At 58.0% G+C, this 57,671-nt stretch carries 53 protein-coding genes (2 of these 53 only partly in view); 21 read left to right on the top strand and 32 right to left on the bottom strand.

What is annotated here, in order from left to right; all coding sequences use genetic code 11:
* Positions 1-2,210, bottom strand: the 5' portion of a protein-coding gene (locus tag ABJD00_RS18230) for an FtsX-like permease family protein (protein ID WP_413831695.1). It extends 169 nt beyond the left edge of the window; the window shows 2,210 of its 2,379 coding nt (coding positions 1-2,210); it begins with the start codon at positions 2,208-2,210; its stop codon lies off the left edge, out of view.
* A complete protein-coding gene (locus tag ABJD00_RS18235) occupies positions 2,207-2,860 on the bottom strand; it encodes an ABC transporter ATP-binding protein (RefSeq protein WP_413831697.1) in 654 nt (217 codons plus the stop codon). Before ABJD00_RS18235 ends, ABJD00_RS18230 begins: the two co-directional genes overlap by 4 nt.
* Before the next feature lie 193 nt (positions 2,861-3,053).
* Here ABJD00_RS18235 and ABJD00_RS18240 point away from each other — a divergent pair, with 193 nt between their 5' ends.
* The 8 genes from ABJD00_RS18240 (at position 3,054) to ABJD00_RS18275 (ending at position 11,239) form a co-directional block, all read left to right on the top strand.
* Positions 3,054-4,091: a LacI family DNA-binding transcriptional regulator gene (locus ABJD00_RS18240; RefSeq protein WP_413831699.1), complete on the top strand. Its 1,038-nt coding sequence runs from the start codon at positions 3,054-3,056 to the stop codon at positions 4,089-4,091.
* Positions 4,092-4,191: 100 nt separating this feature from the next.
* Complete coding sequence (locus ABJD00_RS18245; protein WP_413831701.1) at positions 4,192-5,280, top strand: ABC transporter ATP-binding protein; 1,089 nt, start codon at positions 4,192-4,194, stop codon at positions 5,278-5,280.
* A 56-nt stretch (positions 5,281-5,336) separates the two neighbouring features.
* Complete coding sequence (locus ABJD00_RS18250; protein WP_413831703.1) at positions 5,337-6,665, top strand: extracellular solute-binding protein; 1,329 nt, start codon at positions 5,337-5,339, stop codon at positions 6,663-6,665.
* 83 nt (positions 6,666-6,748) lie between these two features.
* A complete protein-coding gene (locus ABJD00_RS18255) occupies positions 6,749-7,660 on the top strand; it encodes a carbohydrate ABC transporter permease (RefSeq protein ID WP_108837197.1) in 912 nt (303 codons plus the stop codon).
* Positions 7,660-8,595 (top strand): carbohydrate ABC transporter permease, encoded by a 936-nt coding sequence (locus tag ABJD00_RS18260; RefSeq protein ID WP_413831704.1) that lies wholly within the window; start codon positions 7,660-7,662, stop codon positions 8,593-8,595. The genes ABJD00_RS18255 and ABJD00_RS18260 overlap by 1 nt, the downstream gene beginning before the upstream one ends.
* Positions 8,595-9,302, top strand: coding sequence for a cytochrome b561 domain-containing protein (locus tag ABJD00_RS18265; protein ID WP_413831706.1), 708 nt, complete (start codon positions 8,595-8,597; stop codon positions 9,300-9,302). The genes ABJD00_RS18260 and ABJD00_RS18265 overlap by 1 nt, the downstream gene beginning before the upstream one ends.
* Positions 9,303-9,347: 45 nt before the next feature.
* On the top strand, positions 9,348-10,292 hold the full coding sequence (locus tag ABJD00_RS18270; protein ID WP_413831708.1) for a 2-hydroxyacid dehydrogenase: 945 nt from the start codon (positions 9,348-9,350) through the stop codon (positions 10,290-10,292).
* A 23-nt stretch (positions 10,293-10,315) separates the two neighbouring features.
* Positions 10,316-11,239 carry an SMP-30/gluconolactonase/LRE family protein gene (locus tag ABJD00_RS18275; protein ID WP_413831710.1) on the top strand — a complete coding sequence of 308 codons (924 nt, stop codon included), beginning with the start codon at positions 10,316-10,318 and terminating at the stop codon, positions 11,237-11,239.
* On the opposite strand, the gene rbsK is transcribed toward ABJD00_RS18275, so the two are convergent.
* From rbsK to ABJD00_RS18295, 4 genes are read right to left on the bottom strand one after another with little or no spacing between them, the layout of a single operon-like run.
* Positions 11,236-12,141 carry a ribokinase gene (rbsK, locus tag ABJD00_RS18280; RefSeq protein WP_413831712.1) on the bottom strand — a complete coding sequence of 302 codons (906 nt, stop codon included), beginning with the start codon at positions 12,139-12,141 and terminating at the stop codon, positions 11,236-11,238. The two genes, ABJD00_RS18275 and rbsK, sit on opposite strands and share 4 nt — an antisense overlap.
* A gap of 1 nt (position 12,142) precedes the next feature.
* The gene (locus tag ABJD00_RS18285) at positions 12,143-12,589 is read right to left on the bottom strand and encodes an RbsD/FucU family protein (protein ID WP_413831714.1); all 447 of its coding nucleotides are present in this window, start codon (positions 12,587-12,589) and stop codon (positions 12,143-12,145) included.
* 19 nt (positions 12,590-12,608) lie between these two features.
* Positions 12,609-13,256 (bottom strand): SGNH/GDSL hydrolase family protein, encoded by a 648-nt coding sequence (locus ABJD00_RS18290; RefSeq protein ID WP_413831716.1) that lies wholly within the window; start codon positions 13,254-13,256, stop codon positions 12,609-12,611.
* Complete coding sequence (locus tag ABJD00_RS18295; RefSeq protein WP_413831718.1) at positions 13,256-14,299, bottom strand: ABC transporter ATP-binding protein; 1,044 nt, start codon at positions 14,297-14,299, stop codon at positions 13,256-13,258. Before ABJD00_RS18295 ends, ABJD00_RS18290 begins: the two co-directional genes overlap by 1 nt.
* A gap of 217 nt (positions 14,300-14,516) precedes the next feature.
* Here ABJD00_RS18295 and ABJD00_RS18300 point away from each other — a divergent pair, with 217 nt between their 5' ends.
* Positions 14,517-16,142 carry an extracellular solute-binding protein gene (locus ABJD00_RS18300; protein ID WP_108837188.1) on the top strand — a complete coding sequence of 542 codons (1,626 nt, stop codon included), beginning with the start codon at positions 14,517-14,519 and terminating at the stop codon, positions 16,140-16,142.
* Between the two features lie 93 nt (positions 16,143-16,235).
* On the opposite strand, the gene ABJD00_RS18305 is transcribed toward ABJD00_RS18300, so the two are convergent.
* Positions 16,236-17,285 (bottom strand): hypothetical protein, encoded by a 1,050-nt coding sequence (locus ABJD00_RS18305; RefSeq protein WP_413831720.1) that lies wholly within the window; start codon positions 17,283-17,285, stop codon positions 16,236-16,238.
* Positions 17,286-17,426: 141 nt separating this feature from the next.
* On the opposite strand from ABJD00_RS18305, the gene ABJD00_RS18310 reads away from it, so the two are divergent.
* Positions 17,427-18,533, top strand: a complete 1,107-nt coding sequence (locus tag ABJD00_RS18310) for a carbohydrate ABC transporter permease (protein WP_413831722.1) — start codon at positions 17,427-17,429, stop codon at positions 18,531-18,533.
* A complete protein-coding gene (locus ABJD00_RS18315) occupies positions 18,530-19,459 on the top strand; it encodes a carbohydrate ABC transporter permease (protein ID WP_413831724.1) in 930 nt (309 codons plus the stop codon). Before ABJD00_RS18310 ends, ABJD00_RS18315 begins: the two co-directional genes overlap by 4 nt.
* A 61-nt stretch (positions 19,460-19,520) precedes the next feature.
* On the opposite strand, the gene ABJD00_RS18320 is transcribed toward ABJD00_RS18315, so the two are convergent.
* The 5 genes from ABJD00_RS18320 to ABJD00_RS18340 all read right to left on the bottom strand — a co-directional run bounded on the left by ABJD00_RS18320 (position 19,521) and on the right by ABJD00_RS18340 (position 25,631).
* Positions 19,521-20,462: an acetamidase/formamidase family protein gene (locus ABJD00_RS18320; protein WP_413831726.1), complete on the bottom strand. Its 942-nt coding sequence runs from the start codon at positions 20,460-20,462 to the stop codon at positions 19,521-19,523.
* 16 nt (positions 20,463-20,478) lie between these two features.
* The gene (locus ABJD00_RS18325) at positions 20,479-22,074 is read right to left on the bottom strand and encodes a gamma-glutamyltransferase family protein (protein WP_413831728.1); all 1,596 of its coding nucleotides are present in this window, start codon (positions 22,072-22,074) and stop codon (positions 20,479-20,481) included.
* 172 nt (positions 22,075-22,246) lie between these two features.
* Positions 22,247-23,740 carry an FGGY-family carbohydrate kinase gene (locus tag ABJD00_RS18330; RefSeq protein WP_413831730.1) on the bottom strand — a complete coding sequence of 498 codons (1,494 nt, stop codon included), beginning with the start codon at positions 23,738-23,740 and terminating at the stop codon, positions 22,247-22,249.
* Positions 23,740-24,834, bottom strand: a complete 1,095-nt coding sequence (locus ABJD00_RS18335) for a M42 family metallopeptidase (protein ID WP_413831732.1) — start codon at positions 24,832-24,834, stop codon at positions 23,740-23,742. The genes ABJD00_RS18330 and ABJD00_RS18335 overlap by 1 nt, the downstream gene beginning before the upstream one ends.
* Positions 24,831-25,631, bottom strand: a complete 801-nt coding sequence (locus ABJD00_RS18340; protein WP_413831734.1) for a BtpA/SgcQ family protein — start codon at positions 25,629-25,631, stop codon at positions 24,831-24,833. Before ABJD00_RS18340 ends, ABJD00_RS18335 begins: the two co-directional genes overlap by 4 nt.
* Before the next feature lie 89 nt (positions 25,632-25,720).
* Here ABJD00_RS18340 and ABJD00_RS18345 point away from each other — a divergent pair, with 89 nt between their 5' ends.
* The gene (locus ABJD00_RS18345; protein WP_413831736.1) at positions 25,721-26,749 is read left to right on the top strand and encodes an aldo/keto reductase; all 1,029 of its coding nucleotides are present in this window, start codon (positions 25,721-25,723) and stop codon (positions 26,747-26,749) included.
* Positions 26,746-27,588 (top strand): amidohydrolase family protein, encoded by an 843-nt coding sequence (locus ABJD00_RS18350; RefSeq protein WP_413831738.1) that lies wholly within the window; start codon positions 26,746-26,748, stop codon positions 27,586-27,588. The genes ABJD00_RS18345 and ABJD00_RS18350 overlap by 4 nt, the downstream gene beginning before the upstream one ends.
* On the opposite strand, the gene ABJD00_RS18355 is transcribed toward ABJD00_RS18350, so the two are convergent.
* The 6 genes from ABJD00_RS18355 to ABJD00_RS18380 form a co-directional block, all read right to left on the bottom strand.
* The gene (locus tag ABJD00_RS18355; protein WP_413831740.1) at positions 27,573-28,418 is read right to left on the bottom strand and encodes a PfkB family carbohydrate kinase; all 846 of its coding nucleotides are present in this window, start codon (positions 28,416-28,418) and stop codon (positions 27,573-27,575) included. The genes ABJD00_RS18350 and ABJD00_RS18355 overlap by 16 nt on opposite strands.
* A complete protein-coding gene (locus tag ABJD00_RS18360; RefSeq protein ID WP_413831742.1) occupies positions 28,415-29,401 on the bottom strand; it encodes a sugar phosphate isomerase/epimerase family protein in 987 nt (328 codons plus the stop codon). The genes ABJD00_RS18355 and ABJD00_RS18360 overlap by 4 nt, the downstream gene beginning before the upstream one ends.
* Positions 29,402-29,468: 67 nt before the next feature.
* Positions 29,469-30,248 (bottom strand): IclR family transcriptional regulator, encoded by a 780-nt coding sequence (locus ABJD00_RS18365; protein ID WP_413831744.1) that lies wholly within the window; start codon positions 30,246-30,248, stop codon positions 29,469-29,471.
* 10 nt (positions 30,249-30,258) lie between these two features.
* Positions 30,259-31,617, bottom strand: a complete 1,359-nt coding sequence (locus ABJD00_RS18370; protein ID WP_108837175.1) for a TRAP transporter large permease — start codon at positions 31,615-31,617, stop codon at positions 30,259-30,261.
* Positions 31,618-32,463, bottom strand: a complete 846-nt coding sequence (locus ABJD00_RS18375) for a TRAP transporter small permease (protein WP_413831746.1) — start codon at positions 32,461-32,463, stop codon at positions 31,618-31,620.
* Positions 32,464-32,573: 110 nt separating this feature from the next.
* Positions 32,574-33,806, bottom strand: a complete 1,233-nt coding sequence (locus ABJD00_RS18380) for a TRAP transporter substrate-binding protein (RefSeq protein ID WP_413831748.1) — start codon at positions 33,804-33,806, stop codon at positions 32,574-32,576.
* Between the two features lie 109 nt (positions 33,807-33,915).
* Here ABJD00_RS18380 and ABJD00_RS18385 point away from each other — a divergent pair, with 109 nt between their 5' ends.
* A complete protein-coding gene (locus ABJD00_RS18385) occupies positions 33,916-35,526 on the top strand; it encodes a GMC family oxidoreductase (RefSeq protein WP_413831750.1) in 1,611 nt (536 codons plus the stop codon).
* 38 nt (positions 35,527-35,564) lie between these two features.
* On the opposite strand, the gene ABJD00_RS18390 is transcribed toward ABJD00_RS18385, so the two are convergent.
* The 6 genes from ABJD00_RS18390 to ABJD00_RS18415 form a co-directional block, all read right to left on the bottom strand.
* On the bottom strand, positions 35,565-36,545 hold the full coding sequence (locus ABJD00_RS18390; protein WP_413831752.1) for a zinc-dependent alcohol dehydrogenase: 981 nt from the start codon (positions 36,543-36,545) through the stop codon (positions 35,565-35,567).
* A 166-nt stretch (positions 36,546-36,711) separates the two neighbouring features.
* A complete protein-coding gene (locus tag ABJD00_RS18395; protein ID WP_413831754.1) occupies positions 36,712-37,440 on the bottom strand; it encodes an alpha/beta fold hydrolase in 729 nt (242 codons plus the stop codon).
* Positions 37,437-38,978: an ABC transporter permease gene (locus ABJD00_RS18400; RefSeq protein WP_108837169.1), complete on the bottom strand. Its 1,542-nt coding sequence runs from the start codon at positions 38,976-38,978 to the stop codon at positions 37,437-37,439. Before ABJD00_RS18400 ends, ABJD00_RS18395 begins: the two co-directional genes overlap by 4 nt.
* A complete protein-coding gene (locus tag ABJD00_RS18405) occupies positions 38,975-40,030 on the bottom strand; it encodes a quaternary amine ABC transporter ATP-binding protein (protein ID WP_108837168.1) in 1,056 nt (351 codons plus the stop codon). Before ABJD00_RS18405 ends, ABJD00_RS18400 begins: the two co-directional genes overlap by 4 nt.
* Positions 40,031-40,098: 68 nt before the next feature.
* The gene (locus ABJD00_RS18410) at positions 40,099-41,058 is read right to left on the bottom strand and encodes a glycine betaine ABC transporter substrate-binding protein (protein ID WP_413831757.1); all 960 of its coding nucleotides are present in this window, start codon (positions 41,056-41,058) and stop codon (positions 40,099-40,101) included.
* A 36-nt stretch (positions 41,059-41,094) separates the two neighbouring features.
* Positions 41,095-42,138, bottom strand: coding sequence for a D-cysteine desulfhydrase (locus tag ABJD00_RS18415; protein ID WP_413832030.1), 1,044 nt, complete (start codon positions 42,136-42,138; stop codon positions 41,095-41,097).
* A gap of 165 nt (positions 42,139-42,303) precedes the next feature.
* Between ABJD00_RS18415 and ABJD00_RS18420 the strand changes: the two genes are divergently transcribed.
* The 7 genes from ABJD00_RS18420 (at position 42,304) to ABJD00_RS18450 (ending at position 49,032) form a co-directional block, all read left to right on the top strand.
* Positions 42,304-43,188, top strand: a complete 885-nt coding sequence (locus ABJD00_RS18420; protein WP_413831759.1) for a LysR family transcriptional regulator — start codon at positions 42,304-42,306, stop codon at positions 43,186-43,188.
* A 97-nt stretch (positions 43,189-43,285) separates the two neighbouring features.
* Complete coding sequence (hydA, locus tag ABJD00_RS18425; protein WP_413831761.1) at positions 43,286-44,716, top strand: dihydropyrimidinase; 1,431 nt, start codon at positions 43,286-43,288, stop codon at positions 44,714-44,716.
* On the top strand, positions 44,713-45,102 hold the full coding sequence (locus ABJD00_RS18430; protein ID WP_413831763.1) for a VOC family protein: 390 nt from the start codon (positions 44,713-44,715) through the stop codon (positions 45,100-45,102). Before hydA ends, ABJD00_RS18430 begins: the two co-directional genes overlap by 4 nt.
* Positions 45,099-45,779: an aspartate/glutamate racemase family protein gene (locus ABJD00_RS18435; RefSeq protein ID WP_413831765.1), complete on the top strand. Its 681-nt coding sequence runs from the start codon at positions 45,099-45,101 to the stop codon at positions 45,777-45,779. The genes ABJD00_RS18430 and ABJD00_RS18435 overlap by 4 nt, the downstream gene beginning before the upstream one ends.
* Entirely contained in the window at positions 45,772-46,689 is a 918-nt protein-coding gene (locus tag ABJD00_RS18440; protein ID WP_413831767.1) for a dihydrodipicolinate synthase family protein, read from the top strand. Before ABJD00_RS18435 ends, ABJD00_RS18440 begins: the two co-directional genes overlap by 8 nt.
* A gap of 191 nt (positions 46,690-46,880) precedes the next feature.
* The gene (locus ABJD00_RS18445; RefSeq protein ID WP_413831769.1) at positions 46,881-47,279 is read left to right on the top strand and encodes a hypothetical protein; all 399 of its coding nucleotides are present in this window, start codon (positions 46,881-46,883) and stop codon (positions 47,277-47,279) included.
* Positions 47,266-49,032 (top strand): hypothetical protein, encoded by a 1,767-nt coding sequence (locus ABJD00_RS18450; protein WP_413831771.1) that lies wholly within the window; start codon positions 47,266-47,268, stop codon positions 49,030-49,032. Before ABJD00_RS18445 ends, ABJD00_RS18450 begins: the two co-directional genes overlap by 14 nt.
* 364 nt (positions 49,033-49,396) lie before the next feature.
* Here the strand turns inward: ABJD00_RS18450 and ABJD00_RS18455 are convergent, their stop codons facing one another.
* The 8 genes from ABJD00_RS18455 to ABJD00_RS18490 form a co-directional block, all read right to left on the bottom strand.
* On the bottom strand, positions 49,397-50,386 hold the full coding sequence (locus tag ABJD00_RS18455) for a 4Fe-4S dicluster domain-containing protein (RefSeq protein WP_413831773.1): 990 nt from the start codon (positions 50,384-50,386) through the stop codon (positions 49,397-49,399).
* A gap of 102 nt (positions 50,387-50,488) precedes the next feature.
* The gene (locus tag ABJD00_RS18460; protein ID WP_413831775.1) at positions 50,489-51,346 is read right to left on the bottom strand and encodes an NHL repeat-containing protein; all 858 of its coding nucleotides are present in this window, start codon (positions 51,344-51,346) and stop codon (positions 50,489-50,491) included.
* A 116-nt stretch (positions 51,347-51,462) separates the two neighbouring features.
* Complete coding sequence (locus tag ABJD00_RS18465) at positions 51,463-51,768, bottom strand: DUF4389 domain-containing protein (protein ID WP_108837158.1); 306 nt, start codon at positions 51,766-51,768, stop codon at positions 51,463-51,465.
* A gap of 336 nt (positions 51,769-52,104) precedes the next feature.
* Entirely contained in the window at positions 52,105-53,739 is a 1,635-nt protein-coding gene (locus ABJD00_RS18470) for an ABC transporter ATP-binding protein (protein ID WP_413831777.1), read from the bottom strand.
* A gap of 73 nt (positions 53,740-53,812) precedes the next feature.
* Positions 53,813-54,631, bottom strand: coding sequence for an ABC transporter permease (locus tag ABJD00_RS18475; protein WP_413831779.1), 819 nt, complete (start codon positions 54,629-54,631; stop codon positions 53,813-53,815).
* A 13-nt stretch (positions 54,632-54,644) separates the two neighbouring features.
* Positions 54,645-55,601: an ABC transporter permease gene (locus tag ABJD00_RS18480; RefSeq protein WP_413831781.1), complete on the bottom strand. Its 957-nt coding sequence runs from the start codon at positions 55,599-55,601 to the stop codon at positions 54,645-54,647.
* Between the two features lie 244 nt (positions 55,602-55,845).
* Positions 55,846-57,441, bottom strand: coding sequence for an ABC transporter substrate-binding protein (locus ABJD00_RS18485; protein WP_413831783.1), 1,596 nt, complete (start codon positions 57,439-57,441; stop codon positions 55,846-55,848).
* A gap of 141 nt (positions 57,442-57,582) precedes the next feature.
* Positions 57,583-57,671: the 3' end of a CocE/NonD family hydrolase gene (locus tag ABJD00_RS18490; protein ID WP_413831785.1), read on the bottom strand. Its footprint extends 1,864 nt past the window's final position; only the last 89 of its 1,953 coding nucleotides appear in the window; the start codon falls outside the window, past its right edge; the stop codon is at positions 57,583-57,585.

The raw sequence follows: 57,671 nt of genomic DNA on the forward strand, positions 1-57,671 counted from the left end.
TTGACCAAGGCCAGCAAAATCCATGCCAAGGCGAGGCCCAAAGGGATAGCGCAGGCAAAGACCAATACGCCCAAGCCCACTGCACGACAGAGTTCCAAGCGCCCCAGCGTGGCCCGCGTCACGCCGATAGTCCAGACAGGGGCAAGTTGAGGAACCCGCAAGTCGGCCAGCGTCAGCAGGCTCATCAAAATGGCAAAGGTGGCGACCCCAAGTGTGAGAACATTCAAGGCCGCTGTGACAGAAAAAGTGCGTTCGAACACTTCCATGGACAACGCCTTGATCGCGCCCTGATTGATCATCGCATTTTCTGGCAGTCCGACCTGTTCGACGATCTTAGCGCGCAAGGCTGGGGCGTCGCCTGTGCGCATAGCAAACTGCGCGGCATAGTTGTCTGGATAAAGTGTCGCGAACACTTCCTCTGAGACGACAACCTGACCTTCTGGATTACCATAGTCGCCGACCACTGCGGCAATTGGGAGGGTCAAGTCTGGTGATATCTCTATACTGTCCCCGACCCGCAGATCGCTGCGTCTGGCTAGTTGTTCATTGGCGATCAACGCCTCGCCGCGCTCCACACGATCCCAGGCGTCGCTTTCCTCAGCCAAAAATGCCCAGTTGTTGCGGTAGGTCGGCCCGACCCGTACGCCAAACACTTGCGCGGGGCGCCCTTCGATCTTGGCTGAGGCGGATCGCAGGGGGAGCGTTTCTATACCTTGGGCGATTAGATACGCCTCCAGTTGCACGCTTTGTTCGGCATTGTCCACGCGCGCAAACAGTTCTGGGGCAAGGCGCTGATCCAGAAACCCGACAAAGGTCAGTCGGAAACTCGACACCATCGTTGACACCCCTACATTGGCCGACACGGCGAGCAACAAGGCCATCAACGCAAGGCTAAGGCCCGGCAGTTGCTGGCGTGTGTCGGCCCAAAACCATTGCCAAATGGGCTGCGAGGCGCGCGCCTCAATCAGCCTCAGTGCGTAGGACGCCAGCACTGGCAGCGCCAGCGCGCCGCCGATTAAAAGACATCCCAGCAAGGCGAAAACAGGGATCAACCCATCTGCGAAGACCACAAGCAACACTGCCGTCGAAAGGAGGCCAAGCGCGGCGACACTCTGTACACCAAAGCGCGTCGCCCCCGACATCACCCACGCACGGGGCCGCGCACTCGCCAAGAGCGGCATGCGAGCGATCTGCCAGATGCGCCCTGCCAAGGCGATGGCGGTACCAAGCATTGCAAGCAAGAACCCCGACAGCCACCATTCAGCGCGAAAGCCCAGCGTGCCCGACACCTCCGCCCCGTAAAGCCCGCGCAGTGTGGCGGCGACATCCGGCAGCAGAAGGGCGGCAATCACATAGCCCATGACGATACCAAGTGCGGCCCCAATAGCCGCCAGCCCCAACATCTCGACCGTGATCAGCGTCACCAGAGTCCGCAGGGGCACCCCAAGCGCACGAATGGTGCGGATCATTCCGCGCCGCTGCTCAAAAGCCAGCCCGATAGTCGCGTGTACGATGAACAGACCCACAGCAAAGCTGAGCAGTCCAAAGGCTGTGAGGTTCAGGTGAAAGCTGTCGGTGAGTTGGGCGACATCCGCCACTTGCTGGGAAGGCTGCAAGCGCAAGCCGGGGGCGATGGTTTCAAGATCGGGACGACCGATGGGCTGTTCGGGCAGCAAGACGAGGGTCGAAAGATCATCGCGCCCTGAAAGACGCTGCACCGTGCCGATATCACCGACGGCCACACCGGGGGCGACGTTTTCATTCACGCTGACGCGGGCCCGATCCCCAAGTGCCGCAGCGGTTTCTGCGTTGGCAAACAACAGGTCTGGCTCGCCGGGCATCAGTGCGGGTGTTTCTTCGGCGAATGTCAGTCCGGCAAAACCTGTCGGCGACGTCACAGGCTCCACTCCGATCACCCGCACATCTCCAAGCCGTACGTCCAAGGCCGGGGACACCAGCCAACCGGCGCGCCGCAAGGTCACATATGTGTCTTGGGCGATAGCGTTGCCCTGTTTGGGGATCAGCCGATCAAACCGCCCTTCGCCAAGGGTTGCGGCCGCGGCATCGTAGCTGGCGCGCGCTTCGCTGTTGATCGCCTGCACGCCGGACCAAAGAGCCGTCGCAATGGCGAGGCCGGCCAGATAGGCGAACAGCTGAACCGGATTGCGTCGCCAGTGGGACAGCAGGGCGATGAGACAGGTACGGATCATACCACCTTGCCACCGCTCAATTCCAATGTGCGATCCATGCGTGCGGCGACCTTGGGCGAATGGGTGACCACCATCAGAGCTGTGCCGCTTTGCTGGACAAGTTCCAGCATCTGCTCCAGCACGGTCGCACCTGTTTTTTCATCCAGATTGCCGGTGGGTTCATCGGCCAGAAGCAGTTTGGGACCGGCCGCAAGCGCGCGTGCAATGGCGACACGCTGTTGCTGGCCACCTGACAGGGCCTCTGGGTATTTGGAGAGTTGATCCGACAGGCCCAACGCCTCGGCAAGAGCCGTGACGTGGGCAGTATCGACCTTGCCCGCAAGTGCTGCCTGAAAGGAGATGTTGGCCCCCACGGTGAGGGACGGGATCAAGTTGAACTGCTGAAAGACAAGTGCAATGTCGCGGCGGCGCATGGCAGCCCGCCCGCTGTCATCCATGGCTGTAATATCCTTCCCGAACACATGAACAGACCCCGCGTCCGGTGCCTCAAGACCAGCCGTAATATGCAATAGCGTGCTTTTTCCGCTGCCGGATTCACCTGTAAGGGCTAGGGTTTGGCCCTGATCCAAAGCGAGGCTCACGCCTTGCAACACAGGAATGCGGCCATCTTCATGGAGATAGGATTTTTCAACAGATTTGATCGTAAGCAACGTAGCTCCCCCATTGCACACATACTTATGTCGCCAAGTGCGGGCGGACAGGGAGTGCGCATGCGATATAAGCGCCTACCCCGCATGCGCAGGGCAGACAAGCAGGCCGAAGGAGAACGCCTAGGGAGGGCACACTTGCGCGTCGCGCTGTGGTTGCGCAATATGTGACCGATAACACTTTTCTGGTGCATGCGTGAAAAAGCCCCTCAAATCGCAATCCACGGTGACTATGCGGGACGTGGCACAAGCCGCAGGCGTGTCGCGCATGACTGTGTCGCGCGCGTTGAAAAAAGACAGTCCGGTTTCGCGCGAGACCCGTGAACACATCCTGTCGATCGTGCGCGAGATGAACTACGTCCCGGACCAGATGGCGGGCAGTTTGACCACCAAACGGTCTGGTTTTGTCGCTGTTCTGGTGCCTTCACTCAACAACCTGCACTTTGCCGAAACGGTTCAGGCGTTGACCGAAGAGTTGGAGAACATCGGACAGCAAATCCTGTTGGGCTACACCAACTACGAACGCGACCGCGAGGAAGAGCTGGTTGAGACCATGCTGCGCCGGCGCCCGGAGGCAATAGTGCTGTCCTATGACGGGCACACAGAGCGCACCATCGCGTTGCTGCGCGACGCCAATGTGCCCGTGGTGGAATTGTGGGAGCGGCCTGAGCAGCCCATTGGTCATACAGTTGGCTTTTCTAACGTGGCTGCGGCACAGCAAATGACGTGCGCGATGATTGCGCGCGGGTATCGCAACATCGCGTTTCTGGGTGAGGTCGAAGATGATTGGACGCGGGGCGCTGCACGGCGCAAAGGGTTCAGTGCTGCAATGAAAGAGGCCGGGTTGTCCGACCACCGCATTCTGCGCCTCGGGAAACCACCTTTGTCAATCGAGGATGGCGCCGCCGCAGCTCCTGAGCTGCTCGCGCGCTATCCCGACACCGACTGCATATTCTGCGTGTCGGATGCACCCGCGTTTGGCCTGACGTCGGCCTTGCGCCGCGCAGGTAAGGCGGTGCCGGATGACATTGGCATTCTGGGGTTCGGCAATTTCGAGGTGTCGCGCTTTTCCTCGCCGACGATCACGACGGTCACGGTGGATCCCAAGGCCATCGGGCAGGCGGCCGGACGCATGATCGCCGGATTGCTCGAGGCGCCTGATCACACCGAGTCGGCACGCCAACATGTCAGCGTCGACGTCGAACTGGAATTCCGGGAAAGTACAAAACCGTAAGCTTGCGGGCGGGTTACTGAAATAAAAGGACTCTTTTTCCTTGTGTTACCGGTCACATTGCCTAATGTGACCGGTAACACATCGGGGGGAGAGAGCCGATATGCCGACCATTCGCCTTGAAAATTTGATCAAACGCTACGGCGAAGTTCAGGTCCTGCATGGGATTGACTTGGAGATGGCGGACAATGAATTCACCGTCTTGGTTGGTCCTTCGGGGTGCGGAAAATCCACGACCTTGCGCATGATTGCCGGGCTTGAGGATGTGAGTGAGGGCGAGATTTTTGTGGATGGCAAACCTGTCAGCCACCTTGAGCCGAAAGATCGCGATCTGGCGATGGTGTTTCAGGACTACGCGCTTTACCCGCATATGAACGTTGCGCAGAACATCAGCTTTGCCTTGCGACTTGCCCGCCGACCGAAAGCGGAAATCGAAAAGAAGGTGCGCGAAGTGGCCGACACTGTTGGCCTGACCGAGTTCCTCGCGCGCAAGCCCGGCGCCCTGTCCGGCGGGCAACGTCAGCGGGTTGCGATGGCGCGCGCATTGGCCAAGGACAGCGGTATTTTCCTTTTTGATGAACCGTTGTCAAACCTCGACGCTAAACTGCGCGGTCAAATGCGCGCCGAACTGGCGTTGATGAGCCAGCGTGTTCAGAAGAACATGATCTACGTCACGCACGACCAGATCGAGGCGATGACACTGGCCGATCGGATCGTGGTCATGCACGGCGGCTATATACAGCAGCAAGGTACGCCCGAAGAGTTGTTCAAGCGCCCGGTGAACAAGTTTGTCGCCGGTTTCATGGGCATGCCCCCGATGAATTTCCTCGATGGTGAGATCGTCGAACATGATGGCGGTGTCTTTGTTAAAGGTGACGGGTTCGATGTGCAGCTGATTGGTGAAAAAGCGGCCAAAGCGCAAAAACATACCAACAAGCAGATCACCCTGGGTATTCGCCCCTCTGATCTGGCCTTTGAAGCGGATGCCGAACCTGCGCGGGCTCTGAATTTGGACGTTGAAGTCTCGGAGTATGTGGGCGCCCAGTCTGTCCTGCTCTGCAAGTGTGGCCCTGCCCGGGTGATGGTCGAAGTGAACTCGCAAACGCCAGTGGTTCTGGGCCAAACCCTGACATTCGCAATCGATCCAAGCGGTGTGCACCTGTTCGATCGCAAAACTGAAGTCGCGCTGTAAGCGTGCAAGCCAAAGTCGCGATTTAGCGCGCAAACAAAGTTCAATGGGAGGAACTGATGATTAAAGGACTGAAATCAACAGCCGTAGGTCTAACGACCATGGCGTTTATGACAGGAGCGGCCTTTGCCAATCCTTATGCGGAGTACGAAGGCACGACCCTGATCGTGAACTTCCCCGCCCACCCGCACTACAACGCGGTAATGCAGATTTTGCCAGAATTCACCAAGCAAACCGGTATCGAAGTCGAAGTTGATCAACTGCCCTACCTCAAGATGCGCGAGCGCCAAACGCTTGAGCTGGCACAGGACGAGGGCGAATACGACCTGATCGCCTATGTGGTGTTTTCCAAGGCGGACTATGTTTACGCCGACCAGCTGGAAAACCTCGCCAAGTATTTCATGAACCCCAAGCTGTCCAACCCAACCTATGACGCCAGCGACCTGATTGATGGGTATGTCTATAACATCGGTTTTGCCGGCGGTGACAAAGGGTATCTGCAAGGCTCGACGGGCTCTCTGTTTGGTATTCCTTATGGGTCGGAAACGTCCGTGCTTGGCTACCGCAAGGACATCTTTGAAAAGCATGGGCTCGAAGTGCCTGAGACATATGACGAGATGCTCGAGATTGCCTGCCAAATCCCCGAGCTGGAACCCGGTATGGGCGGTCTGTCCTCGCGTGCGGCGTCTGGTCACCACGCAGCACACGCCTTTCTGCTGCACCTGAACCCACTGGGTGGGGCGATCTTTGATGACGAATGGAACCCGGTCGTCAACAATGCAGCCGGCGTGCAAGCGGCCGAAGCGCTCAAATCCATCGTTGATTGTGGGCCCGAAGGTGCGACGAACTTCGGATTTGGCGAAGCGCTGGGCTCGTTCCTGAATGGCGACACGGCGATGTTCCTCGACACCACAGTTGTGGCAGGGCAAATCGATGATCCAAGCAAGAGCCAAGTCGTAGGCAAAGTGGGTTGGGCGATGCACCCGATGGGCGTCAAGCGCGCCAGCCAAACTGGTGGTTTCGGCATCGGCATCCCTGCCAACGCAGAAAACAAAGAAGCGGCATTCCTGCTGATGCAGTGGCTGACCTCGAAAGAGGGCGACAAGCTGGTGGCGATGGCCGGCGGCAACCCGTCGCGTTTCTCGACACACGCAGATGCGGATGTGAACGCCAAATTCCCACACATGGCCACTTTTGGTGAAGCGCTGCAGCACGCTGATCCCGACTGGCGTCCGATCATCCCCGTCTGGGGCAAGATCAATGCCGATCTGGGTACCACTCTGTCCAAAGTTCTGACCGAAGACCTCGACATTCAGGAAGCTCTGGATGGGGTGGCCGAACGGACCAAAGCCGTGATGGAGGACGCAGGCTACTACACCTGGAACTAAACTGACCCTCCAGCTGGGGCGCGTTGCATCTTGCGCGCGCCCCGGATTTTCCAAAGCCTTCTGTTGAAAACGAGGTTCCCGTCATGCGTACTGCCATGGCCAACCGCCTGACCCCATACATGTTCATGGCACCCGCCATCGTTATCATGGCGCTCGCCCTGATGTACCCGCTGGGCTACATGATCTGGGGCAGTTTCCGCGATTGGAACCCCAGCCAGACCATTGGCGAGGCCGAATTTGTGGGCCTCAAGAACTACATCACCTTGTGGGGTGACCCGAATTTCCACGAAAGCCTTGGCGTCACACTGCGCTTCGCCTTTTTCGTTGTCAGCATCGAGATGGTCCTGGGCGTGGGCCTCGCCTTGCTGCTGGATCGTGACATTCGCGGGATCTCGGTGCTGCGCACCATGTTTATTCTGCCCATGATGATTGCGCCGGTCGTGGTGGGCCTGATGTGGCGTTACATGTATCACCCCACGGTGGGCACCTTTAACCGCTTTCTTGATGGGATTGGCCTGCCGACCGTCGACTGGTTGGGGCAGCACGCGCTGATGTCCATCATCATTGCCGATATCTGGCAATGGACCCCGTTTATCTTCATCCTGTCGCTGGCCGCGTTGCAATCCTTGCCCCGCTCCGCCCTTGAAGCGGCGCGTATCGATGGGGCAACGGCGTGGCAGCAGGTCATTCACATCAAACTGCCGCTGATGATGCCCGTGTTGATCGTCACCGGCCTGCTGCGCCTGATCGATGCCTTTAAAGTGCTCGAAGTGATCCTTGTGATGACCGAAGGGGGGCCGGGCCTTTCTACCGAAATCCTTGCTTTGCGCATTTCACGCACCGCGACCGAATTCCGCGAGTTGGGCGTGGCCGCCGCCATGTCGAACTACCTGCTTATACTGCTCTTGCTGCTGACCGTGGCGATGTTCGCCTTCAACCGCTGGCAAGAGACACGCGCCGCCCGGGTGCAAGCGCTGGTGGAGGAGGACGACTGATGGCGAGCCCAAACACAAAAGCGAACCCAGCCTTCTATGCGGTCATCGCGTTGCTGGTTTTCATGTCCGTGGGGCCTGTGATCCTGATGTTCATGAACTCGTTCAAGCTGGACGTTGATATCATCTCGGGCAGTTCGGGGCTGATCTTTCTGCCCACGATCCAAAACTACGAAAAGGCGCTGTGCGATGTGCTGTGGTACGAACCGGATCACGTCGATTTCTGCTCGCTCAAGTTCGGCGGGGCGTTCATTAATTCCTTAATCATCGCGCTGATTTCAACCGTTTTAACCTTGGTGATTGGGTGCATGGCGGCCTATGCGCTGGTTCGGTTCCGGTTCATGGGGCGTGATACCGTTTCGCTGTCGACTTTAATGGTGCGCATGGTGCCGCCTGCCGTGCTTCTGGTTCCGGTTTTTGGGCTCTGGAACAATGAATTCTGTCTTGACCGCGATGGGCTGATCGGCGGCGTGATCCGAGATACATTTGGTGGACGCGGCGATGTCTGTCTCGCCGGCACACATTCGGGCATCATCCTGATTTATGTGGCGATGAACCTGCCCTTCGTGATCTGGATATTGCAAAGCTTTATCGTGCAGGTCCCACGCAGCCTTGAAGAGGCCGCACGCGTCGACGGGGCAGGGCCGTTTCAGGTGTTCTTCAAAGTGGTTCTTCCACTGATCAAACCTGGCCTCGCAGCAGCCGCGATCTTTACTTTCCGCATTGCATGGAACGAATACCTGCTGGCCTCAGCCCTTTCGGATCGTGACACCCGCACCGTGCCGATTTTGATTGTAAACAACATGTCCGAATTCAACGTCGAATGGGGGGTGATCATGGCGACAGGGATGTTGCTAGCGATCCCGCCGATCATCTTTACCCTGTTCGCGTCGCGTCAGATTATCACCGGCATGACGGCTGGTGCGGTCAAGGGCTGATGTTTGACTGGCTGCTCTCTCCCATCAATGCGGATGCGCCGCATCTGGTGGAGTTTGCTGTGGCTTGGCATGGCCGGTTCATGGTGCTGGCCTGGGGCATTCTTGCGCCTCTGGCCGTCGTCGTGGCGCGCTATTTCAAGGTGATGCCAGGACAAGACTGGCCGCGCGAGTTGGACAATCAGACATGGTGGCGCGGGCACTGGATCGGGCAAATGGTGGTGTTTGGCCTGTCGGTGACGGCGCTGATGCTGGTGTTGCCACTCAACTTTTCTGAAACGGGTCTGCATGGCATCCTTGGCAGCGCAGTGCTCGTCGCGCTGATCATCCAGGTTTTGCTGGGACTGTTTCGCGGCAGCAAAGGAGGCCCAACAGCGCGCGCGCCTGATGGTTCGCTGAGCGGCGATCACTATGACATGACCACCCGGCGACGCTGGTTCGAAGTTTTGCACAAGACACTTGGTTACTGCGTGCTGGTGTTGGGGGCGATCACCATCATCTACGGGCTGCTCCATGCAAATGGACCAAACTGGATGTGGGTTGTTCTGGTATTGTGGTGGCTTGGGCTGGCTGTGGCATGCGTTGTTCTGGAACAACGTGGCATGGCCATGAACAGCTATCAGGCAATTTGGGGCAACGACCCGGCGCATCCCGGCAACACCTCTCCGTCCAACCACGATGATCAGATGACAGGCCTTCAAAATCACTGACCGGGCATCTCGCGCTGGACTGCAAAAGAACGGAACACCCCCAATATGAGCAAACGCCATATTCTGACCTTTGAGACCTACGAGGACTGGGACACAGTGCCGATGGAGGCTGAATACAAGGTCTACAATCTGCCCCATGGCGCTCCGCTCGACAGCCTGCCGCAAGAGGCGTTTGAGCAGGTCGAAGCATTCGCGTTCCGGGGCCACGACCACCTGAGTGCAGACGTTATGGACGCCTTCCCGAAGCTGGGTTTGATCGCGAATTACGGCGTGGGGTACGATACGATCGACTTGGCCCATGCGACCTCCAAGGGCATTCGGGTGACCAATACGCCTGACGTACTGACCGAAGATGTGGCCGACCTTGCCGTGGGCATGTTGATCGCCGGGTCACGCGGGATGATTGGTGCGTCGGACTGGATCAGGTCAGGACACTGGGCCGCGCGCGGCGCCTATACACTTCAACGCAAAGTGTCGGGCAGCACCGTAGGGATCGTCGGTCTTGGTCGCATTGGCCGCGCGGTGGCCGAGCGCCTCGTGCCCTTTGGCTGCGACATCCATTACTATGCCCGCAGCGCAAGGGATACGCCGGGCTGGACGCATCACGCCGATATCGTTGACCTTGCGCGCACCGTTCAAACGCTGGTTGTCACTGTGTCGGGCGGGCCTGAAACAATGAGCATTATCGGTGCCGATGCGATCACCGCGTTGGGGCCTGACGGGTTTTTGGTCAACGCCTCGCGCGGGACGACCCTGGACGAAAGCGCCTTGCTGGACGCGCTCGAAAGTGGCGCTTTGGGACGTGCAGCGCTGGATGTGTTTCTGAACGAACCTGATATTGATCCCCGCTTTCTCCAACTCGACAACGTTGTGCTGTCCCCCCACCAGTCTTCGGGTACTGTCGAGACCCGCAAAATCATGGGGCAGTTGCAACGTGACAATCTTGCGGCCTACTTTGCGGGCGAGGCATTGTTGACGCCTGTCAACTAAGCGGCACCCAGAGGAGAGACACCATGTTTGGCACCCTAGACGGCACCGGTTTCGAAGTGCTCGATCCTCGGTTCGAGGCCTGCTTTATCGGCCATGCAAAGGTGGAGCGGCTGCATGCCGGCATGCGTTGGGTTGAAGGTCCTGCCTATTTCGCGGCTGGCCGGTACCTTGTTTGGTCCGACATCCCCAACAATCGGATGATGCGATGGGATGAAACCGACGGGTCAGTGTCGGTGTTTCGCGATCCATCAAACAACACCAACGGACACACCGTGGACGGGCAGGGGCGGCTTGTGTCCTGCGAACATCTGGCCCGTCGGGTGACCCGCACCGAACATAACGGATCGATCAAGGTGCTCGCGGACCGTTTCGAGGGCAAACGCCTGAATTCCCCAAATGATGTGGTCGTGAAATCGGATGGCTCCGTTTGGTTCACCGACCCGAGCTATGGCATCCTGATGGACTATGAAGGGGAGCGGGCAGAAAGCGAGATTGGCGCTTGCCATGTCTATCGCTGTGATCCTGAAACGGGGGGGGTGACGCAAGTCACAACCGACTACGTCAAGCCCAACGGGCTGGCTTTTTCCCCGGATGAGTCCGAGCTTTACATCGCCGATACCGGGGCCACACACACGCCCGGAGGCCCTGCACATATCCGGCGTCACACCGTCAATGCAGACGGTCAGTCACTGAGTGGCGGCGAGGTGTTTGCCGACTGCACGGCCGGTCTGTTTGACGGGTTCCGCTTTGACCTGGACGGGCGCATCTGGTCCTCCGCAGAGGATGGCGTGCACTGCATCGACACCGATGGTACGTTGATCGGCAAGATCAACATCCCCGAAATTGTATCGAACGTGTGTTTCGGCGGATCCAAGCTGAACCGACTGTTTATAACGGCGACAACGTCGCTTTATGCGGTATATCTCAATGTAAACGGTGCGCGCTAACCAAGCAGCGCCTCAACCTGTTCACGCGTCGGCATCGAGGGTGCAGTGCCCGCTGCAGTCACGGAAAGGCCGGCAGTGGCACAGCCGTATTGAACAGCCTCGAGTGACGTGCGCTTTTCGGACAACGCTGCAGCAAGTGCGCCATTGAATGCATCCCCAGCGCCAGTGGTTTCGACCACGGGGCCTGCATCGACGGCGGGCACCAGCCCATGTCCGTGCAGATAGGCGCCTTGACCTCCCATTGTGACGATCGGGGTTTTCACACCGAGACCGAGCAAGGCATTACAAGCGCGTTCAGCATCCGCTTCCGTATGGACGGCGATGCCAGTGAGCGCCTCAACTTCGGTTTCATTGGGTGTGACGTAGTCACACAACGTCAACATGCCTTCGGGCAGGTCGGCGGCGGGCGCCGGGTTCAGGATGGTAGTCACCCCGGCAGCCCGCGCAATCTCAAGCCCACGCATGGCGGCATCCAAGGGCTGTTCCAGCTGCGTGACGAAAACATCAGCGCTCTGGATCAGGTCTGCATGGGCATCGACATCTGCCGCGCTGATTAGTGCGGCTGCTCCGGGCGAGACAATGATCGCATTGTCGCCAGTTGCTTCATCCACAAAGATAAACGCCGCTCCGGTAAAACTGTCAATGCGCTGGTCAACGTGGGGGGTTACACCCGCCTCGGCCCATGTGTCCAAGGCCAGCCGCCCAAAATCGTCCTGCCCCAGTTTGCTGATCATATGGGTTTGTGCGCCCAGCCGAGCACAGGCAACGGCTTGGTTGGATCCCTTGCCGCCGGGCCCGAGAGCAAATGAGGTGCCCATGACTGTCTCGCCCATCTTGGGCATACGCGCGGCGCGATAGGCTGTATCGGCGACAAAGACGCCGAGGATGGCAACGGTACCCATCTTAGGCTTCGTCCGGGGGGGTCACCCCTTTGCGCAGTGCAAAACACCCATAAAAGCGGCGCTCGCCCGTTTGGATCACCGCATAAGCCTGCTTGGCGCGGTCATAAAACGCAAACCGTTCGACGCCGATCATGGTTGGGCCGCCCGCCGCGCTGACTTTGGTCTGCACTTCCTGCATCACGGGCAGGATCGTATCGGGCTCATCGACCACCTCCATCCGCGCAGCGGCGTCATCCACAAAGGTGTCGATAGGGTAGAGAGATAGGATCGCCTCGACCACTTCGGCCGCAGATCGATCAATGCGCAAGACCTCGCCCAACGTGGTTTCACGGGCCACGCTGTCGGCGGGAAAGTTCGTATCCGAGATAATCAGATCATCCCCATGCCCCATCGCCCGCAGCGCATAGAGCACGTCGGCGTTCAGTATCGGATCAATTCCCTTGAGCATGTTTTGCCCCCCTGTTGGTCTAAGCCATAAAATCTGTCACGGCCTTTGCCACATGTGCACCAATGGCCGCATGACTTTCCTCGCTCAGGTGAATGCCGTCAACCGGGTCGACCCTAGCCACGGAATTGGTGTCGGCAAATCCAAAATTCTGAGATGCAGCAATTTTGGCCAGATGACCGGGCAGCGCTGTCGATGTGTTTTCGGCTCCGGCAAAGATCTCTGCCAGACAGCCCGCTTCGATAACCCGGACCGGGGCCACCAGCATCACTTGTGGAGGCGTGCCATTGGGACCGCTGTCTGATCGGCGGACCTCCAGAGCGAGCCGTTGAATGCCAAGGGCTATGTCACTGGCGCTCAGTCCAAAGCGCGCTTTTAAATCGTTTGTGCCAAGCATAATCAGCACCAGATCAAGGGGCCGGTGGCTTTCAAGGAGTGCGTGTAGGGCGCGCAGCCCGCTTTTGTGCTCACCCTCGATGGGGTCTTCAAAAACTGAGGTGCGGCCTGGATGCCCTTCAGCGATAACGTCCCAGTTCGCGCCCAGAGTCTCGGCCATGACCGACGGCCAGCGCTGATCGCGGGCCAGTCGTCGCCGGTCGCCCATGTGGTGCATGGCCAGTGTGCCATGGGTATTGCTGTCGCCAAAGCATAAGACCGTGCACTGCGGCATCAGTCTGCATCCACGCGCTGGCCGGATTCTGCATCAAAGATATGGATGTGGTCGGGGTCGGGTTTGAGATGGATCGTCTGACCGGGTTCAAACGCATGGCGTTCGCGAAAAACGGCCGTTACATCCTGATCCTCAAAGCGCAGGAACACCATTGTTTCGGCGCCCGTTGGCTCAACCACCTTGACCTGCATCGGGAGTCCGTCTTCGGCAAGGATCAGGTGTTCTGGACGGATGCCAAGTTTGATTTTTCCAGCGCCCGAGGGCCCGGCAAACTGCTGATCACCAATGCTGACCTGCCCGTCGCTCCGCGTGCCTGCCAGAAGGTTCATAGAAGGCGCGCCAATGAAGGTCGCCACGAAATCGTTGCGCGGGTTGTCGTAAAGCTCAAGCGGGGTGCCCACCTGTTCGATGTGACCTGCCTGCATGACGACGATGCGGTCAGCCAACGTCATGGCTTCGATCTGGTCGTGCGTGACAAAGACGGTGGTGGTCTTGAGCCGCTGGTGCAGTTCCTTGATCTCCGTACGCATCTGTATGCGCAGTTTGGCATCGAGGTTGGACAAGGGTTCGTCAAACAGAAACACTTGCGGATCGCGCACAATGGCGCGGCCCATGGCCACCCGTTGACGCTGTCCCCCGGACAGGTGGCGGGGCTTGCGGTCCAGATATTCAGTCAGGCTGAGGATCTCGGCAGCTTCGCGCACGCGCCGGTCAATCTCGGCCCGGTCAGTCTTGGAGACTTTAAGGGCAAACCCCATATTCTCGGCCACGGATTTGTGCGGATAAAGCGCGTAAGTCTGGAACACCATCGCGATGTCACGTTCGGACGGGGGCAGGTTGTTCACGACACGATCACCAATGGCGATAGTCCCGCTGTTGATGGGTTCAAGCCCTGCGATCATGCGCAACAGCGTGGATTTACCACATCCCGAAGGGCCGACCAGCGCCACAAATTCGCCGTCAGAGATGTCGACGTTCAGGCCATGGATGACTTCCACCGCACCGTAGGACTTGCGAATGTCCTCAATCTTGACGCCTGCCATCTGCCGAATTCTCCCCGCCCTGACGTGGATGCTAGCCAATGCGGATTGCCCTGTCCACGCCCATTGCATGAGGTCAGTTGACTTGAGGTAAAGATCAATCATACTCGACCCTTGTGGGGGAGCGGACAGGTACAGCCTGTTCATAAAACAAAGTAATTTTCCAGCTTTGTCCGTTGACCTCGCCAAAACGATCAAATGTTTTCTTGGGAGGATAAACGTGAAAGTCGAACTTTATAACTACATCCGCGCTGCACAAAAAATGAACCGGCGTGAGATGCTCAAAGGCACTGCTGCCGTTGGTGCGCTGGCGATGATGCCAAAGACGGGTATGGCGGATGGACACGGCAATGTCCGCGCAGAAATTCTCAAGATTCCCGGCGTTGGGGCGGGTTCGCCCACTGACAGTGATTGGCAAAAAGTTGGCGAGATGTGTCTTGGCGCGACCAAAGGCAATGTGGCCGAAGGTGAGTTTGAAGGTGTCGAGCTGACCTTTATGGGTCTGAACAACCAGAACCTTCACAACTTCCTGTTCCGCGGGTTCCTGAAGCCTTGGGAAGCTTACACAGGCGCCAAGATCAACTGGATCGATCTGGCCCAGGCCGACTATAACGCCCGCCTGCAGCAATCCATCGCGACCGGCACCGTTGATTTCGACATTATCGAAATGGGTGCGCCGTTCGAGGGTGACGTGCTGGGCAAAGGCCTCGCCTCCGAGATGCCTGATTGGGTCAAAGAGCAAATCGACATGGACGACTATGTGGATTACCTCAAGGCACCCGTCGGCACGTGGGATGGCAAGACCTATCGCGTGTCCATCGACGGTGATTGCCATACGTTTGCGTATCGCAAGGACTACTTTGGTCCCGATGGCATTGGCGGCGCAGAGGTGCCGACCACATGGCAAGAGATCAATCAGGTCTCCAAAGACCTCGTCGGCAAAGAAGACCCGCTGACCGGACTGCCTGCACACGGCTATCTTGATCCACTCAAAGGCTGGGGTGGCTTCGGTTTTTACTTCCTTGAAAACCGCGCGTCTGCCTATGCCAAGCATCCAAACTCACCCGCTTGGCTGTTTGAACCCGACACGATGAAGCCGATGGTCAACAACCCGGCGTGGGTACAGGCCATTCAGGACGTGATGGACCTGATCGACGCAGGCGCATACCCAACGGACCAGATCAACGCGGACCCCGGCACGACTGCCTTCCAGCAGTTCCTTGCGGGTACAGGTTCGATGCTGATGTGGTGGGGCGATGTGGGATCATCCGCGCGCACCTCTGATACGTCCGTTGTGGGCGATGTTGTCGGATTTGGCGTCAACCCGGCCTCGGATCGGGTCTACAACGCCCAAGCGGGCGCATGGGAAGACACCCGTAACGAGGCACCCAACATGGCCTATATCGGCTGGGGTGTGTACGTCATGGCCACCGTCGAAGGCGATGAGAAGAAGAAAAAGGCCGCTTGGTCCGCCGCAGCCCATTTGGGTGGCAAGGACCTGTCGCTTTGGGCCTCGGCCTATCCGTCGGGCTTCCAGCCTTACCGCAACTCACACTTCCAGTTCGAAGAGTGGGAAGAGGCAGGTTACGACCGCGCATACGTCGAAGACTACCTCGGCTCAAACGCGGACAGCTACAACCATCCCAACGCGGCCATCGAGCCCCGGATCCCGGGTATCTTCCAGTACTACTCGGTCGCTGAGGACGAGTTGGCGAAGGGCTATGCCGGTCAGTATGGCTCGGCTCAGGAAACCGCGGACGCGATTGCGGCTGCCTGGGAAGAGATCACGGATCAGATCGGGCGCGACAGTCAGATCGCAGTCTACAAGGCTTCGCTGGGTCTCTAAGCTAACCCTGAATAACCATGGAAGGGCGCAGATGAAAGTCTGCGCCTTTTCTCTTTCAAAGAATGAGATGCATTTGGTCTCGCGGGTGCAGTGTTAAAAGGACAGTGGCGAGATGCCACCAGCAAAAGCGGCCAAGATCGGCGATGTCAGCGCAAGGCCTGCACGCAAATAATCTCCTGCCCCTTCCTTTAGCCCGCGCTCTTCGCGCCAGCTGCTGGTGTCGTGTATTGGTCCAGTTGATAGGCCCCGCGTGGCGGTGTCGGCCAGCGCCTTGACCCGTGAGTCCAGGATGAGCGCAACAGGCAGATAAAAGCTGAGGATCAACAAGCTGAAAAACGTTCCGGTATAAAGAGCGGCAGACAGAAGCAGAGCGCCATAGGCGTCCCGTTCTGCGTCCACGACATGATGTAGCGGCCAGTAAATCCAACTTGTGGCGTAGAGCATCCCGAAAGTCAGAACCAAACCTGACATATAGAGCTGCTGGCGCATCTGCTTGAGGTTGTCCGCGAGCAGCGCTGCCTCTTCCTCGATTGTCTCGCATGGGCGGTTGTCGAGGCACAGAATCATGCCCACAATCATCGCACCGAGTGCGAGGCCGGCAAAGATGCTGACCACATCGACAATGCCGCTGAACATCGTAATAACGGGTGTGTCTCCGCACGGGCCCAGTAGCCAAACATCCTGCGGCGTCGTACAACCCCGCAACGTACCCTGTGCCATCACGCCCTCGTAGACGTCGGACCCGAGGCGATCATAGACTTGGCCGCCGGAGGCATCGGCAAAGTCGCGTAGTGCAGGCATAGCCGTAAGTGACAGAATGAACAGGAACGTCAGGGCTGCAGCAACTCGCGTGGGCCATGCCATGGGGCGAAGCAAGGTGCGCAGCAACATCACTCCGATCAGAAGAGAAAAGGCTGTGAAAAACCACGTTGTTGCCAGAAACCGATAGCGACCCGCCGCTTCGAGCCAGCTGCGCCCGGTTTCAAGAATGTCCGACGAAACGTCGAGATCCGCTGGCATCAGGTGATCACCAATCGCCGAATGCATTGCATAGACCACGGCCGGGACAAGGACGATCGCAAAATAGCGAGGATGAACCTGACGGGCCGACACTTCAGGTGGCGATGTTCCATCGTTTACCATGATCACTCTATAGCATGGCTTCTGGCAGTTCGGGAGTGTCTGCAAAGATAGTCCCGTGAAAGTGCTCATTTCTTTCAGCAAGCCGACGCGAGGTGTATTTGCCCTCTTAACACAGAGTGATCGCGTCGCTAACCTCACCCCATGAGCAGCATCGAAGGCGACCTTCTTCATACCGTCACGGCCGACAACATCTCGGACCAACGCCGCGGTCTGGGCAAGGCCATGGTTTGGGGCTCTGCCGGTCTGTGCGCGGCCCTCGCCATCTGGCAGATGATGTACGAAACAGGCCGCGTCGCCAGCGGGTTCGAAACGTGGCGGCCAATCCTTTACGCATATGTCCTTTGGGCCTTTGCCCTGTGTGCCGCTCAGGTCATCGTGAATGGGGAAAAGGGCAAGCGGACGCTCTTTGTCCTGCCTGCTGCGCTGTTTGTGATCAGCCTCGTGGTCTTTCCGCTGCTGTTCGCGCTTTACATCTCGTTTACGGACTGGAACCTAGCTTCACCCAATGGCCCGCAGCCCAATGGCTGGGATAACATGGTGCAGATGTGGAATGACGGATTCTACTGGAACGCATTGAAAAATATGGTCTATTACGTCCTCGCGGTTAGCGTGGAATACGTAATCGCATTTGGCCTCGCCCTGCTGCTCAACGCGCAAATCCGGGCGCGAAAATTCTTTCGGGTTGTGTTCCTGCTGCCTCTGATGCTTAGCCCCGTGGCCGTGTCGTGGATGATCGGCAAGTCGATGCTCGAGGTCCGCTTTGGCCCCATATCCCGACTGATCCGCGAATTGGGTTTCGAGCCAAGCTTTTTTGGCAACCCAGAGATCGCGCGATTCATGATCATGGCGATGGATGCGTGGACGTTCATCCCATTCATGATGATCATGTTGCTTGCCGGCTTGCAGGCCTTGCCGAGTGAGGTGATTGAAGCCTCAAAAGTCGACGGGGCGTCAGGCTGGCAAAGTTTTAAAGAGGTGATTTTCCCCCTGATGCTGCCGGTGTCTGTGACGGCAGTCGTCATTCGGATCATCTTTAAACTGAAGCTGGCGGATGTGATCATCAACGTCACGTCCGGTGGGCCGGGGGGCGCCACTGACTCTGTTACCAGCTTTATCTTCCGGGAGTATCGGGACCGCTCGAATGTCGGCTACGGCACATTGCTTGCGATGGTGTACCTTGTGCTGATCGTGATCTTTGTCACGTTGCTTTTGAAACTCGTGAGCCGCTGGATGGAGCGCCCCGCATGACCGCCACCCAGACAAATGCGGTCTTCAAAGACCACGCCGCAGACACCCGTGTCAAAACCAAATGGTGGACCAGCCGCGTTGCGATTTACGCGGCCCTGATCACTTGGGCCATCATCTGTCTGTTTCCGATCTTCTGGACGATCACCACATCATTCAAGCTTGCGCCGGATGTGATGAAAGGCAACCTGATCCCGTGGTGGGATTTCACACCGCGCTGGAAGGGCTGGGAGAGCATCGGCATTTCACCGCGTCTGATCGGCGAAGTGTCGACGGTGCGCGAAGAGTTCTTGAAACGGTTCTGGAACAGCACGGTTATTGCGGTTTCTGCGTCTTTGCTTGCTGTCATCCTCGGCTCATTGGCGGCTTATGGGCTGTCCCGCTTCAACTACCGTTTTGGCTTTATGCGCAATTCGGACATCTCGTTCTTTTTCCTCAGCCAGATGATCCTGCCACCAGTTGTGCTCGCTCTACCGTTCCTTGTGCTTTACAAGTCACTGGCCTTGCTTGACACCCGCATCGGGCTGATCCTGCTTTATACCCTTATGGTGCTGCCCATCGTGATCTGGATCATGCGTGACCAGTTTCAGGGGATACCTGTTGAGTTAGAGGAGGCGGCCCTTGTCGACGGCCTTGGCATCTGGGGATCGTTCTTTCAGATCGTGTTGCCCATTGCTCTGCCCGGTATGGTCGCGGCGTTTATCCTGAGCCTCGTTCTTTGCTGGAACGAATACTTCTTTGCGGCGCTTTTGACAGCAACGAACGCGACCACGCTGCCAGTGATGGTGGCCTCGCAAACCGGCTCGCAAGGGATCAACTGGTGGTCTATGGCGGCGCTGTCGTCAGCCGCTATCTTACCGCTCGTGATTGTTGCGATTTTCCTTGAGAAATACATCATTAAGGGCATGGCGGCCGGTGCTGTGAAGTAGCAAGGCGCGCGCCGCATTTGAGCTGGTGTCAATTGTCCCGCGCACCCTCATTGTCTAAAGCTTACTGATCCAACAACGCGGTCTGCATCATCATGTGCACACCTTTGTTGCCGTTGACCGTTTGTGTGATGCGCAAATCCCCAGCCAGCGAACACAGCATATAAGCGTCTTCGCGGCTCAGCCCCGTGCGATCGACGATCCACGCAATCATATCGCGCAACGCAATTTCCACGCATTGATCAAGATCAGGATGCAGACCCATGGTGATGAGATGGGTCAGCGTTTCCGCGCGCGGGTGCGCCAGTTGCATGTCGCCCCGTCGGGTCAGACGGAATGTTCCGCTCAGCGCCGTTTCGATGGCCGTTACACAGACCTCACCGTCCCCTTGCGCGCCGTGCCCGTCACCGCAGGAAAACATCGCTCCTTCGACAAAAACGGGCAGATAAAGCGTTGTTCCTGTGACGAGTTCTTTGTTGTCCAGATTGCCGCCGTGCTGGCGCGGCTGGATGGTCGAGATACGTCCCCAATTGGGCGGCGGGGCGACCCCCATCACGCCAAAGAACGGGTTCAGAGGCAACTCGAGGCCCCAAGACAGGTGGGCCGTCATGGCCTCTAAGTCCATCGGAATGATTTCGGTGCGCGCCTGTTGGAAATCGTCAGGCAACGTGCCCGCCAGCGGACGGATCAGGTTCCAGCCCCAGTTCTGGCGGCATGTGACATCAAGAATCTGCACCTCCAGCACGTCGCCCGGCTTGGCCCCTTTGATGGCGACAGGCCCTGTCAGGATGTGCCCGGGCAGGTGCCGTTCGGATCGTGCGTGGATGTCCAAAAGTTCGGGTGGCACAAAGAATCCCTGGCCCTCCGGCGGCAATTCACCCGGCCCACCGGACACGGTTTCAATGGTAATCACGTCTCCGCTTTGCACTTCGGTCACCGGGGTCGCAGTTGCGTCGAAAAAGCCCCACGCACAGGTTTCTGGACTGGCCGTCAGCGTCGTTGTCATAGCGTGTCCTTCATGATCAAAACCCTATCGCCAGCCCGTCCTTGCGGGGATCGGACCCTGCCGCATACCCGCCACCGGGCAGGCGGTGGATCAATTGCGCACCGCCAAAGCCGAAGGCGTTATCGGGTGCTTCAAGCGATATCTGGTGACCAAGACCCGCGAGTGCGTCCAAGGTGGCGCGGGGCATGGTGTCTTCGCAGGCAATGCCGAGGCCCTCGGTCACCCGCCAGCGCGGCGCATCCACGGCCATCTGCGGATCTTGGCCCCAGATTTGTGTGCGCAAAACCATTTGCAGGTGGCCTTGTGCCTGCATCGGGCCGCCCATGACCCCGAAGCTCATCAATGGTCCATCGGGTCCCATGAGGAACCCGGGAATGATCGTGTGGAAGGGTCGTTTGTTCGGCCCGACAAGGTTAGGGCTGTCGGGATCCAGCGAAAAACCGGCTCCTCGGTTCTGCAAGCTGATGCCCGTGCCGGGGACAACCACGCCCGACCCGAACCCTGCGTAGTTTGATTGAATGAAGGACACCATCATGCCCGACGCATCCGCCGCCGTCAGATAGACGGTGCCACCGTTCTTGGGCGCACCTGCGCCAAAATCCTGCGCGCGTGTTGCATCGATCAGGGCCGCGCGGCTGGCAAGGTAGGTGTCATCCAGCAGGTCGTCAGCGCTCACAGCGCTCATGTGCCCCGGATCGGCGACATAGGCCTCTGCATCGCGCAGGGCCAGTTTCATCGCCTCAATCTGCAAATGGAAGGCTTGGGGATCGTCTGCGTCCAGATCGCGAATGCCAGTATGTGACAGAATGCCCAACGCACTCAGGGCCGCAATGCCCTGACCGTTCGGGGGGATTTCATGCAAGGTGCACTGACCAAACGACTTCGAAATTGTGCCGCACCAGTCGGCCTCATGCGCTTTCATGTCTTGTGTGGTCAGTGCGGCCCCATGTTCCTTGGCAAAGGCGCAAATTTGCTCGGCCAGCGCACCTTCGTAAAACGATGCACCGTCCGTTTCAGCGATGGACTGCAAGGTCTTTGCCAGCGGCTTGTTGAAAAACCGCTCACCCGCTTTGGGAGCACGACCCTTGGGCAGAAAGGCCTCTGTAAAACCGGGGTGGTCGGCCAATTGTGCTTCGGCCCTGCTCCACAAGGCTGCGATGACCGGGGATACCAAAAATCCGTTCTCGGCATAATCGATTGTCGGCTTGAACAGATCGGCGAAGGGCAGCTTGCCAAACCGTTTGGACAGCGCAACCCACGCCGACACAGCACCCGGAACTGTGACGCTTTCCCAGCCGCGAAAGGGCATCGCGTCATGGCCTGCGAAACGCTCTGGCGTCCAGCCGGCAGGGGAACGGCCAGAGGCATTCAACCCATGCAACTCTGACCCGTCCCACACAATCGCAAAGGTATCCGAACCAACACCATTCCCCGTCGGCTCCACCAAGGTCAGCGCAATGGCCGTGGCAATAGCTGCATCAACCGCGTTGCCGCCTTTGGCCAACATGGCAAGGCCTGCCTGGGCCGCCAAGGGCTGCGAAGCCGAGACGAGATTGTCCGCGAGAACCGCTGAGCGCCGGGATGGATAGTGATGCGTGCTTCTGATTTCCATTGGGGGATGGTCCATCTTTTATGTTTGTCGTTGCGGCTAAGATAGCGGTGTTGCGACGGACTGCGACCCAATTCCGAGCCTCATCCGCTTGGATGCGCCTGAGTGGCCGTCCGCGTCGCGCGGGCGTTGCGCGTTTTCCTGAAACTTTGTGCTTATCCGCCAACCGTTTGCTTCAAAGTGCGCCCAAGTCCGCTGCTATGTCCTTGGTCTGTTCATAAAGCCTGCGGAACAGGGCGTGCGCGCGGTCATAGGTATCAGTCGGGTGCGCGGCGATCGTCTGCTGGACCGGGTTCCATTGGTTGATATCAGCGCGTTCTACCAACCCAACAGCCAATGCAGCCACGAAAGCATCGCCATAACTGGCACCCGTCGTCTTTTCGCACACGATCTGGTCTATGCCGGTGATGTCGGATGTCGCTTGCAACCACAGGGCATTTTTGGTGCCACCACCCACGGCCAGAAGGCGCGCGGGGCTTTGTCCCAATTCGGCAAAGGTGTCGGTCACGTGCCGCGTGCCATGTGCGATCCCTTCGATCAGGGCACGGTACATGTCGCCGCGTGTGTGGGTCAGGTTCAGTCCGAAAATCGCGCCCTTGGCGTTTACATCATGGATCGGCGTCCGCTCGCCTGAGAAGTAGGGTAGCATCAAAAGCCCGTTGGCCCCGGGGGGCGACGTTTCAGCCTCTTTCGCCAACTCGGGAAAGGCCGTGGCAGGATCAAGGTCAGAGGCGAGTTGGCCGCGGAACCAGTGCGTAAGCGTGCCAGAGGTGGCAAGGCCAGCCATCGACGCGTGTTCGCCCTCGAACAACCATGGCGCATACCAGATGCGCGGGTCAGACACTTGGGTTTGCGCCCTCAGGATGATGAAGATAGTCGACCCATACATCATCATCATGTCACCCGGTTGATCGACACCCACCGAAAACGCTTCGGCAGCTGCATCAATGGTGCCTGTGGTCACAGGCGTGCCAACGGCAAGGCCGGTTTCCTCCGCTGCCGCCGGGGTGATGGTCCCTGCCACTTCGTTTGACCACAGCAGGCGCGGAAGCTTGTCCAATGGAACGATGTCATCGGCCAGATCGTCGATCCAAGTTTGCGTGGCAACGTCATAGAGCGGCGAAAAGTTGGCCGCAGTGTAATGGTCGATCACCACTTCGCCGGTAAGCCGCTGGACGAGGAAACTGGTTGAGGTCAGGATGTGGGCCGTGCGCGCAAACAGGTCGGGGCGGTGACGCTTTAGCCACAGGATTTTTGGCCCCACCGATTGTGATGTCAGCGCATTGCCGCAGCGCGCGATGATCGTATCCTCGCCAATCCGGTCGGTCAGCTCACGTACTTCGGCCTCGGCGCGCCCGTCCACGCCGTAAAGCACCCCATTCATCAACGGTGCGCCGTTTTCATCTATGGGCAGCATACACGGCCCGATGGCACTGCTCGCCACAGCCTTGATTTCGCTCGGATCAACGCCGCTGTCCGCCAGCAAGGCTTTGGCCACATATACAAAATCGCCCCACCAATCCTCTTCGGGGCGGTGTTCGGCCCAGCCAGGTTGGGGCACCAGCATCTTGTGCCCGCGCGCGGCCTGTGCGTGGATGACGCCGTTTGTATCCACCAAGACGCCCTTGGTTTCATAGGTCCCGATATCAATGCCAAGCGTGTAGGCCATCAGGTGTAGTCATCCCTATCCAGCGAAAAGTCGGGGCCAATCCGCGCCAGTGCGGCGTCGAGCAATTGGGTCAACGACACCAGATCATTCAGATCACACACTTCGCGCGCGGAATGTGAATACCGCATGGGAAAGCCCATATCGACCGCCGCAACGCCGTCCCCGACGAGCTGTACATAGGACAGATCAGTCAGCACCCCGACTTGCGCACTACGTTGCAACGGGATGCCTTGCGCGCGCGCCGTGTCGTCAAACAGATGCACCATCGCCGGATGGGGGATCACGCCATTAAGCGTGCCGCGCCCATGAAAGGAATAAAGGCTCATGCCCGGCCCACCCCCAAGGAACATGTCACCCCGCGCGCCCATATCGGGCGTGTCTGTGGCCAGCATCAAATCCAGTTGGATCGCGATATCCGGGCGCAATTTCTGTGCCAAAGGCAGAGCGCCGCGCAGATTGAATTCTTCCTGTACGCTAAAGGCCAGATGCACGGGTGGACCACTGGTGCGGGCGTTCAAAAGGCGTGCCATTTCCAAAAGAACGGCACAGCCCGCGCGATCATCCACGCTGGTGCCCATGATGCGATCATCGGCAAGCGCACGGGCGTGCGGTGCATAGACCACAGGCGATCCGATTTGGATGCCCGTCGCCTCGACTGCCTCTGCCGACGCCAACCCGGTATCGACGAACACTTCGGAATAGGGTGTCACGCGGTACTTTTCATCCGGGGCGGTCGCATGATGGCTTTTGTTGGCGATGACACCGGGCACATCGCGCCCTTCGCCGACGCAGATCAACACCTCTTGAGCGGCCAGCGCACGTTCCGGCACGCCCCCCAGACGTTCGAGGCGGATTAGCCCGTCCGCCTCGATGCGGCGTACGATAAACCCAAGCTGATCCATGTGGGTGAACAGCATCACACTGGGGCCATCGCCCGGAAAATGCGCCACCAGATTGCCCAGCCGGTCTGTGTCGGCCTTTACGCCAACTTCGCCCAGTCGATCTCGTATGGCGCGGCGGACACGATCCTCGTGGCCCGAAAGGCCCGGCACCTGCATCAGGTCTAGCAGATCGGTGCGAATGCGGTCCTTCATCCGCGCACCGCCCGCACCCGGTCCATGAAGTCGCGCGCGCGGTCGGGATCGATGGCCTTCCACGTATCGCCGTCAATCTTCAAAGACGAACCGACGATGCAGCCATCCGCAATCCGCAGTACATCCTGCACCGTGTCGTGCTTGACCCCGGTGTTGGCCATGACTGCAGTGTCCGGCAGCACGGCCTTCACCGCCTCAAGATCGCTGAGTGCGGCGGCCTCACCAGTAATTTGGCCCGACACCAGCACCGCATCCGGGATGGAGGAAAACACAGCGCTGCGCGCGCGATCGGCCAAGGGTCGCTGATCGAGCGAATGTGCGAATTCGGCAGAAACGTTGAACAACATTGCCATGTCCGAGCGACCCAAGCGGTCACGATAGCGCATCGCCTTGCCCGCATCTGGGCTCCAAACGCCCATGTCCGACGCATAGGTGCCGGTAAAAATCTCGCGGATAAACTGCGCGCCTGTTGCGGCGCCCAAAGCCACGCTCGCCATCGGATCCCACAAGACGTTCACGCCAAATGGAACCGTGATGTCGGATTTCAGCTGGCCAATGATCGCCGCCATTGCTGCTGTTGATGCCGTATCAACCGACAATTCGTAGGGGCGGTCGTTTTCATTGCCAATCATCACCGCGTCGAACCCGGCATCCTGCAAGGCCAAAAGGTCGGCACGCGCGCCCTTTACCAGATCAAAGGTCGGGTCATGTAGTGGTGTGCCGGGCAAAGCGCCCAGATGCACCATCCCGATGACAGGCTTTGTGCGCCCGAACACCTGTTCAAAATTCGCTGTCATAGACGTCCCCCCAACGCAACTTTATGGCCCGCTCTCTGTTCACGCAAAGGAAATGTGGGTTAGAGTTCAGCGAACGGGAGGATACTGGCATGGCACTGAAAACGCGGCACTACGACAGGCTTGGCAATGGCGGGCTGACGTTCACCGAACTTGGGTTCGGGACAGCACCCTTGGGCAATCTGTACAAGGCGATCTCGGATGCCGAGGCGCGTGCGACGCTGGATGCCGCATGGGAGGGGGGCGTGCGGTATTATGATACAGCACCTCTTTACGGCTTGGGCCTGTCTGAAACTCGGCTCAATCCATTCCTGCGGGATAAGCCTCGTGATGAATATGTGCTCTCCAGCAAAGTTGGTCGGCTTATTCAGGCCTGTGCGCCCGAACATCGCAGCGGCGTGGGCAAATGGTTCGAAGTGCCCCAGCGGCGCGAGCAATACGATTACACCTATGACGGCGTCATGCGCTCGTTCGAGCATTCGTTTTCGCGCCTTGGGGTGGATCGGATCGACATCCTTTATGTCCACGATCTGTGCATCTTTTCGCACGGCTCCAAGGAAATCTCGGACATGCGGATCGAGGAATTCTTTGGCGGACGTGGCTATGATGCGATGGTGTCCTTGCGCGATCAGGGGCTGATCAAGGCCATCGGCGGCGGTATCAACGAATGGGAGGTCTGTCAGACCTTGGCCGAACGCGGTGACTTCGACCTGTTCCTGCTGGCCGGACGGTATACGCTGCTGGAACAGACGGCGCTGGACAGCTTTTTGCCCCTCTGCGAGGCACGCGGGATCGGGATCGTGACAGGCGGACCCTACAATTCGGGCATCCTCGCCACGGGCGCGCGACAAGGGGCCTATTACAACTATGAACTGGCGCCACAAGGCGTGCTGGACCGGGTCAGCGCGATTGAGGCCGTGTGCGCGGATCATAACGTGCGCTTGGTCGACGCGGCCTTCCAATTCCCGCTGCTACATCCGGCCCATGTCGCGGTCATTCCGGGCGGGCAGGGCACCTCTGAAATGGCCGGAAACCTCGCAGCGGCGCATGCGGTCATTCCGCCAGCCCTTTGGGCAGACCTCAAGGCCAAAGGGCTGCTGCGCGAAGACGCACCCACATGAAAATCGACGCGCATCAGCACTTTTGGCAACCCTTGCGCGGCGATTATGACTGGATGCCGCAGGACAACGCGACGCTCAATCGCGCCTATGGCCCGCATGATCTGGCCCCGACGCTGGACGCGCTCGGGATCGATGGCACGGTTCTTGTGCAGGCGGCAGCAACGGTTCAGGAAACTGAATACATGCTGGGGCTGGCGGACGCGACGCCGTTCATCAAGGGGGTTGTCGGTTGGGTGGATTTTGAGGACCCATCACATCTTGGGCACCTCAAACGCCTTGCTGCGCATCCCAAGTTTTTGGGTGTGCGGCCCATGATCCAGGATATTCCAGACGTGAACTGGATGCTGCGCGATGGTGTGCAATGGGCGTATGATGCGCTTGTCGATCTGGACCTGACGTTTGACGCCCTGGGCTTTCCCCAGCACCTGCCCAATTTCCTGACCCTGATGCAGCGCTATCCGGACATGCGCGTGGTCTATGATCATTGCATGAAGCCACAAATACGTGATGCCCAAGCTGGCAAAGATGCGTTTTCGCAATGGGCGGACGGGATGTCTGCACTGGCCGAAAACACATCCGGGGTCTGTAAATTTTCCGGCCTCATCACCGAAACCGACCATGGGTGGAGCATCGACGATGTGCGCCCCTTCGCCGATCATGTGCTGAGCGCATTTGGGCCTGCGCGGGTCATGTGGGGGTCTGACTGGCCCGTGTGTCGGCTGAAGGGCGAGTATGGTGACTGGCATGGGCTTGCGCAGCAACTGACGGCTGGATTGTCTGAGCCAGAGCGCGCCGAGGTCTTTGGTGGCACAGCTGCGCGGTTTTATCGATTGGTTTGAGTGGCCAAAAACGCTTCCACCTGCGTACGATTCATACTGGCGCGTTCGGTCAGTTCCAAGGAGACATGCAAGGCTGCGGCAGCTTGGGCGAAAGGCACGGCCTCATCAATCGCCCGCCCGGCATCCACCTCAGCCGCGAGCGCGCCGACAAACATGTCACCCGCGCCGTGGGTGGAAACGACATCCACTGAAAAGGTGGGCCATTTACGCCCCTGATATACAACACCCTCGGCTCCAAGAGTCGTCAGCACGCGGTGTGAGCCAGCCGTTTCGGCATAAAACGCGGCTTCAACCCGGTTCACGATCAGCACATCAACTGCGTCCAACACCGCATCTCCCAACGGGCGGGCAGGGGCCGCGTTTAACCAAACCTGCGCACCAGCCACGCGGGCTTTTCGTGCGATGGCCTGATTCACCTCCTCAGGGACTTCATTTTGCAAAACGACGACAGAGGTGCGATCCGGCACCTGAACTGCGTGTGCATCAATGTTGAGGTTCGCCGCCGATACGATCACCGCGCCGTAATCGCCGTTCTTGTCCACGATGGCGGCACTCATGCCACTTGGCCCACCATCACGTTGCAACTGCGACAGGTCGATTTGACTGTTTTCAAGCGCTTCGCGGATCATGTCGCCAAACCGGTCTGACCCTGCGCGACCTGCAAACGCCACGTCTGTACCCATGCGTGCAGCGGCCAAAGCCTGATTGCCGCCCTTGCCGCCAAAGACATAGTCAACCGCGCTGCCGGTCACAGTCTCATCGGTTCTTGGCAAATGCGGCGCGCTCAGCACCACGTCCAGATGCAGCGATCCGGCGATGAATACGCTCACGGTAGCATGGCCGCCTGCACCAGCCGCATCGCCTGTGGGGCATCCTGTCGGGCGATGGCCGCCTGCAAGTCTGCATTGTCCACCAAGCCAGCGGCAACGCGGCGCAAACGTTCAACCACTTCGATATTGGTGCGGGCCTCTTCCACCGGATCAAGGCTGGAATGGTCAGGGAAAGTGTCGAAATAGAGCGCACCATCGTAACCGATACGCGCCAGTTCCACCAATAACTCCACCGTCTGGATGGGATGCACCGCGCCCACCATCAGTCCGTTGTCCCATTTGCCGTATCCGTCATTCAGATGCACGCCCAAGATCCGGGAGTGGCGCGCCACAAGGGTTGCGGCAAAAGCGGGCATCTCATCGGCATAAAGCACATGGGCAAAGTCGAGAGTTACACCCGTGTTGTCGCGCCCAATTTCTTTAATCGCGAGCAAGGTTGTGGCCGCATCTGGCATCAAAGCAAAGGCGCGTGGTTCGTTGGGTTTGTATTCCAGTGCAATGTCCAGATCGGGGTTGTGATGAGCAACTTCGATCATCGCCTCGATCGTTTCACCCCATGCGCGCGCGTAATCCATCTGGAAGGAATAATCGAAACCGTCTTGCCCCATCCACAGGGTCATCAGGTTCCCGCCCATCTCGGCCAGCACATCCAGGCCCCGCTTGGTCTCATCAATAGCGGCGCGGCGCACGGACGGGTCGGGGTGGGTAAAGGCGCCCAGCTTGTATCCGGGATCGGTGTAATACCGCATCGCCATCCCGTTCAACACCATCCCATTTTCATCCAGCACCCGCACCAGATCGCCGGGGCGGTCCTTTTCAAAATGATCCGGATAATTCAGGTCAGCCGCGTTCAATCCAGCAGTGGCAGCACGGGCCAGCAGATCAGCTGTGGTGATCGTGTTCTTGCCAGGCCAATAGGCGGCTGCTCCGATTTTGAAAGCATTCAGGCGCGCGGCAAAGCGGGGAGGTTGGGCATTTGTCATCTGCAGACCCTAACGGGTCTTAATGGATGCGCGCAATCACTCGCATTCCAACGATGTAGACATTGGCCTAGCTCACGCAGAGTTCTTCGATGCGCTGCGCTGCACGTTGAAGGTCAGAAAGCTGGTTGACGAGGCTTTCGACTTCTTGCCTTTGCTCTGGAGCATGGATCGACAACGTGGATAGAAGACGCCCCTCTCCATCTTTGATCGGCACCGCAAGCGCAGTCATTCCATCCATGAATTCCTGATCGTCGGTCGCGTAATCTCGCTGACGGGTGTTTGCCAACTCTTCTTTCAATTTTTCGCGGTCTGTGATCGTTTTGTCGGTCCGGCGCTCTAGTTCCAGCCATTTCAGGACGCGGTTCAGTTTGTCGGATCTGAGCGAAGACAGGTACATTTTACCGCTGGCCGTGCAGTGGAATGGGACTTGTGCGCCGACGGCGAGCTGAATACGCAAAGGCCAGTGTGTTTCGACGCGGTCCAGATACACCATGCCGTAGCGGGCAGGGGCGGCAAGATTGCAGGTCTCGCCAACTTTCTCGGCAAGCGCCTTCATCACAAGAAGACGCTCTGTCCGAATACGTTGCGAGGACAGGATGTTGCCCGACATGCGCCGCATCCGTCTGCCGGGCCCATAAGACCGCCCGTCGACGTCCCTCTGCAGCAGGCCCTCATCCTCGGCTGTCGACAAAAGCCGGTGGATTGTTGGGACAGGAATGCCTACCGCATCCGAAAGGGCCCCGGGCGTTACGGGTACGCCAGCCCGGGCAACCTCTTCGATGATTGCGAGAAGACGCAAGTTTGGTGCGATCTGCGCCTTGTCGCTATTCTGCGTGTCGTTGGGCATAGTCTCCACATCATCTGTCTGGCAGCAGGAACAAGGCAAGCTCGGGTGTCAGTGCAACCAATATCCAAACGCTGATAAGTGCAACCAAGTACATGGTCGAGTAACGCAGCAATCTAAAATACGGCACACCTGTCACACCAGACGCCACATAGAGGTTCAACCCGTATGGCGGCGTGATAAAGCCGATGGACGCACCTACCAGGAAGATCACCGAGAAGTGGATTGGGTCGACGCCGACCGATTGGGCAATTGGCGCAAGAATAGGTGCCAGAATGATCGTCACCGGAAGGGATTCGAGGATCATACCGGCTACAAAGACCATGGCCATAGCCGTGAACAGAACCGGGTAGTAACCGCCCATTGATGTCACGAATTGGCCAATCGCTTCCTGTGCCCCAAGGGCCGAAAGGATTTGCTGCATCACGACCGACACGGCGATCAGCGGTGCAAGGATGCCCGAGATCTGCGCCGAACGCACAACGATCGACGGGATTTCCTTAAGGGTGAAGCCTTCGACCACAAGTTGCGACGCAAAGGTCTTTTCGTCGATCGGAGTATCAGTCGTATCGCCCATCATTTTGTTGGCATAGAAACTGATCATCCCCACGATGATACAGAAGCCCACCGTCACACCAGCCGCTTCAGTTGGGGAGAATTTACCAGTGTAGATGCCCCACAAAACCAGACCGATGGCGAAAAAGCCAAGCCACGCGCCGATGCCCGTCAGAACAACGCGACGGAACGACAGTTTGATCAGGAAGCCCCAGCCGTTGATCGTGCAGACGATGAAACACGCCACCATCATCGCCAGAACCATCAAGGTGCCGGGAATGATGCCCGCGATAAACAGGTCTGAAATAGGCAAGTTCATCAAGAAGCCGTAGACGATGAAGATGATCGACGGTGGGATGATGATCCCCACACATCCGCCAGCCGCAGCGGTCGCCGCGGAAAAGCGTTCATCATATCCGCCCTTGACCATTTCAGGATGCAGCATCGAGCCGATGGTTGCCGTTGTGGCCGAGTTTGAGCCAGAGATGGCGGCAAACAGACCGCACGCCCCAAGAGAAGCCATGGCAAGCCCGCCCCTGAGCCACCCCAAACAGGCATATGCAAAATCCGATAGTCGTTTCGCGATCCCTGATTTGTTGATCAGGTCCCCAGTTAGGATAAAGAGCGGCATCGCCATCAAGGCAAAGCCGTCTTTGAAAACGTTGAGCAGTTCCGAGCCCGTGTTGTCCAGGCCGAGGTCGGCAACGGGGCTTGCCCCGACGACCCAGTAGAAGATGACGAGGAGCACAGGCGTGCCCATCATGAAGAGGAAGGTCGCGGCAAGCGAGACAATCGTGATCCAGGTTCCGTCCGACATTTACGTATCCCCCCCAATAACAGCTTGCTCGATCATCGGACCGCCGCTGTGATATTTGTTGAAGTCCTCGACAATATTTTCGATGGCGCGTGTGGCCAAAAGGATAAAGCACAGTGGCATCGTGACGATGAACCACCAGCGCATGATGTCATCCGTACCCAGAACCAGCGCGAAGTTATCGTAAGTGTTGACGGTCACACGGGCCGTCGTTGTCACGACAATCACGCAGAAGATCAGCCACAAACAGTTGTCGAACGTCAGCCAGAAGAGTTGGCCCTTGCGGCCCAATTTGGTTCTGAATTCGGAAAAGCTAAGGTGCGTGCGCAGGCGAATGTTGAAGGCACATCCGTACCAAGCCATCACCATGAAGAAGAGCGGTGGAATCGTCGTGGACCACGGCACTTGGACCGAAAATACAAAACGCTGGATCACACCGATAAAGATAATCACAGCCATAATTACATAGCTATAAATGACAATCGTGCGCTCTGGAGAGCGCTCAAGAAGCATCAGCAAAATTGGAATGAAGACGATCAATACTCGATGGTATCCGCCTGTTATGGTCTTGAGACCTTCTGCAACCGGATCCAGAAACGCTGCGGCCATGCCAAGCGTGATGATGGCAGCGATGATCGGGTGCGTGATACTGGTCAAGGATCGGCCAAACCGCTCCTCCAAACCAATCGCCCATTTTTCGCGGTAGTAAAAGACAATGGCGCCAATCAAAGTGAGGGGCCCAAACACAAGCCACGCGGCATCTGACCGATAAGCTTTCACGACATTGAAATTAATATCGCCACTCAACGTCGAACCGACGATGGTGGACATATCCGACCAGATTGACATCCGGGGATCCTCCCTACGTTCCGAAGCAGCCACACTGGCGCATTTGCTGCGCTCTTGGACAAAAAAGCCGGCCCCGGAATGGAGCCGGCTTTGTTGATGTTAAGTCGAGATTACGCTTTCCACCAGCGGCGGGGTTCGACGTTCTCGGGCAGTGTGTCGCCTGGGATCGTGCGGACCTCGTCGTAGATTTCCTGGTAGGTGTCTGCGCCACCTTGCCAACCGTTGATCCGCTCGCGCCACTGCTCCCACAGTTGCGGCTGGAATTCTGGCGAACACATCTCTTCGGCTTTCCTGATCTCTGCATCCGACAGGAAGGCGTTGCGCACGTTGTTTTGCGCAAAGATTGTTCCTGGCAGTTGTGGATCAGACTGACCGACTGTCTTGACCAGTGCAGCTTCGTTGGCCGCCTGTACGTGGGTTTGCGCCCAGTACGAGGATTCCATCACTGCATCCTGCAACTCACCGCCAAGGCTGTCGAACACACCGGCGTTCATTGCCGTGTGCTCTGTGCCGCAGAAGAAGTTCAGGTGAACCGACTGAGATACAACCGGAGACATGTTGGCGTAAGCCACGGCCGAAGCCCATGTTTCCGCGCCATCAATCAGACCTTGCTTCAGGCCGTCGAGCGTTTCTTCCCAAGCAACCGGAACCGGGTTCAGGTTCAGGGCTGTCATCGCGATGCGACCCAGCTGTGTGCCTGTTACACGGTTTTTGGTGCCGAACAGTTGCTCAACAGACGTCACTGTTGGCTTGTCTTCCCATGCAAGACCCAACTGGATCCCGCGCAGTTCAGCGTGGCTGAACAGGAATTTCAGGCCGTGACGACGCTCATATGGCTCGCGCAGCAGCTCTTGCGATTTGGGCGAGTACAGGAAGTGGTACTGGTCCGCACGGTTACGGAACATATACGCATAGTCCAGAACGTTCAGATATGGCGCACCACCCGCAGAGTTCTGCGTCGAGGCGGCATAGATGTCGACGATGCCCTGCTGTGTTTTCTCAACACAGGAGACCTGACCGCAGATTTGGTTGTTGCCGATGAATTCGACGCGAATCTCGCCGTCTGTGCGGCTTTCGAGGTCGCGTGCAAATTCGAGTGCGCCAGCGCGCTCGATCAGCAGGTTTTGCGGGTTAAAACCAGCAGCACCAAACTTCAGCGTGAACTTTGCTTCCTTGGCAAAACGCTTGTCGTAGGTAGATTCTGCAGCCTTCGCGAGGTTGGCGGCAGTCATTGCCCCGCCAAATGTACCCGCCGCCAAGAGCGTTGAGCTCATGCCGTAAGTGCCTGCAATCCTGAAGAAATCACGGCGCGAAACGCCCTTCACTCGATCAAGTATTCCCATTGTTTCCTCCCATAATGGTAATTTTTGATATTGATCTTATCAAAAAAGGCTAGATTATTATTCCCAGTTTTCATAGAACTTTTTCTATGCCGGGGGAGATTTTTCGAAAATGGAAGCGGACTATGTGATCGTCGGGGCCGGCTCAGCGGGCTGCGTTATCGCAAATCGCCTCAGCGCTGACCCAAAGAACAAGGTTGTGTTGCTTGAGGCGGGTGGGCGCGATCTCAACCCGTGGATTCACATTCCGGTGGGTTACTTCAAGACGATTCATAACCCGAACGTGGACTGGTGTTACAAGACAGAACCCGATCCCGGCCTGAACGGGCGGTCCATTGAATGGCCGCGCGGCAAGGTTCTGGGCGGGTCTTCGTCACTGAACGGGTTGCTCTATGTGCGGGGACAACCTCAGGACTACGACCGCTGGGCGCAGATGGGCAATCGTGGCTGGGGCTGGGATGAAGTACTGCCCTTGTTCAAGCGATCCGAAAAGAACGAGCGCGGTGCCGATGAATTCCACGGCGACCAAGGGAACCTGTCCGTCTCCAACATGCGCATCCAACGTCCCATCACCGACGCATGGGTGGCGGCGGCGCAATCCGCGGGCTACAAATTCAACCCCGACTACAATGGCGCAGAACAAGAAGGCGTCGGTTTCTTCCAATTGACCGCGCGCAACGGGCGCCGATGTTCGTCGGCTGTGGCCTTCTTGAACCCGGTCAAGAGCCGGGACAACTTGACCATTGTCACGCACGCGCAAGTGGAAAAGCTGGAAATGGACGGTCGCCGGGTCACGGGCGTGTCCTATCGCGACAAGGGCGGTACATGGCAAAGCGTGAAGGCCAACAAGGAGGTCATCCTGTCAGGCGGCGCGATCAACTCGCCGCAGCTGTTGATGCTGTCCGGTATTGGCGAAGCAGCACAGTTGCAGGAACACGGCATTGACGTGGTGCAAGACCTGTACGGTGTTGGCAAAAACATGCAGGACCATTTGCAGGCTCGACTGGTCTACAAATGCAACGAACCCACGTTGAACGACGAAGTGTCGAGCATGTTTGGCCAAGCCAAGATCGGGTTGAAATACCTGATGTTCCGGGCAGGTCCAATGACGATGGCCGCCAGTCTTGCCACCGGGTTTATGAAAACACGGGACAATCTTGAGACCCCCGACATTCAGTTCCATGTACAACCCCTGTCGGCGGAAAATCCGGGCAAAGGTGCAGACCCGTTTTCGGCCTTTACCATGTCAGTGTGCCAACTGCGCCCTGAATCAAAAGGTGAAATCCGCCTTCAAAGCAAGGACGGGCGCACCTATCCCAAGATCATTCCCAACTATCTCAGCACCGAAACCGATTGCCGTACTATCGTCGAGGGTGTGAACATCGCTCGCCGAATCGCGCGGCATGCGCCGCTGACGTCGAAGATCTCCGAGGAATACCGGCCCCATGCAGACCTGCCGATCGACGACTACGACGCGACGTTGGATTGGGCACGCAACAACACCGCCTCAATCTATCATCCAACCGGAACCTGCAAAATGGGCAACGGCAAGGATGCGGTCGTAGATGAACGTCTCAGGGTTCACGGGATCACGGGGCTGCGAGTGGCAGACTGTTCCATCATGCCGGAAATCGTGTCTGGCAACACAAACGCCCCGGCGATCATGATCGGTGAAAAGGTGTCAGACATGATTCTGGAAGACCAAAAGATGGGCGCGACCTAGAGGTCGGCCAATGTTTTTTTGACAGCTTCAACCGCCGGTCATTCCCACGGGCGCAAGATGATCTTTGGCGCTGCAACGCTGCCTGCGCGCAGATCGGCAAAGGCCTGAGGCCCTGCATCAAGGCTGCGCTTTTCCGTCCAGTCTAGGGCGCCAAGTGATCCATCAAAGATCGCCGCGCACGTGTCCCGGAAATCCTGCGGCGTATAGGCGTAGGTGCCGATAAAGGTGATTTCCTGCAAGGTCATGCGCCGGACGTCCAGGCCGCCCAGGTCTTCGCCCAACCCGATATGAACGATCACCCCGCCGGGGCTGCACCGCTCGGAAGCGATCGCACGGGTGGCGGCATAGCCAACCGCGTCAATCACAATCGCAAACTGTTCGCTGCTGCTGGACACAGCTTGCTGCCCGCATTGATCGGTCAGAAACGCACGGCGGGCATCATTGGGCTCAGTGATGGTCACATCTTCAAGGCCCTGCGCCTTCAGTGCCAGCGCAGCTGCCAGCCCAATGGTGCCGCCACCTACAACGAGTGCACTGGAGCCCAATGCGCGGTCCCAAGCGGCCAACCCGAGTCGTGTCGAGTGCCAACTGACGGAAAGTGGTTCGGCCAACGCGGCCTTTTCCAGCGGCACGGCGTCTGGTACCGGGATCAGGCTGTCGTTGTGCATCACCACGTATTGGGCAAAGGCGCCCTCTCGCGGTGGCATTGAAATGATCATGCGTTCTGGGCACAAGTTCTGTCGGCTAGCCGCGCAGGCGGTACAAACGCCACAACTGACCAGTGGATTGATGGTCACTCGCTCTCCGTCGCGGATGCCACCCTCAACAACACCTGCCGCCTCGTGGCCAAGGATCAGCGGCGCAGGCCGACGGTTATCGTGGCCCAGATAGGCGTGCATGTCCGAACCACAAATGCCTGACGCCAAAATGCGGACCAAAGACTGGTCTCTGCCCACTTTGGGTTTGGCGACCTCGCGGATGCGTAGTGTCTCGACCCCTTCATAAACCAGAGCTTTCATATTCAGTGAATCCTCCTTGAGCTTTGGCCGCCTGCTTGGTCTCATACTCCATGGCGATCGTTTGAGAAACAGCACCCAAGCCCCGTTCAATATACAATCCCGCTGGCCAGGGCAGCAGCGAGGGCAAGGAGTGACCTCAAACCGATCCAAGAACTGGCGTCGGGGCTTACGAGCCGGCTTCGATAAAACCAGCCAGCAATGCGTTAAAAAAATCTTTCTTTTCAAGGTGGACCGCATGAGCGCAGCCGGGGACAACGGCAAGGTGCGTCAACGGTATGTCGCGCCACAGCCGTTCTGTCTGCTGCCACGCATAGGTCCGGTCCCGATCGCCCCAGATGATCATTGTCTCGGCCCCGATCTTCTTGAGGGTTGTTGCGCCAGACCACGTCTCCATCGCATCGAGCCCGGCCTGAATGGCATCCAAAGACGCCTGTTCCGCAATTTGCGCGCACACCTCGTACCGGGGTGCCGCTTTGCCGTCCAAAAACCAAGTCGCCGCGATACGCCGCGCGGTGGCCCGCGCGCCATCAGCGACCGCGCGCGCCTTACTCTGCGCGATGGTTTCGAACCGGCCCGGCAAAACGCCACTGGCGCCTGTGGCATAAAGTACAAGGCGCTCGATGTGCGCGCTGTCTTTGCGCGCAATCTCTTGGGCGATCATGCCGCCCATGGAATGCCCCAGCAGGTGATATCGGGCAACGCCCTTGGCGTGCAGGTCCGCGATCACCCAGTCTGCAAACCCTTCGATACTATTGATCGGAGGAAGATGCGCATGTTTGCCAAACCCGGGCAAATCAACGGCAACGACCTCGCGCCCATTTGCAAATGACCTGTGCTGACCATCCCACTGCGCGCTGCCGCCCATGAACCCATGGACCAAAACAAGCGGTGTCACTTGCGCTGCCCCTGAACGATGCGGTCAAGGATCATGGCGCAGAACAAAATTGCAAACCCGGCCAGAATACCTTGGCCCACATTGGCATATTGAAGGGCTTCCAGCACATCCTCGCCCAGTCCCTTGGCCCCGATCAAAGAGGCGACAACAACCATCGCGAGGCTCAACATGATCGTCTGATTGATCCCGGCCCGAATGGACGGGCTGGCCAGCGGCAAATCAACTTTGGTCAGCAAGTACCACTTGTTCGCGCCAAAGCTGATCGCGGCCTCGCGCACGCTTTCCGGGACTCCGCGCAAACCCAGCACAGTAAGGCGCACAACGGGCGTGCCACCAAATATCATCGTGGTTACGACGGCCGCAGGTTTGCCGGTGCCAAAGAACGCAATGACAGGGATCATGAACACAAAGGCAGGCATGGTCTGCATGAAGTCCATGATGGGTTGGATGGTTGAATAGAACCGCGGACGCCGCGCCGCGAACATGCCCAGCGGGATGCCAATCAGGATCGACAGGCACGCTGCTGTCCCCAGCAAGGCCAGCGTTGTCATCGCTTTTTCCCAAAAGCCCAAAAGGCCCATATACGCAAGGAACGCACCTGAATAGATCGACATGCGCACGCCCGCAGTCAGCCATGTCAGCAAGACGATCAGGGCCACGATCACGATCCACGGGGTCGAGACAAACACCAATTCCAGCGCATCAAGCACAAGGCGGATGCAGTATGTGATGCCGTCAAACAGCGCCTCGCCGTTCAGCACCGCCCAGTTAAAGAACGCCTCGACGCCGTCGATGCTGGTCAGGCGAATGTTCGGATCGGTTGGAAAGGTCGACAAAAGCGCGAAGCGGTCAGGAAAGCTGTAGTGGACCATGGCCACCGCAACGATCAGGATCATGAACGCGGCGGAAAAGACGATCTGTGGCACCGGCATGCCCGAGCGCAGCGAACGGTCCGAAAGCCAGTCAGAGAACCGTGCCTCGAGCGCCCAGTTGGCGACAGTGGCCTGAACCAGCTTGGCGACGATCAGAATGGCAAGACCGGTCAGGGCGATGGTCGGCCCAGTCTCTGCCAGCGCCTCGGCTTCGGCGCGTATGCCGCCGATATTGGCTTCAAGCCCATCCACCGCCCGCTGGAAGGCATCCGCGCGGTCTGATCCGGCCTCTATGGCTGCTGCCAACTGTTGGCGGCGCAAATCCAGCGTACCTTCGATAGACGCGATGCGCGCCATGGCGTCTGCGCCCAGATCGCCAAACAGGCCGCGCGCGATTTGAACAAATGCGATGGCTTCGATCACAAGGAACGACAGCGCCCAAGACCAAAGCCCCCGCGCACCAAACCAGATCGGGCCGAACAGGCCTGCCATCACGTTAAAAGTGGCGGTGAACCGAGCAGAGGCGCCAACCTTGTCAAAGTTGGCGATGTAATAGTCGGGACTGGTGCGCACAAAGGTGCGAATATTGGCTTTCCGCTCTTCTGCATAGGCGAGGGCAGCTTCGCTCTCGGTGTCCTCGAGTGGGTTGAAATCATCGTCTCTCATGACATTTCCGTCCCTTCGACAACTGTACGCAGCAAGTCTGCACGAGTGATGACGCCCACATCTACACCGCCCTCTTGGACAAGGATCGGATTGGTGTCGTCGATAGCCATATTGATCAGTGTGCTGAGCGTTTCGGCCTCGCCGACGCGCGGAGCATCGGCAGGCAGAGGGCCGTGAGTGGTGGTAAACTCAGCAATTGGCTGCATGACAGCGGAGGCGTGCACCACTTTGAGGCGCGATATTCCGGCCACAAAATCAGCAACATAGTCATCGGCGGGGTTCATCACGATGTCTTCGGCAGTTCCCATCTGAACCATCTTGCCATCCCGCATAATGGCGATGCGATCCCCGATCCGCACGGCCTCGTCCAGATCGTGAGTGATGAACACGGTGGTCTTCTTGAGGATTTTGGATAAACGAATGAACTCGTCCTGCAATTGCCGCCGGATCAACGGGTCGAGGGCCGAAAACGGTTCATCCATCAGCAAAACGTCTGGGTTGGCGGCGAGAGCACGTGCCAGACCAACGCGTTGCTGCATCCCGCCGGACAGCTCATGGGCGAACTTAGCCCCCCACGCGCCCAGTTCCACGATATCAAGGATGGCTGCGGCCTGTCGCATCCGTTCGTTCTTGGCGACCTGCCGGATTTCCAGTGGCATCGCCACATTGTCGAGCACCGAGCGGTGCGGCATCAGAGCAAAGTTCTGAAACACCATGCCGATCTTCTGGTTGCGAAATTTTTGCAGGTCTTTGGGACCAAGGGCCATCACATCCGTGCCCTCGATCTCGATCTTGCCAGCTGTGGGTTCGAGCAGGCGGTTGAAGTGGCGCACGAGTGTGGACTTGCCACTTCCCGACAGCCCCATGATGCAAAAGATCTCGCCCCGGTTCACCGACAGGCTCACATCTGCGACCCCGACCACGGCGTTGAATTCTGCGAGAACTTGCGGCTTGGTCAGGCCTCGGTCACGGATGGCTTGCAAAGCAGCCTCGGGTTTGGCGCCGAAGATCTTCCAGACGTTAGAAATCTCAATGACGGTGTCGCTTGTCATGTTTGGATACGCCCGCTGGAAAGGTGGGCAGCACCGACGATAAGCCGATGCTGCATTTTGATTTTGACTTAGAGGCCCAGCATCGCGTCGACGCGATCCGAATTCGCCTCGACCCATGCAGCGGCCGCGGCGGCTGGCTCCATGCCGTTTGCACTGATTTCAAACGCCAGCCCGCTGACGTCGTCCGCTGTCAAAGCAAAGTTCGCGAAGAAATCCGCGATTGCAGGCGACCGGTCCGCCAGCGAATTGGAATATGCGATCTGCACCTGCTTAAGAGCGTCCTTGGTCGCAACAGACGATTTTTCGTACCAGTCTGCGTCGTCGGACGGTTGGATCATGGTGTATTTGGCCGGATCGAACGTTGGCTCGGTCAGCATTTCAACGTCGAACATGAACCACACCGCGTGAGGTTTGTAGCAGTAAAACGCATACCCTTCGCCCTTGGCGATGGAGTCCTTGATACGGGCGGTTTTCACGCTTTCCTCGGCGCGGATGGGTTCGATGAAATCAAGCAGGCCATAGTCGCGCGTTTTGACTTCGTTCACGTTTGCCGAAGCCCAACCGGGGGCGCCGATCCACATCTCGCCCTTGCCATTTCCGTCACTGTCCATCAGTGCAGCCACGTCCGGGCGACCCAGATCGGCGATGTCCGTGATGTTGTTCGCTTCGCCAAAGGCTTTGGACACGCAGAAGCCCTGATTGCCTTCATAGGGGTTCGTGTTCAGCGTCACAGTGCCCGCTTCGTCCACGTACTTCTTGGTAAAGCTCTCTTGGTTGGGCAGCCAGACATCGGGATGCACGTCGATGTCGCCTTTGCCCTGATCCATCGCTTGAAAGATCGTGGCGTTGTTGCCGGGGACGTACTCGACTTCGCCGCCAATGCGCGAGGTGACAACTTCGCCCAGCACATAGGCGATGGCTTGCGCGCCGGTCCACGATGGGACGCCGATTTTGACCTCTTCGGCAAAGGCCGGGGCGCAGAGGGCACTGGCAAGCGCCGAGCTGATCAGTGTTTTGGTGAATTTCATGTCTTTGGTCTCCTAGTTGATGAGTTTTGGTTTTTTTTATGAAGTGTAGCCTGGCAATTCAAAACTTTCGGAATAGCCGAACAGGGCAGCGCTGCCGCCCGTATGCAGAAAGACGACGTTGTCCATGCCGTCGAAATATCCTTTGCCGACAAGGTCGATCAGACCATCAAGGCCTTTTCCTGAATAGACCGGGTCAAACAGCAAGCCTTCGGTTTGAGCCAACAGTTTGGTTGCGGCGATCATTCCTTCCGTCGCAATCCCGTATCCCCCGCCGACATACGCGCAATTCGCACGGACAGCATCGCGGTCGATCTCGACGCCGGTGCCCAGATGTTCGGCCGTCTTTACGGCCAGATCGAACACCATGCCTTCTTGTTTCTCTTGCGGGGCGCGCACGCCAATGCCGAGCAGATGGATGTCGCTTTGGATCGCGGCCAGTCCGGCGACCAGGCCGGCCTGTGTGCCCGAACTTCCGGTGGCATGGACAAGCGCGTCGATCTTCAAACCGATGCGTGCGGCTTGTTCTGCAAGCTCGCGGGCCGCGTTGACATAGCCAAGGGCACCAATGGGGTTTGAACCACCGCCGGGGATCACATAGGGCGACTTACCGCTCTGGCGCAACTGGTTGGCTAGGGCCACCATTTCTTGGTTCATGTCGGCGCCACCGGGCCGTTTAGAAACTGTCGCGCCGTGCAACCGATCCAGCAAAACATTACCATTCATAATGTAATTGGGGTCGTTCGACCCGGTCCGGTCCTCCAGCAGAATGTGGCAGGCCATACCCAGCTTGGCAGCCGCGGCAGCGGTCTGTCGGGCGTGGTTGGATTGAGTCGCACCTTGGGTGATGATCGTGTCCGCGCCTTTCTGGACGGCGTCAGCCATCAAATATTCCAGCTTGCGCGTTTTGTTGCCGCCCGACGACAGCCCGGTGCAATCATCGCGCTTCACCCAAAGACGCGGCCCGCCAAGGATCTCACTAAGGCGGTCCATCGGTTCGAGCGGTGTTGGGAAATGACCCAACGAGACCCTTGGGAATTGGGCAAGCGCGATCGACAATTCCTTGCAGTGGCTTGCCGCCATGTCTGCGTGATCGGTCTGTGTTTCGTCGATGACTTGGTCTGTGCTTGCCACTCTTTAGCTCCTCCGCGGTGAGTCGGCTGAAACCGTTGCCTGTGGTGTGTTAGAAAAACAGTGCTTTTTCCTATGGCTGCCCATACAAAAAGTTTGGGCAAGCGAGGTGTCTCAATGGATATGCAATGGTTGGACGACGTTCTGGCACTTCTGGAAGAAGGCAATATGACCCGTGCAGCGGCGCGCAGAAACATCACGCAGCCCGCTTTTTCAAGGCGGATTCGCAGTTTTGAGGACTGGTTGGGCACTCCGGTCATTGACCGCAAAACGAACCGGATCGACATAAGCCCGGCCTTGCAGTCAAACGAGGTCGAGATACGGGCGCTCATGTCCCGTATGAAAGAGCTGCGCACAAAAATTGCGCACCATGACGCGGCGGCGTCCACAATTGCAATTTCGGCGCAGCATGCTCCGGTCTATTCCACCTTTCCCGACATGGCGCTGCGGGCCAGAATTGCCTTTCCGCAGGTGCGGTTCCGGGTTCGACCCGGCAACCTCAGCGATTGTGTCGCCTTGTTCCTGCGCGGGGATACAAACATGCTTTTGTGTTACGAGGCCGAAGGGGCCATGACCCTGCAATTTGGTCCCAACGTGGTGCGTGGCAAATGGGGCAACGACTACCTGATCCCGGTGGTCGGCGGCGCCCTTCGCTACACAATCAGGGACTCCGGTACGCTGCCCTCGGACACGCCCGCAATCGTTTACCCCGAAAACAGTTCTTTTGGCGCGCTGCTGCACAAACGGGAACGCCCCTTCGGCACCCAAGCCCACAGCGCCAACCCGGTGTGTGAAACGGCCTTTTCTAGCGGGATACGCGAAATGGTTCTGAATGGGCTTGGGGTCGGTTGGTTGCCGTTCAGCATGGCATACCGAGAAATCGAGACGGGCGATTTGATTTCTCTGGCCAACCGGCTGGGGCAGGAACCTTTGGAAGTGGCCGTCTATGCGGATAGCAAGAACGACATGGCCGCGTCGCTGCTTGAGTTGTGGGCCAAGTGATACCTGCGCAAGTTTTTGACAGGGTTGTACTTTGCAGATCAGACGATTGGCTGCATGCTGTGCAACGGGGCAGGGCGTTCAGGAAAGGCGGATTCTGATGGGTGCAGACGTAGACCTTGTTATCCGCGAGGGCCGGGTTGTCACACCTGAGGGCATCGTCGAGGGTGATGTAGCAATCGCAAACGGAACAATTGTGTCGGTCGGCACACCGGTTTCGGACACGAAATCCTCGATATCGGCGAAGGGCAGGTGGGTCATGCCGGGTGGTGTCGATCCACATGCGCATATCGAACAGATGTCCGGCATGGGCCAATGGAACGCCGACACGTTTGAAACTGCAACCAAATCAGCGGCAATGGGCGGGACGACCAGTGTGATCTCCTTTGCCGCCCAAGCCCCCAAACAGTCACTTGCCGATACTGTATCAGACTACGCTGCACGCGCCACGCGGGGGGCGATGATCGATTATGCCTTTCACATCACGCTGACCGACACGCATGTCGCGGGGTTCAAAGACGATCTGGCCACACTGATCCATGCGGGCCACCGATCGCTCAAGGTTTTCACAACATACAACATCCAACTGAACGACGCCGAACTGCTTGGGATCTTCGCGCTTGCTCGCCAAAACGGCGCTTTGGTCTGCGTACACGCAGAAAACGACGCGATCATCACGCAAGCCAAAGAAAGCCTGATCGCGGCAGGTCACGTCAGCCCAAGCGATCATGCCAAATCTCGGCCCAGAATGGCAGAAATCGAAGCGGTCGAGCGTATTTGCCGCTTTGCGGAATACCTCGATCAGCCTGTGATGCTGTTCCACATATCTACTGGCGAGGGGGGCGCCGCGGTCAAAGCGGCGCAGGCGCGGGGGGCACCTGTCTGGGCTGAAACCTGTCCACACTATCTGTTTATGACGGACGATGTGCTCGATAAACCCGGGCTTGAGGGCGCGAAATGGATGTGTTCGCCGCCACAACGCACCCCAGCCGATCAAGAGGCGCTGTGGAGCGCGCTGCACGACGAAACGCTCAGCCTCGTGTCCTCGGATCATGCGCCCTATCGCTTTGACGAAACCGGCAAACTGTCGGCGGGTCCGGAGGCTGGGTTTCACCAGATTGCCAACGGATTGCCGGGACTCGAAACGCGGTTGCCGCTGCTGTTCGATGCGATGGTGTCAAACGGACGCGGCGGGCCCGAGGCGTTCGCCAGACTGACCTCATTCGCGCCCGCTCAGCTCTATGGGCTGCAGCGCAAAGGGGCCATTGCCACAGGAATGGACGCAGATATCGTCATCTGGAACGCAGACAAACAGGTGACCTACGGCGCCAACGACTTGCACGACAATGTCGGCTACAATCCGTGGGAAGGACGCCGCATCCAAGGCTGGCCAGAACATGTCATCCTGCGCGGCAAACCCCTCGTGAAAGAGGGCACATTCCTTGGCAACGCCGGAAGCGGCCAATGGATCGCCCGACCTGAGCTTGCGACCAAACCAACCGGGTCACGCCCAAGAACGAGGGTAAAATGAACAGACCAGATGCGCCAAATGAACTGGCGATCACGTTCTTTTACTATCGTGATCTTCCTGCCGCGATGCGGTTCTACGAAGACGTCTTGGGCCTCCCGCTGGCGATCGATCAGGGCTGGTGCAAGATTTACCGGATCTGCCCCGGTGCGCATGTGGGGCTGGTAGACGAAGCCAAGGGCATGAACAAATGGGCACCCGTCAAACCGGTGCAGCTTTGTATCCGCGTGCCAGATGTAGATGACTGGTACGCCTACGCGCAGGCAAAGGCGCTCGACACCCTGTCAGACCTGTTTGCCAATGATGCACTCGGCATTCGGGCCTTTGTTTTCAACGATCCGGAGGGATATCAGATCGAAATTCAAACGGCGACGCGGCCCGGCGCATGAAAACACTCATTGTCATCAACCCGAACTCTTCTCAAACGGTGACCAACGGCATCGACGCCGCTGTTGATCCCTTGCGCCGCTTTGGCATTCCGATCCGTTGCCTTAGCTTGGCCCAAGGCCCCCCCGGCATCGAAAGCCAGAGGCAGGCGGACCTGACCATCGCGCCGATGCTGGCGCTGGCCGCGGACCAACAAGACGCGGCCGGATACGTCATCGCGTGCTTTGGTGATCCGGGGCTGCATGCGCTGCGGGATCAGACCGCGCTGCCCGTCGTTGGTATTCAAGAGGCGTCGGTGATGACGGCGCTGACCCTCGGGCAGCGTTTCGGTGTGATTGCGATCCTGCCCACGTCCATTCCACGCCACCTGCGCGCGTTTGGGGCCATGGGGGTCTTGGATCGGCTCGCTGGCGACCGCGCCCTTGGGCTGGGTGTGGCCGATCTGGCGGATGAATCCAAAAGCCTCGCGGCCATGATTGCGACCGGCAAACGGCTGCGCGATGAAGACGGGGCGAATGTCCTGATCATGGGATGCGCCGGTATGGCGCGTTATCGCACCCCACTTCAACAGGCGACGGGCCTCCCGGTTGTTGAGCCGACACAAGTGGCTGTCAGCACCGCCCTTGGTCAAATCTGCCTGTCCCTGTCACACAAAATACAAAGGGACGATCATGCTTGATGAAACCACCAAAGGCGTGTTCACCATCGCCGCCACGCCATTCCTGCTCGATGGCGCTCTTGATTTCGACAGCCTCGACCGCATGATCGACGCCTACATCGAAAAGGGCGCCACCGGGCTGACCATACTGGGCATGATGGGTGAGGCGGGCAAGCTCTCGGCAGACGAATCCGTCGCTGTCATTCAACGTGTCATGGCGCGCAGCACAGTTCCAATTGTGGTTGGTGTCTCCGCCCCGGGCTTTGCGGCCATGTCTGAACTAAGCCGCGTGGCAATGGATGCAGGTGCATCCGGCGTCATGGTCGCCCCGCCAATGGGTCTCAGGACAGATGCGCAGATCATCGGCTATTTTCAGAATACTGCAGATGTCTTGGGCGATATCCCCTTTGTGCTACAGGATTTTCCACTGGCAACGGGTGTTCAGATTTCGACCTCGCTCATCCTCAAAGTCGTCGAAACCTGCCCGACCTGCGTCATGCTCAAGCACGAAGACTGGCCCGGTTTGGAAAAAATCACCGCACTGCGCGCGGCGTCCGATAACGGTGCGCGTCGCATTTCCATTCTGTGTGGCAATGGCGGAATGTATCTGCTCGAAGAGATGCTGCGGGGCGCGGATGGCGCGATGACTGGGTTTGGGTATCCCGAAATGATGCGGCTGGTTGTGGACGCGTTTCGGTCCGGCGATATCGAACGGGCCAGAGATATCTTTGACGCCTACATGCCTATGGTCCGTTACGAGGCGCAGCCGGGTATGGGGCTGGCCATCAGAAAATACTCGCTCGCCAAACAGGGGATCATCGCGCATCCAACACTGCGCAAGCCGGGGGCTGAACTGACCAAAACAGCGATGGGCGAAGTTGACGCCTTGGCTGCGCGCCAATCCAAACGGCTCAGCGACCTTGGGCTATAGGGCACATTTCGGAATTTGTGACCGCCGTGGCGCTGCAGTCTTTGCACCACCTGTGATCGGCAATAGGCCCCATCGTCTGTAATTCCATGCGGCCTGTCTCAGGGCCGATTTCAACGCATAATTGTATGCGCTGAAAATCCCAGCCGCGTGTTAGTATCTGAGTTAGGAAATATCGGACAAGGATATTTGATGTGATTTGGAGTTTTCTATCTGATCCCGAACATCAGAAGACGTTGGGCTGGCTCGGCGGCGGCGCAATGATCGTGATCGGCGGACTTTGGCAAGCCTTTCTGGTGCTGCGCAAGAAAAAGGACGCAACCAAAGACGCAGCCAAACCGGTCCCCACCAAGACTTCCAAGGGCACAATCAGTGCCGTCGACGGTGACATTCTGATGGACAACGTAACCGTCAATGAGGGGGGGCATCGCTGGACACCGGCGATCATCGTGGCGCTTGGATTTGCGACAATTGCGCTTGTTACCATGTTCGGCGGGCAGGGGGACTGCGTCATACAAGGGGTCAACGCCACAGGAGACATCAACACTGACACCATCACGATCTCGGGGGATGTGTCTGATGTGGACTGCTAGGGCGCTGTGTCTGCTGGCGGTGTTGCCCCTGCCAGCCGTGGCCCAAGACAGGATCACCTGCGCAGTGAACGCAGGTCGCAACATATCGGTTGAGAAGATCGTCCTGAACTGCGGCTTGAGTGCTGCGGAAACGGCGGCGTTCGAAGCCTACCTCAAACAGATCGAAGCCGGACAGGACCAACTGCTTGAAAACCAGCAGGCCATGCAAGACACCCAGCGCTTGATCCTGCTGCAACTGGAACAAACGAGCCAGTATCAGGCGATGCAGGCGGCGGGAGTGACCCAAGAGGCGCTGATCGCGCTGGCGCAGCGGATTTCTGAGGATGTGACCGACCCGGGTCAGGCCTTTGCCGAACTCAAACAAGCGGTCGAAATTGCGATCGGCGTGCAGACATCAGCCGCAGAGAACCCCAGCACGGATGAGTTCGTGGCCGAAGTTGAGCACCGCGCGGCCGAACTGGCCAAATCCGACCCGATTGCGGCCAATGACGCAGCCCTCGCCGGGCTCAAAGCGCTGCGCCAAAAACGGGCCGAAGAGGATGAGCACGAGATTGAGCTGACCAGCATCGTATATCAACACAATATGGCCACGGGCGATACCAGCTCTGCAGCGGACAGACTGGTCGAGATACTGGACCTGACCGAAGGGCGTCCCGGTACGACCCAGGACATTTTGCCGATGAGCACGCAGGCTGTAGATCGCGCTGTCAATGAAGGCAGTCTGTTGCATCTTCGTCTGGCAATCGCGCTGGGCGAGATTGCAATTGAACGGGCGGTCTCGGATCAGGAAAAAATTGACTCCTGGCATGAACAAGGTGTCCATTACTTCCTGCTTGCCAACCGCCTGACAGGGCCCGAAGCGACCGAGATGTACGCCCGTTCCATCGCAGCCTATGAAACATCGCTGGAAACGGTCTCGATGACCGAACAGCCCTACGCTTGGGCAACGACGCAGACAAACATTGCCATCAACCTTGCGGATCAAACCCGCAGGATCGCCGACCCGGATGATGTGCGAAAGATGCTTCTGGTGGCCATCGATATCTTCAATGCGGCTCTGCCCTTGATCGACCGGGACGCATATCCCCAAGAATGGCTAAGCGGGCAGACCAGTCTGGGCATTGCTCTGCAAGAGCTAGGGCACAATCGCGGAGGCCCCAATTCGTTGCCCGAGATAGACCAGGCGATCGAGGTCTACAAAGTCGCCTTGTCCTTTGCCAATTCTCTGAACAATCCGCTCGAAGTCGCCAATCAACAAATCCACTTGGCCAACGCACTGAAAAACCGGGCCGAAACAATAGGGGTGGATGCGTTTCGCGCCATATTCGAAGAAGTCGAAGGCCTCTACCTTGCTGCGGGCAACACCTATGATGCGAATGCGGTTCAGGATGATTGGGCACGCATACAGTATAACCTTGGCCTGCTCTATGGCGATATGGCGGCCTACACCTATGGCGCAGATGGGTATCGTCTGATCGAGTGGTCGATGACACATTTTGACAACGCGCTCGGCTTTTTCTCCCGCGACACCGCGCCGTACCAATGGGGCACGACGCAAATCAACAAAGCCATGGCCTTGCGCTTTTTCGCCTTTCCGGACTTTCGCAAAGACCGACATGGCTATTTCAAGCAAGCGCTGGTCGAAATTGAAAAAGCGCTGACAGTGTTTGATGAAACGCACACCCCCGTCGACTTTCAGATGGCCAATGACCTGCGCCAGACACTCCGCGCCGAAATCGACAAGCTGGATTGATCTGAAGTGCCGGTGTGTGCCTGCTTTCGAATGCGCGGTTTTACGGTGCATGGCGCATCGACACTCAGGTCTTGGATGTGGGCCCATGCGGTTGCCAATACGCCAATGCAGACAAAGTGACCCGAGCACGAAGCCCGCAAAATATCCCCTAACCACCTCCGCGTGCGTGACCACCGCCAACGGATACCTGTTTGCCCGGCGCATTTGACTGCTCCGGGGGCAATCACACGGTGTGTTTCTGCGAGGTAATCAATCATCTGATGATACAGATAAGACCACGTCGGAACCCCGTGCGTCAGCAGCTAGGGTGGGCTGGCGCCAATTTTAGCGCAAACCCGAACTAGGCAACGTTGGTGAAGGCGCGCTATGCGCCTGTCCCCAGCCGCGCGGACCTTCGTTCCAGTTTGCGGGCAAGATTGATGCCAACACCGGGGCGGGACCATGGGCATTCCGCAATGCAGATCGCGCAGCCATGGGTTTCGTTGATATAGGTGATGCACTTGTCAAAATCGACGTACCATTTCTGCGCTCCGCGCACGGTTTGCTTGTCGGGCGATATGGCAATCGGTGGGCAGGCGTCTTCGCAAATGCGACAACTGGCACAGAATTCATCGACGCCAAAAGTGCGAGGCGGGGTCACCGCAAAAGGCGCATCAGTCAAAACAGCCGACAGGCGAAAGGACGCGCCAAACTCCTTGTTGATGATCGACCCGTGCTTGCCCAACTCCCCAAACCCGCAGGCCAAAGCAGGAGGGATCATCGTGACGGCGCTGGTAAGCGGCCCAGTCAACGCCTCAGCCTCCCATCCCTTACCCCGCAACCATGCGGCAATCGTCCTGGAAACGACAGCCGCGCGTTTATACTGTTCCATAACCTCAAGACCCGCCGCCATTTCGGGGGCCTTCCTTATCTCGTCATACTCGTGCTGAACGCCAACCATAATGATCTTTGACTGCGAGACCTCTTGGCTCTCAAAGGCCCAGTCGACATTCATGTCCGCCACACCGATCATCTCGCACAGGCCAGCATCGACAAAGTGATCCAGCATTGCAGTCCAATCCGCCGGGTCATGCTGCTCTGGGTTTTGTGCCACGGGCGGAAGCTCAAAGGCGGTCGCTGCGACACGGGCCTCGCGGGCGCTGGAAAATGCGGGTTCCTTTGCGGATTGTTCGTAAAAGTATCGTTGAACATCGCCGTGCGCGATGTCGTCCATGTTTGGGGCCCAATACACGACGTCGGGGCGTCTGAACTCTGCCTCACCCAGTCCGTTGATCGCGTTTCCACTGATTTTGGGCATGCGGGCCAGCAAGGCAGGCTTTGGGCGAAAGTCGGTTTTTCGGCGATCTGTGGTCAAGGGTGTCTCCCGTTTCCACAGCTTTGCATCTTGGACGTTGTCTGCAAACCGGAATTCGGCCTGCCCCCCGCGCGAACTTGACCGGGACCAAAGCCCACCAACCTAGTTGAGGGCCACGACGTATTTGACAATGCGGTTGTTGTCGCTGTCGGCAAAGAAGTATTCCGACCCACGGATCACGACACCTTCGGGATCGTCCAACAGATTTGGCCCCTGACCGGGTAGGCCAGTTCCGATGACGCCCAATACCTCGCTACTGAGCGGGTCAATTTTCAAAACGCGATGCGCATCCTGATCCGCAACGAAAAGTTGACCGTCCGGGTCCACATCCAGATAGCGCGGCCCGACAAAACCATATTGAGGACCGCGCAGGGTGCGAATTTCCACCAGCTCCGTTGTAAATTGGATCAGTTGCTGTTGAAAGTTGTCAGCGACCCAGATCGTCCCGTCCGGCGCTTCTGTCACGTCATGCGCGCCAGGCATTCCGCCAACGACCCCAAGAATTTGTTCGTACTGAACCGACACCAATTCTCCACTGCCCGAGGCCATGACATATAAGCGGCCATTGGAATGGGCGAGCACACCTTCGGTTCTGGGAAACGGGCCAAGCATGCCTTCGCTGGTTGGCTCTTCGCCGCTCAGATCAAACACGGCAACCGCACTCAATCCGGTCGCGGCGACATACATCTTGCCGTCCGGACCAAATGAAACGTCATGTGCGCCGAACAGCGCGCCATCGCCAATGCTCCCGATGATCTCAAGGGTATCGGGGTCCATGATGGCAACGCGATTGGCAAACTTGTCCGCGATGTAAAGGTTCCCGTCAGGCCCAAAGGCAAGGTCGTGCGGGTCGTTGAGCACCGGTGCGCTGGCTCCGACAAAGCTGGCGAAAGGTCCGGCCTGCTGCGCATGCAGCGACGTAGACAAGAGCAGGAATGCAAAAACAATGCGCAGCAACATAGGTCTCCAATCCGTGTCTTCGGACCTTAGCGCAGCTTCCGGGATTCTCTGAAGGTTTGATCGGCAGGGTGCACAAAAGGTCGGCATCTTATGCCCGCACCGACCTGCCAAACGCTTCAATCCAGTTCCGTCCACGGCCAAGGTTTGACATTGCTCGCAGCGGTTTGATAGCGCGCCGCCTTGGCAACCCATATCCCAAGGTCTGTTCCAAACTCTGCCAACCGCTCATTGGGCTGTTTGTTGTTCACAAGCATGATGACAAACTGAACGACCGTCGCAATGCCCAGCACTGTCTGCGCAACTGAAATCATCACCGCGATAAGCAGCATGTAAACAAGTCTCAGCAGCATCGTGTCAGGCTGCTCAGGTTCGAACTGTTCCCCATGCAAGCGGCCCTCAATATTTGTCTCGTCATTCCCCACAGCGATGTTCCCTTTCCAATGACCCAGCGTGACCAAAGCAAATCACCAAAGGGGCGGACGCGTGTCGCGTTGCACCTTTGGTCACATTATTAATGTCTTGCCTCCCAACGTCCACCTAAGCTTGCGCAGCGGTTTACCGCCATGCGTGATCTTGGGCATACGATGGATTTTTGTCGTGGCACTCAAATTCTTTGGATGAAAACAGGGGGGCGACATCCGCCCCCCTGTTTCTAAGCATCCCGACTCGTCGACCGATCCGGAGACTGTCAAAAGACTAAGCCGCTTCTGTAACCTATTGATTTTTAGAAGGTGCTGGCGTGTCCCAGCATGGGACACTCAATTCCCTGCGCTTTCCATTTTCCGGTTGGCAATCACATCTTCAAGCCAGCCCAGCTTCATTTCCGGCACCGAACTGAGCAGCAGATCAGTGTAGTCATCAAAGGGCGGGGTGAGAACCTCGGACTTGGTCCCATATCGCTGAACGCGGCCTTGATACATAACTGCAATACTGTCTGCGATAGCCCGAACCGTCGCCAGATCGTGGGTGATGAAGAGGTAGGCCACATCCTCAATCTTCTGGAGCTCAAGCAACAGTTTCAGGATGCCGTCTGCGACCAGAGGATCAAGCGCAGATGTGACTTCATCGCAGATAATCAGCTTGGGCTTGGCCGCCAAGGCGCGAGCAATGCAGACACGCTGCTTTTGCCCCCCTGAAAGTTCGGCCGGATATCGATCCTGAAAACCCTTCCCAAGCTCGATCTCATCCAACAATTCCTGGATACGTTTCTGTTTCTCAGCCCCCTTGAGGCCAAAGTAGAATTCCAAGGGACGCCCGATGATTGTGCCTACCGTTTGGCGCGGGTTCATTGCCGTGTCCGCCATTTGGTAGATCATCTGAAGCTCGCGCAGATCTTCGATCGTGCGGCTTGGTTGATCGGGTGTCAGTTTGCGTCCCGCGAAAGTGATGGTCCCGTCACGCGGAGGCAGCAACCCGGTGATCACACGCGCAAGCGTCGACTTGCCTGATCCAGATTCCCCAACAACGGCAAGGGTCTGGCCCGGGCTGAGATCGACGTTGACATTGTGAAGCACGTCGAAATTTGTCCCCTTGTAACGGGCGGTGATATTCTCAACGCGCAGGACAGGCTCGGTTGGTTGCTTTTCCTCATGCTCGATCGAGCGGACTGAAACCAGTGCTTTGGTGTAGCCCTCTTTGGGATTGTTTATGATCTGATCGGTGGTGCCGTATTCGACCATGTTACCCATCCGCAGCACCATGATGTGGTCGCTGACTTGCGCCACAACGGCGAGGTCGTGGGTGATGTAGAGTGCGGCGACGCCGGTGTCTCGGATCGCGTCCTTGATCGCCTTCAAAACGTCGATCTGTGTGGTCACGTCAAGCGCGGTTGTGGGTTCATCAAACACCACAAGGTCGGGCTCAGGACACAGCGCCAGCGCCGTCATACAGCGCTGCAATTGGCCGCCGGAGACTTGGTGGGGATAGCGGTTCCCGATGTTGTCAGGATCGGGCAGGCCGAGTTTGGCGAACAGTTCGCGGGCCCTTTGTTCGGCATCTGATTTGCTAAATTTGCCATGAAGCACTGCCGCTTCGATCACCTGCTCCATGATCTGTTTGGCTGGATTGAAAGACGCGGCTGCCGATTGGCTGACATAAGTCACCTCGGCGCCCCTGAGGCGGCGCACATCGCGGGTCGAAGATTGTAGCACGTCGCGCCCGTTGACCGTGACCGAGCCACCGGTAAGTTCCACGCCGCCGCGCCCATAGGCCATGGCTGCAAGTCCGATCGTGGACTTGCCGGCTCCGGATTCTCCGATCAACCCAAGCACTTTGCCCGGCTCCACATCAAAATCGACACCGTGCACGATTTCAATGTCGTGGGGCTTTTCGCCCGGCGGATAGACAGTCGCCCCTATTTTGAGACCGCGGACTTCTAAGAGAGATTCTGTCATATCTGGTTACTTCCGGTGGCTCTGCCGCCGGACCCCCGTGGTGTTTTTGATCAGAAGAAACGAAGGGCGCGCATCAGCCGCGGCCCCCCTTCAATGACGTGGTGCGGTTCAGGATCCAGTCGGCGATCAGGTTCACACTAATGGCCAGTGTGGCAATGGCCACTGCTGGGTAGAGTGCGGCACCGATGCCGAAGTTGATCCCTTCCTTGTTCTCTTTCACGATGCCGCCCCAGTCAGCCAGCGGCGGTTGGACGCCGATCCCGAGGAACGAAAGCGTTGAGATGAAGAGCACCATGAAGATGAATCGCAGGCCCATCTCAGCTACGAGGGGCGAGAGTGCGTTGGGCAGGATCTCGCGGAAAATGATCCACGAGAGTTTTTCGCCACGCAGGCGCGCTGCTTCTACATAATCCATTACCGAGATGTCCACAGCTACGGCGCGGGACAATCGGTAGACCCGCGTGCTGTCCAGAAGCCCCATAATGACCACAAGCGTGACCACCGTGGCCTCAATCGAGCTGAGGATCACAAGCGCAAGGATGAGCGAGGGGATCGACATGAAAAGGTCAACGAGGCGGCTCATGATCTGGTCGATCCATCCTCCTGATACAGCCGCGATGAAGCCAAGAACCGAGCCTGTGACAAAGCTGAGGATCGTAGCCAGTGTGGCAATCAGGATGGTGGTTTGACCGCCGTAGATCATGCGGGTCAACAGGTCACGCCCGATCTGATCCGTGCCAAGCCAGTGTTCGGCAGAGGAGGGTTCCCACACATCGCCCACGGCTTCGGCCATGCCGTAAGGAGCGATGAGGTCAGCAAAGATCGCCGCCAGAAAATACGTCCCGGTGATGATGAGCCCGATGGCGGCGGAGAGGGGTATGTTTTTGAACATCGTTGCTCTCCGTTCACTTCGGGTGCCGCAGGCGTGGGTTGGCCAGAATGGACACCACGTCAGCGACAATGTTGAGGATGATATAGACGGCGGCAAAGATTACGCCGCAGGCTAGGACAACTGGCACATCGCGTTTCACCACGGCGTCCACGAGGTATTGGCCCATGCCCGGATAGGCGAACACCACTTCGACGACGACCACGCCAACCACAAGGTAGGCGAGGTTGATCATCACCACGTTCACGATGGGCGCGATGGCGTTGGGGAACGCGTGTTTCCGGATAACCGCAAAGGTGTTGAGCCCTTTGAGTTCAGCCGTTTCGATATAGGCCGATTGCATCACGTTGAGGATCGCGGCCCGTGTCATCCGCATCATGTGTGCCAGGACCACTAGCGTTAGCACTGCCACCGGCAGCGAGATCGCGTGCAGTTGTTCCAGCAGCGTCATGCTGTCGTTGATAGACGCAAAAGAGGGGGCCCAGAACAACTGGACCGCAAAGAAGAAGATCAGCAGGTAGGCGATCATGAACTCGGGCAGGGAGATCGAGGCGAGGGTAATCCCCGAGATGATCTTGTCCGGCCAGCGATTTTGATAGCGCACGGCGATCAGGCCCAAGACCAACGCCAGCGGCACTGAGATGATTGCGGCCCAGAAGGCCAGAAACAGCGTGTTGGACATGCGCGACGCGACTTGATCGCCGATCGGCAGTTTGTTCGTGAGGGCGACGCCCATGTCACCGGTCATGATCCCGCCCAGCCATTCGAAATAGCGGGTGAAGGCAGGGCGATCCAGTCCCATCTCGGCGCGCAGGTTGGCGAGGCTTTCCGGGGTGGCGGCCTGACCGAGGATCGCCTGTGCGGCGTCACCGGGCAAGACTTCGGTTAACCCGAAGATCAGGGCGGAGGCTGCAAGCAAGAGCAAAAGCCCTATGCCAAGCCTTTCCGCGACAAGTTTCAGAATGGGGTGCATATGCTCAAACCTGTGCTGCTTTGAATGCGAGGTGGACCCGGATGGTTGGTTCCACGGGGGAATGATCCAGATGGCCAAGCGCGTTTTGAAAGGCGCCGACTGGTTCTGCCCCAATCAAGGAGCAACCACGTGTGTTTTCTGCGGAGCGCAGAGTGGGTTGGTCTGTCAGGTCAGTGCTGGAAGTCATGGTGTATTTGAAAAGCAATCGGGCGGCACCGTGTGGAGCCGCCCGACAAATGTGCTTTTATGCCTTCCAGGTCTTTTTGAAGGCATACCAGTTCATCTGTGGCCCGTTGGGATCGCTCTCCCAACCTTTGACGCTTGTCGATACCGCGTCCACGAAGTCGTTGAACATTGGCACCATCAAGCCACCCTCTTCGTTGAGCATACGGCCCATCTTGGAGTAGATTTCCTTGCGCTTGGCTTCGTCCAATTCGGCGCGTGCTGCAAGCAACATCTCGTCGAATTCTGGGCGCTTCCAACGGGTGTCGTTCCAGTCTGCGCTGGACAGATATGCAGTTGTGTACATCTGATCCTGCACCGGGCGACCGCCCCAATAGGAACAGCAGAATGGCTGCACGTTCCAGACTTCAGACCAGTAACCATCGTTGGGCTCACGCTTGATTTCCAGCGGGATACCGGCGGCTTGTGCCGATTGCTGGAACAGAGCGGCCGCATCGACCGCACCAGGGAACGCGCCATCTGCTGTACGTAGGATGATGGGCGAGCCATCATGGCCGGACTTCTTGTAGTGCGCGGCTGCTTTTTCCAGATCAAACGCACGCTGTGGGATGGTTTCATCAAACAGCGGATAGGCCGCGTTGATCGGAATGTCGTTCCCGATTGCACCATACCCTTGCAGGATCTTTTCGACCATTTCTTCACGGTTCAGAGCGTATTTCAATGCAAGCCGCAGGTCGTTGTTGTCAAACGGCGCTGTGTCGATATGCGCGATGAACACATAGTGACCGCGGCCCGGAGTGGACAGAACGTCGATGGTTGGAGCGCGGTCCAGAAGAGCGGCGATCTTAGGCTCGACCCGGTTAATCGTGTCGACTTGGCCCGATTGCAAGGCAGCAGTACGCGCTGTTGCATCGTTCAGAACGATGACTTCGACTTCGTCATAGTGGGCCGTGACACTCTGATCTCCACCCCAGTAGTTGGGGTTGCGTGTGGCAACCATGCGTACGCCAGGCTCGTCGCTTTGCAGGATGTACGCGCCGGTACCGATGGCAGCCGTTGGGTCGTCAAATCCGCCATTTGGCTGGATCATCAGGTGGTAGTCGGCCATCAGGTAGGGCAGGTCAGCGTTGCCAACTGCAAGGGTGACCTCGAACACGTCACCATCGGTGCGCATGCTTTCGATGCCCTGCACGATGCCCAAAGCACCGGACTTGGAATCCTCATTGGAGTGGCGCGCCATGGTCTGCATGACATCTTCGGATGTTACAGCCTGACCGTTGGAGAATGTGATGCCCTGACGGACCTTGAAGCGCCATGTTTTGGCGTCAGCTGAGCCTTCCCAGCTTTCAGCGACCAGACCGCTAAGCGACCCGTCGGCTTCGACTTCGACAAGGCCTTCGCCCCAAAGTTGACCACCGGCGATCGGCACGTCCGAGGCCCAGCTTGCGGGGTCTTGGCTGTTGGTAGATTCACCGCCCTGCACACCCATCTTGAAGGTGCCGCCAGCGACGGGCGTGTCAGCGCGTGCCGCATCGGCAAGCAGGGTCGAAGCCACTGCGGCGCTCACACCCAGAGCCGCTGCACGGCTCATAAATTCACGACGCGTCATTGCACCTGCTGTCACGCGTGCGGACAGCTTCTCTAGTTCTTTTGACATTTAAGTCTCCCGGTTGGATTATCTCCGCGTCTTTTGCGCGGTAGTTGGCTTTGTGTCTCAAAGGTTAAGCATTTGCTGCCGCCTCGCAAGGGTTAATGCCATTTTCTGACGTGCCACAACCTTTGCGTGAGTGGTGGGGTTTTATAACAGGTCGCGCCTGATTTTGTCGCTCACGGTTCGGTGATAAATGGGGGAGTCATTTTCGAAGGCCTCAAGGGTCGCGTTGAGGT

Origin of the sequence: Tateyamaria sp. (assembly GCF_039945315.1) — a bacterium.
Lineage (GTDB): Bacteria > Pseudomonadota > Alphaproteobacteria > Rhodobacterales > Rhodobacteraceae > Tateyamaria.

Bases quoted from the DNA above. Each gene is read 5' to 3' on its own strand.
- ABJD00_RS18245 (WP_413831701.1), top strand. From the start codon at position 4,192: ATGCCGACCATTCGCCTTGAAAATTTGATCAAACGCTACGGCGAAGTT.
- ABJD00_RS18250 (WP_413831703.1), top strand. From the start codon at position 5,337: ATGATTAAAGGACTGAAATCAACAGCCGTAGGTCTAACGACCATGGCG.
- ABJD00_RS18255 (WP_108837197.1), top strand. From the start codon at position 6,749: ATGCGTACTGCCATGGCCAACCGCCTGACCCCATACATGTTCATGGCA.
- ABJD00_RS18260 (WP_413831704.1), top strand. From the start codon at position 7,660: ATGGCGAGCCCAAACACAAAAGCGAACCCAGCCTTCTATGCGGTCATC.
- ABJD00_RS18265 (WP_413831706.1), top strand. From the start codon at position 8,595: ATGTTTGACTGGCTGCTCTCTCCCATCAATGCGGATGCGCCGCATCTG.
- ABJD00_RS18270 (WP_413831708.1), top strand. From the start codon at position 9,348: ATGAGCAAACGCCATATTCTGACCTTTGAGACCTACGAGGACTGGGAC.
- ABJD00_RS18275 (WP_413831710.1), top strand. From the start codon at position 10,316: ATGTTTGGCACCCTAGACGGCACCGGTTTCGAAGTGCTCGATCCTCGG.
- rbsK (WP_413831712.1), bottom strand. From the start codon at position 12,141: ATGGGTACCGTTGCCATCCTCGGCGTCTTTGTCGCCGATACAGCCTAT.
- ABJD00_RS18285 (WP_413831714.1), bottom strand. From the start codon at position 12,589: ATGCTCAAGGGAATTGATCCGATACTGAACGCCGACGTGCTCTATGCG.
- ABJD00_RS18290 (WP_413831716.1), bottom strand. From the start codon at position 13,256: ATGCCGCAGTGCACGGTCTTATGCTTTGGCGACAGCAATACCCATGGC.
- ABJD00_RS18295 (WP_413831718.1), bottom strand. From the start codon at position 14,299: ATGGCAGGCGTCAAGATTGAGGACATTCGCAAGTCCTACGGTGCGGTG.
- ABJD00_RS18305 (WP_413831720.1), bottom strand. From the start codon at position 17,285: ATGGTAAACGATGGAACATCGCCACCTGAAGTGTCGGCCCGTCAGGTT.
- ABJD00_RS18310 (WP_413831722.1), top strand. From the start codon at position 17,427: ATGAGCAGCATCGAAGGCGACCTTCTTCATACCGTCACGGCCGACAAC.
- ABJD00_RS18315 (WP_413831724.1), top strand. From the start codon at position 18,530: ATGACCGCCACCCAGACAAATGCGGTCTTCAAAGACCACGCCGCAGAC.
- ABJD00_RS18320 (WP_413831726.1), bottom strand. From the start codon at position 20,462: ATGACAACGACGCTGACGGCCAGTCCAGAAACCTGTGCGTGGGGCTTT.
- ABJD00_RS18325 (WP_413831728.1), bottom strand. From the start codon at position 22,074: ATGGAAATCAGAAGCACGCATCACTATCCATCCCGGCGCTCAGCGGTT.
- ABJD00_RS18330 (WP_413831730.1), bottom strand. From the start codon at position 23,740: ATGGCCTACACGCTTGGCATTGATATCGGGACCTATGAAACCAAGGGC.
- ABJD00_RS18335 (WP_413831732.1), bottom strand. From the start codon at position 24,834: ATGAAGGACCGCATTCGCACCGATCTGCTAGACCTGATGCAGGTGCCG.
- ABJD00_RS18340 (WP_413831734.1), bottom strand. From the start codon at position 25,631: ATGACAGCGAATTTTGAACAGGTGTTCGGGCGCACAAAGCCTGTCATC.
- ABJD00_RS18345 (WP_413831736.1), top strand. From the start codon at position 25,721: ATGGCACTGAAAACGCGGCACTACGACAGGCTTGGCAATGGCGGGCTG.
- ABJD00_RS18350 (WP_413831738.1), top strand. From the start codon at position 26,746: ATGAAAATCGACGCGCATCAGCACTTTTGGCAACCCTTGCGCGGCGAT.
- ABJD00_RS18360 (WP_413831742.1), bottom strand. From the start codon at position 29,401: ATGACAAATGCCCAACCTCCCCGCTTTGCCGCGCGCCTGAATGCTTTC.
- ABJD00_RS18365 (WP_413831744.1), bottom strand. From the start codon at position 30,248: ATGCCCAACGACACGCAGAATAGCGACAAGGCGCAGATCGCACCAAAC.
- ABJD00_RS18370 (WP_108837175.1), bottom strand. From the start codon at position 31,617: ATGTCGGACGGAACCTGGATCACGATTGTCTCGCTTGCCGCGACCTTC.
- ABJD00_RS18375 (WP_413831746.1), bottom strand. From the start codon at position 32,463: ATGTCAATCTGGTCGGATATGTCCACCATCGTCGGTTCGACGTTGAGT.
- ABJD00_RS18380 (WP_413831748.1), bottom strand. From the start codon at position 33,806: ATGGGAATACTTGATCGAGTGAAGGGCGTTTCGCGCCGTGATTTCTTC.
- ABJD00_RS18385 (WP_413831750.1), top strand. From the start codon at position 33,916: ATGGAAGCGGACTATGTGATCGTCGGGGCCGGCTCAGCGGGCTGCGTT.
- ABJD00_RS18390 (WP_413831752.1), bottom strand. From the start codon at position 36,545: ATGAAAGCTCTGGTTTATGAAGGGGTCGAGACACTACGCATCCGCGAG.
- ABJD00_RS18400 (WP_108837169.1), bottom strand. From the start codon at position 38,978: ATGAGAGACGATGATTTCAACCCACTCGAGGACACCGAGAGCGAAGCT.
- ABJD00_RS18405 (WP_108837168.1), bottom strand. From the start codon at position 40,030: ATGACAAGCGACACCGTCATTGAGATTTCTAACGTCTGGAAGATCTTC.
- ABJD00_RS18410 (WP_413831757.1), bottom strand. From the start codon at position 41,058: ATGAAATTCACCAAAACACTGATCAGCTCGGCGCTTGCCAGTGCCCTC.
- ABJD00_RS18415 (WP_413832030.1), bottom strand. From the start codon at position 42,138: ATGGCGGCAAGCCACTGCAAGGAATTGTCGATCGCGCTTGCCCAATTC.
- ABJD00_RS18420 (WP_413831759.1), top strand. From the start codon at position 42,304: ATGGATATGCAATGGTTGGACGACGTTCTGGCACTTCTGGAAGAAGGC.
- hydA (WP_413831761.1), top strand. From the start codon at position 43,286: ATGGGTGCAGACGTAGACCTTGTTATCCGCGAGGGCCGGGTTGTCACA.
- ABJD00_RS18430 (WP_413831763.1), top strand. From the start codon at position 44,713: ATGAACAGACCAGATGCGCCAAATGAACTGGCGATCACGTTCTTTTAC.
- ABJD00_RS18435 (WP_413831765.1), top strand. From the start codon at position 45,099: ATGAAAACACTCATTGTCATCAACCCGAACTCTTCTCAAACGGTGACC.
- ABJD00_RS18440 (WP_413831767.1), top strand. From the start codon at position 45,772: ATGCTTGATGAAACCACCAAAGGCGTGTTCACCATCGCCGCCACGCCA.
- ABJD00_RS18450 (WP_413831771.1), top strand. From the start codon at position 47,266: ATGTGGACTGCTAGGGCGCTGTGTCTGCTGGCGGTGTTGCCCCTGCCA.
- ABJD00_RS18460 (WP_413831775.1), bottom strand. From the start codon at position 51,346: ATGTTGCTGCGCATTGTTTTTGCATTCCTGCTCTTGTCTACGTCGCTG.
- ABJD00_RS18470 (WP_413831777.1), bottom strand. From the start codon at position 53,739: ATGACAGAATCTCTCTTAGAAGTCCGCGGTCTCAAAATAGGGGCGACT.
- ABJD00_RS18475 (WP_413831779.1), bottom strand. From the start codon at position 54,631: ATGTTCAAAAACATACCCCTCTCCGCCGCCATCGGGCTCATCATCACC.
- ABJD00_RS18480 (WP_413831781.1), bottom strand. From the start codon at position 55,601: ATGCACCCCATTCTGAAACTTGTCGCGGAAAGGCTTGGCATAGGGCTT.
- ABJD00_RS18485 (WP_413831783.1), bottom strand. From the start codon at position 57,441: ATGTCAAAAGAACTAGAGAAGCTGTCCGCACGCGTGACAGCAGGTGCA.